Source organism: Sphingobium sp. EM0848, assembly GCF_013375555.1.
In the GTDB taxonomy this organism is placed as follows: Bacteria; Pseudomonadota; Alphaproteobacteria; order Sphingomonadales; family Sphingomonadaceae; genus Sphingobium.
Map to the genome: position 1 here is coordinate 1 of NZ_JABXWB010000001.1, position 57,671 is coordinate 57,671.

48 protein-coding genes and 1 tRNA gene (1 of these 49 running past the window's edge) are annotated in these 57,671 nt (G+C 64.1%); 23 read left to right on the forward strand and 26 right to left on the reverse strand.

The window, feature by feature from the left end:
* Together dnaA and HUK73_RS00010 are read left to right on the forward strand one after the other, a co-directional pair.
* A partial coding sequence (gene dnaA, locus HUK73_RS00005; protein ID WP_176590061.1) for a chromosomal replication initiator protein DnaA occupies positions 1–1,410 on the forward strand: 1,410 nt, incomplete at its 5' end.
* Between the two features lie 32 nt (positions 1,411–1,442).
* Complete coding sequence (locus HUK73_RS00010) at positions 1,443–2,048, forward strand: peptidylprolyl isomerase (RefSeq protein WP_176590062.1); 606 nt, start codon at positions 1,443–1,445, stop codon at positions 2,046–2,048.
* Positions 2,049–2,120: 72 nt separating this feature from the next.
* Here the strand turns inward: HUK73_RS00010 and HUK73_RS00015 are convergent, their stop codons facing one another.
* The gene (locus HUK73_RS00015; protein ID WP_176590063.1) at positions 2,121–4,832 is read right to left on the reverse strand and encodes a TonB-dependent receptor; all 2,712 of its coding nucleotides are present in this window, start codon (positions 4,830–4,832) and stop codon (positions 2,121–2,123) included.
* A gap of 244 nt (positions 4,833–5,076) precedes the next feature.
* Entirely contained in the window at positions 5,077–5,835 is a 759-nt protein-coding gene (locus HUK73_RS00020; RefSeq protein ID WP_176590064.1) for a class I SAM-dependent methyltransferase, read from the reverse strand.
* A 130-nt stretch (positions 5,836–5,965) separates the two neighbouring features.
* Between HUK73_RS00020 and pip the strand changes: the two genes are divergently transcribed.
* From pip to HUK73_RS00035, 3 genes are all read left to right on the forward strand, one after another.
* Complete coding sequence (gene pip, locus HUK73_RS00025) at positions 5,966–6,907, forward strand: prolyl aminopeptidase (protein WP_176592737.1); 942 nt, start codon at positions 5,966–5,968, stop codon at positions 6,905–6,907.
* Positions 6,908–6,926: 19 nt separating this feature from the next.
* Positions 6,927–7,250, forward strand: coding sequence for a hypothetical protein (locus HUK73_RS00030; protein WP_176590065.1), 324 nt, complete (start codon positions 6,927–6,929; stop codon positions 7,248–7,250).
* Positions 7,251–7,367: 117 nt separating this feature from the next.
* The gene (locus HUK73_RS00035; protein ID WP_176590066.1) at positions 7,368–7,706 is read left to right on the forward strand and encodes a hypothetical protein; all 339 of its coding nucleotides are present in this window, start codon (positions 7,368–7,370) and stop codon (positions 7,704–7,706) included.
* 132 nt (positions 7,707–7,838) lie between these two features.
* Here the strand turns inward: HUK73_RS00035 and HUK73_RS00040 are convergent, their stop codons facing one another.
* The 3 genes from HUK73_RS00040 to uvrB form a co-directional block, all read right to left on the reverse strand.
* Positions 7,839–8,180 carry a hypothetical protein gene (locus HUK73_RS00040; protein ID WP_176590067.1) on the reverse strand — a complete coding sequence of 114 codons (342 nt, stop codon included), beginning with the start codon at positions 8,178–8,180 and terminating at the stop codon, positions 7,839–7,841.
* A gap of 126 nt (positions 8,181–8,306) precedes the next feature.
* Positions 8,307–8,573, reverse strand: a complete 267-nt coding sequence (locus HUK73_RS00045; RefSeq protein WP_176590068.1) for a hypothetical protein — start codon at positions 8,571–8,573, stop codon at positions 8,307–8,309.
* A gap of 85 nt (positions 8,574–8,658) precedes the next feature.
* Complete coding sequence (gene uvrB, locus HUK73_RS00050; protein WP_176590069.1) at positions 8,659–10,842, reverse strand: excinuclease ABC subunit UvrB; 2,184 nt, start codon at positions 10,840–10,842, stop codon at positions 8,659–8,661.
* A 52-nt stretch (positions 10,843–10,894) separates the two neighbouring features.
* Here uvrB and HUK73_RS00055 point away from each other — a divergent pair, with 52 nt between their 5' ends.
* From HUK73_RS00055 to HUK73_RS00075, 5 genes are all read left to right on the forward strand, one after another.
* Positions 10,895–11,440: a DUF3617 domain-containing protein gene (locus tag HUK73_RS00055; protein WP_176590070.1), complete on the forward strand. Its 546-nt coding sequence runs from the start codon at positions 10,895–10,897 to the stop codon at positions 11,438–11,440.
* Between the two features lie 10 nt (positions 11,441–11,450).
* Positions 11,451–11,729: an HNH endonuclease gene (locus HUK73_RS00060; protein ID WP_176590071.1), complete on the forward strand. Its 279-nt coding sequence runs from the start codon at positions 11,451–11,453 to the stop codon at positions 11,727–11,729.
* Between the two features lie 73 nt (positions 11,730–11,802).
* Positions 11,803–12,303, forward strand: a complete 501-nt coding sequence (locus tag HUK73_RS00065; RefSeq protein WP_176590072.1) for a DUF3617 domain-containing protein — start codon at positions 11,803–11,805, stop codon at positions 12,301–12,303.
* Positions 12,304–12,399: 96 nt separating this feature from the next.
* A complete protein-coding gene (locus tag HUK73_RS00070; RefSeq protein ID WP_176590073.1) occupies positions 12,400–12,873 on the forward strand; it encodes a hypothetical protein in 474 nt (157 codons plus the stop codon).
* A 60-nt stretch (positions 12,874–12,933) separates the two neighbouring features.
* Positions 12,934–13,446 (forward strand): hypothetical protein, encoded by a 513-nt coding sequence (locus HUK73_RS00075; RefSeq protein WP_176590074.1) that lies wholly within the window; start codon positions 12,934–12,936, stop codon positions 13,444–13,446.
* 2 nt (positions 13,447–13,448) lie between these two features.
* Here HUK73_RS00075 and HUK73_RS00080 read toward each other — a convergent pair whose 3' ends face one another.
* The 5 genes from HUK73_RS00080 to secB form a co-directional block, all read right to left on the reverse strand.
* Positions 13,449–14,669 carry an MBL fold metallo-hydrolase gene (locus tag HUK73_RS00080; RefSeq protein WP_176590075.1) on the reverse strand — a complete coding sequence of 407 codons (1,221 nt, stop codon included), beginning with the start codon at positions 14,667–14,669 and terminating at the stop codon, positions 13,449–13,451.
* A gap of 179 nt (positions 14,670–14,848) precedes the next feature.
* The gene (locus HUK73_RS00085) at positions 14,849–15,499 is read right to left on the reverse strand and encodes a DUF4136 domain-containing protein (protein ID WP_176590076.1); all 651 of its coding nucleotides are present in this window, start codon (positions 15,497–15,499) and stop codon (positions 14,849–14,851) included.
* 200 nt (positions 15,500–15,699) lie between these two features.
* Positions 15,700–16,704 (reverse strand): tryptophan--tRNA ligase, encoded by a 1,005-nt coding sequence (gene trpS, locus HUK73_RS00090; RefSeq protein ID WP_176590077.1) that lies wholly within the window; start codon positions 16,702–16,704, stop codon positions 15,700–15,702.
* Positions 16,705–16,708: 4 nt separating this feature from the next.
* Entirely contained in the window at positions 16,709–18,316 is a 1,608-nt protein-coding gene (gene murJ, locus HUK73_RS00095; protein WP_176590078.1) for a murein biosynthesis integral membrane protein MurJ, read from the reverse strand.
* A 21-nt stretch (positions 18,317–18,337) separates the two neighbouring features.
* Positions 18,338–18,835, reverse strand: a complete 498-nt coding sequence (gene secB, locus HUK73_RS00100; RefSeq protein WP_176590079.1) for a protein-export chaperone SecB — start codon at positions 18,833–18,835, stop codon at positions 18,338–18,340.
* 175 nt (positions 18,836–19,010) lie between these two features.
* Between secB and HUK73_RS00105 the strand changes: the two genes are divergently transcribed.
* From HUK73_RS00105 to HUK73_RS00120, 4 genes are all read left to right on the forward strand, one after another.
* A complete protein-coding gene (locus tag HUK73_RS00105) occupies positions 19,011–19,667 on the forward strand; it encodes a Tim44/TimA family putative adaptor protein (protein ID WP_176590080.1) in 657 nt (218 codons plus the stop codon).
* Entirely contained in the window at positions 19,664–20,920 is a 1,257-nt protein-coding gene (locus HUK73_RS00110) for a murein transglycosylase A (protein WP_176590081.1), read from the forward strand. Before HUK73_RS00105 ends, HUK73_RS00110 begins: the two co-directional genes overlap by 4 nt.
* Before the next feature lie 13 nt (positions 20,921–20,933).
* On the forward strand, positions 20,934–21,467 hold the full coding sequence (locus HUK73_RS00115; protein ID WP_176590082.1) for a Smr/MutS family protein: 534 nt from the start codon (positions 20,934–20,936) through the stop codon (positions 21,465–21,467).
* A gap of 96 nt (positions 21,468–21,563) precedes the next feature.
* Complete coding sequence (locus tag HUK73_RS00120) at positions 21,564–23,234, forward strand: bifunctional diguanylate cyclase/phosphodiesterase (RefSeq protein WP_176590083.1); 1,671 nt, start codon at positions 21,564–21,566, stop codon at positions 23,232–23,234.
* Between the two features lie 5 nt (positions 23,235–23,239).
* Here the strand turns inward: HUK73_RS00120 and dapE are convergent, their stop codons facing one another.
* The 8 genes from dapE to HUK73_RS00160 form a co-directional block, all read right to left on the reverse strand.
* On the reverse strand, positions 23,240–24,382 hold the full coding sequence (dapE, locus tag HUK73_RS00125; protein WP_176590084.1) for a succinyl-diaminopimelate desuccinylase: 1,143 nt from the start codon (positions 24,380–24,382) through the stop codon (positions 23,240–23,242).
* A gap of 114 nt (positions 24,383–24,496) precedes the next feature.
* Complete coding sequence (locus HUK73_RS00130; RefSeq protein ID WP_369805409.1) at positions 24,497–25,243, reverse strand: methyltransferase domain-containing protein; 747 nt, start codon at positions 25,241–25,243, stop codon at positions 24,497–24,499.
* Positions 25,240–26,277 carry an MBL fold metallo-hydrolase gene (locus HUK73_RS00135; RefSeq protein WP_176590086.1) on the reverse strand — a complete coding sequence of 346 codons (1,038 nt, stop codon included), beginning with the start codon at positions 26,275–26,277 and terminating at the stop codon, positions 25,240–25,242. The genes HUK73_RS00130 and HUK73_RS00135 overlap by 4 nt, the downstream gene beginning before the upstream one ends.
* 5 nt (positions 26,278–26,282) lie before the next feature.
* Positions 26,283–26,945: a peroxiredoxin gene (locus HUK73_RS00140; protein ID WP_176590087.1), complete on the reverse strand. Its 663-nt coding sequence runs from the start codon at positions 26,943–26,945 to the stop codon at positions 26,283–26,285.
* Positions 26,946–27,018: 73 nt separating this feature from the next.
* A complete protein-coding gene (locus HUK73_RS00145) occupies positions 27,019–28,290 on the reverse strand; it encodes a dipeptidase (RefSeq protein ID WP_176590088.1) in 1,272 nt (423 codons plus the stop codon).
* 31 nt (positions 28,291–28,321) lie between these two features.
* Positions 28,322–28,663, reverse strand: a complete 342-nt coding sequence (locus HUK73_RS00150) for a hypothetical protein (protein ID WP_176590089.1) — start codon at positions 28,661–28,663, stop codon at positions 28,322–28,324.
* Between the two features lie 149 nt (positions 28,664–28,812).
* Positions 28,813–29,277, reverse strand: coding sequence for a vgr related protein (locus HUK73_RS00155; RefSeq protein ID WP_176590090.1), 465 nt, complete (start codon positions 29,275–29,277; stop codon positions 28,813–28,815).
* On the reverse strand, positions 29,274–29,744 hold the full coding sequence (locus HUK73_RS00160; RefSeq protein WP_176590091.1) for a copper chaperone PCu(A)C: 471 nt from the start codon (positions 29,742–29,744) through the stop codon (positions 29,274–29,276). The genes HUK73_RS00155 and HUK73_RS00160 overlap by 4 nt, the downstream gene beginning before the upstream one ends.
* A gap of 178 nt (positions 29,745–29,922) precedes the next feature.
* Between HUK73_RS00160 and dnaK the strand changes: the two genes are divergently transcribed.
* Together dnaK and dnaJ are read left to right on the forward strand one after the other, a co-directional pair.
* Positions 29,923–31,821: a molecular chaperone DnaK gene (gene dnaK / locus HUK73_RS00165; RefSeq protein ID WP_176590092.1), complete on the forward strand. Its 1,899-nt coding sequence runs from the start codon at positions 29,923–29,925 to the stop codon at positions 31,819–31,821.
* Positions 31,822–31,884: 63 nt separating this feature from the next.
* Positions 31,885–33,018, forward strand: coding sequence for a molecular chaperone DnaJ (dnaJ, locus tag HUK73_RS00170; protein ID WP_176590093.1), 1,134 nt, complete (start codon positions 31,885–31,887; stop codon positions 33,016–33,018).
* Positions 33,019–33,052: 34 nt separating this feature from the next.
* Here dnaJ and HUK73_RS00175 read toward each other — a convergent pair whose 3' ends face one another.
* From HUK73_RS00175 to HUK73_RS00185, 3 genes are all read right to left on the reverse strand, one after another.
* The gene (locus HUK73_RS00175) at positions 33,053–34,333 is read right to left on the reverse strand and encodes an amino acid permease (protein WP_176590094.1); all 1,281 of its coding nucleotides are present in this window, start codon (positions 34,331–34,333) and stop codon (positions 33,053–33,055) included.
* 124 nt (positions 34,334–34,457) lie between these two features.
* Entirely contained in the window at positions 34,458–36,260 is a 1,803-nt protein-coding gene (locus tag HUK73_RS00180; RefSeq protein ID WP_176590095.1) for an acyl-CoA dehydrogenase C-terminal domain-containing protein, read from the reverse strand.
* 36 nt (positions 36,261–36,296) lie between these two features.
* A complete protein-coding gene (locus HUK73_RS00185; RefSeq protein ID WP_176590096.1) occupies positions 36,297–36,704 on the reverse strand; it encodes a MerR family DNA-binding transcriptional regulator in 408 nt (135 codons plus the stop codon).
* A gap of 95 nt (positions 36,705–36,799) precedes the next feature.
* On the opposite strand from HUK73_RS00185, the gene HUK73_RS00190 reads away from it, so the two are divergent.
* The 5 genes from HUK73_RS00190 to HUK73_RS00210 all read left to right on the forward strand — a co-directional run bounded on the left by HUK73_RS00190 (position 36,800) and on the right by HUK73_RS00210 (position 42,993).
* The gene (locus HUK73_RS00190) at positions 36,800–37,207 is read left to right on the forward strand and encodes a DUF2946 family protein (protein WP_176590097.1); all 408 of its coding nucleotides are present in this window, start codon (positions 36,800–36,802) and stop codon (positions 37,205–37,207) included.
* Between the two features lie 42 nt (positions 37,208–37,249).
* Positions 37,250–39,274 carry a TonB-dependent receptor gene (locus HUK73_RS00195; protein ID WP_176590098.1) on the forward strand — a complete coding sequence of 675 codons (2,025 nt, stop codon included), beginning with the start codon at positions 37,250–37,252 and terminating at the stop codon, positions 39,272–39,274.
* A 2-nt stretch (positions 39,275–39,276) separates the two neighbouring features.
* On the forward strand, positions 39,277–40,533 hold the full coding sequence (locus tag HUK73_RS00200) for a PepSY domain-containing protein (protein WP_176590099.1): 1,257 nt from the start codon (positions 39,277–39,279) through the stop codon (positions 40,531–40,533).
* A gap of 42 nt (positions 40,534–40,575) precedes the next feature.
* Positions 40,576–42,198, forward strand: coding sequence for an NAD(P)/FAD-dependent oxidoreductase (locus HUK73_RS00205; protein WP_176590100.1), 1,623 nt, complete (start codon positions 40,576–40,578; stop codon positions 42,196–42,198).
* Positions 42,199–42,486: 288 nt separating this feature from the next.
* On the forward strand, positions 42,487–42,993 hold the full coding sequence (locus HUK73_RS00210) for an energy transducer TonB (RefSeq protein ID WP_176590101.1): 507 nt from the start codon (positions 42,487–42,489) through the stop codon (positions 42,991–42,993).
* Between the two features lie 290 nt (positions 42,994–43,283).
* On the opposite strand, the gene HUK73_RS00215 is transcribed toward HUK73_RS00210, so the two are convergent.
* From HUK73_RS00215 to rpoB, 3 genes are all read right to left on the reverse strand, one after another.
* A tRNA-Gln gene (locus tag HUK73_RS00215) sits at positions 43,284–43,357 on the reverse strand.
* A 237-nt stretch (positions 43,358–43,594) separates the two neighbouring features.
* Entirely contained in the window at positions 43,595–47,851 is a 4,257-nt protein-coding gene (gene rpoC, locus HUK73_RS00220; protein ID WP_176590102.1) for a DNA-directed RNA polymerase subunit beta', read from the reverse strand.
* Positions 47,852–47,930: 79 nt separating this feature from the next.
* Positions 47,931–52,094 carry a DNA-directed RNA polymerase subunit beta gene (gene rpoB / locus HUK73_RS00225; protein ID WP_176590103.1) on the reverse strand — a complete coding sequence of 1,388 codons (4,164 nt, stop codon included), beginning with the start codon at positions 52,092–52,094 and terminating at the stop codon, positions 47,931–47,933.
* Between the two features lie 399 nt (positions 52,095–52,493).
* On the opposite strand from rpoB, the gene HUK73_RS00230 reads away from it, so the two are divergent.
* Entirely contained in the window at positions 52,494–54,770 is a 2,277-nt protein-coding gene (locus HUK73_RS00230; protein WP_176590104.1) for a TonB-dependent receptor, read from the forward strand.
* Here HUK73_RS00230 and HUK73_RS00235 read toward each other — a convergent pair.
* Positions 54,750–55,940 (reverse strand): MFS transporter, encoded by a 1,191-nt coding sequence (locus tag HUK73_RS00235; RefSeq protein ID WP_369805411.1) that lies wholly within the window; start codon positions 55,938–55,940, stop codon positions 54,750–54,752. The genes HUK73_RS00230 and HUK73_RS00235 overlap by 21 nt on opposite strands.
* 131 nt (positions 55,941–56,071) lie before the next feature.
* Between HUK73_RS00235 and HUK73_RS00240 the strand changes: the two genes are divergently transcribed.
* Complete coding sequence (locus tag HUK73_RS00240; RefSeq protein ID WP_176590106.1) at positions 56,072–57,178, forward strand: helix-turn-helix transcriptional regulator; 1,107 nt, start codon at positions 56,072–56,074, stop codon at positions 57,176–57,178.
* A gap of 4 nt (positions 57,179–57,182) precedes the next feature.
* On the opposite strand, the gene HUK73_RS00245 is transcribed toward HUK73_RS00240, so the two are convergent.
* Positions 57,183–57,671 carry the 3' portion of a cell wall hydrolase gene (locus tag HUK73_RS00245; protein WP_176590107.1) on the reverse strand. The gene runs 861 nt beyond the window's last position, so 489 of the gene's 1,350 nt are visible here — the last part of the coding sequence; the start codon falls outside the window, past its right edge; the stop codon is at positions 57,183–57,185.

Here is a 57,671-nt window from a genome sequence, read left to right on the forward strand (position 1 = left end):
ATGAAGGATATTACGGCAGTGATTGGTGGTTTAAGCGGTCTGGATACGCAGCAGAATGCGCGCCTGGAGACTGCCTGGGCAACCATTCGCGCCGGCCTGCGCCGGGACATCGGCGCGCGGATGTTCGACCAGTGGCTGAAGGCCGCGCAGCTGGGCGATTATTGCCCCGAATCGCAGACCCTCGACCTGCTGTTCGCATCCGATTTCACCGCCAATTTCGTATCGGGGCAGTTCGGGGACCGGCTGCGTATGGCCTGGCGTTGCGCCGGGGCGGGCGTGCGGGAGGTTCGCCTCCGACGCGCGCCCAATGCTGTCGGCCCGCGCATCCTGGAACTGTCGGCTACCCCCGCCGTTCCGGTGGAAGAGGCTGGCGTCGCGCAGCAACCGGCGTCGAACTTCCAGCCGCGCCACAGTTTCGATGAGTTCGTGACGGGCGAAACCAATCATCTCGCCTTTTCGGCGGCGCAGGCCATGGCGGGCGAAGCCCAGCCCCGCTTCAGCCCGCTCTTCATCCATGGCGGCACCGGGCAGGGCAAGACGCATCTGCTGCATGCCATCGCCCGGACCTTTTCCGATCATTCACCATCGGCGCCGGTGCTCTACATGTCCGCCGAACGCTTCATGATGGAATTCGTGAACGCCATGCGCGCGAACGAGACCATGATGTTCAAGGCGCGGTTGCGCGCGGCGCGGCTGCTGTTGATCGACGACATTCAGTTCATCGCGGGCAAGGGGTCCACGCAGGAAGAGTTTTTGCACACCATCAACGACCTGATCGATTCGGGCGCCCGTATCGTCGTTACCGCCGATCGCGCGCCCCAGATGCTGGACGCCATCGATGCGCGCATTCTCTCGCGTCTGGCGGGCGGGCTGGTCGCGGACATCCGCCCGGCGGGCCTCGACCTGCGCCTCGCGATTCTGGAAGCCAAGCGCGCCATTGCCGGTGATCCGCCGGTGCCGGATGCAGTGGTGGATTTCCTCGCCCGCTCGATCCGCTCGAACGTGCGTGAACTGGAGGGCGCCTTCAACAAGCTGATCGCCTATGGCCAGTTGACCGGCCGGTCGATCGATCTGGAATTTGCCCAGACCATGCTTGCCGACGCCGTGCGCGCCAATGCCCGCCGGATCACCGTCGACGAGATTCAGAAGGCCTGCGCCGCGCATTATAAGATCGACGCGGCGGAGATGCGGTCGAAGCGTCGCGCCCGCGCGGTGGCGCGTCCGCGTCAGGTGGCGATGTATCTGGCCAAGAAGATGACGCCGCGTTCTTTGCCCGAAATCGGTCGCATCTTCGGCGGGCGGGATCACAGCACCGTCATTCATGCGGTCCGCACGATCGAGGATCTGCGGCAGAACAACCCGGATATCGACGCCGATATCCGTGCGCTTCAGCGTTTGCTCGAAGGCTGACAGAAGGGCGGCTTTGGATTAGGCTTTGCGCCATGATCCGACAGTTCGCCCTTCTTCTTGCCGCCTTTCTCTTCTTCTCTCCAGCCGTCGCGCAGGTCCCGGCCGCACCGCCGCCTGCCGATGTCCGGGTGGCGCTCGATACGGGCGCCGGGCGAATCGTCATTGCGGTGCATGTCGCCAAGGCGCCCGTCACCGCCGCCAATTTCCTGCGTTATGTCGATCAGAAGCGGCTGGACGGCACTCTGTTTTATCGCGGTGTCGGCACGGCGGACTATGGCTTCGTGCAAGGCGGGGCGCAGAATGATCCCAAGCGTATCCTGCCGCCCATCGCCCATGAACCGACCACCCAGACCGGCCTCACCCATGACGACGGCGCCCTGTCGATGGCTCGCTACGCACCGGGCAGCGCGACCGGCGATTTCTTCATTGTGCTGGGCAAGATGCCGGGGATGGACGCCCATCCCGAAGCGCAGGGCGACAATCAGGGCTTTGCCGTCTTCGCCCATGTGGTCGAGGGTATGGAGGTGGTGAAGGCGATCCTCGCCTTGCCCAAATCACCGACCATGGGGGAGGGCGTGATGAAGGGCCAGATGCTGGAACAGCCGGTGAAGATCCTGACCGCGCGCCGCATTCCCTGACGGAAGGTCCGCTCCTCGCCGTCACGGTCGACCCCGACCCCGCGCATCGCGCGGCTGGCCGGGGCGTCATCCTCAGAAAAACAGCTTGCGGAAGCTGATCGTCACCGCCCGCCCCAGCGGGTCGAGATAGCCCGGCTGATACCGAACCGGCGTGATCCCGCTCGCATCGGTCACGTCGCGGCGCTGGTTGAACAGATTGTCGATCCCGATCGACACCCGCGCTCCACGCAGGAAGGGATGCTGCTTCACCAGTGCCGGCATCTGCCCCAGATTGGCGAAGAGCCGCAGATCCACCGTCGCAAGGCTGCCGAAGTTCAGCCGCGACGATCCGCTCGACGTTCCGCTGAGGGCGCCGTCGACATGGGTGCCGCTCTCCCAGTCGACGCTCAGCCGCGCGCCCAGACCATTATTGGTGTAGCCCATGCGTGCATTGATCTCATGCCGTGGCTGTCCGCCTGACGATCCGGTGGCCCCGCCATTCAGCAGGTCCAGCTCCGGCACGCCGGGCGCGATCAGGATGCTCTCCGTAAAATGCCAGGTGTGATAGAGGCTGAAGCTCAGCCGCCCGCCACCGCCACCGCCGCGTCCACCGCCAAAGCCGCCGGGGCCGCCGAAGCCGCCTCCGCCCGGCCCGCGGCCGCCGCCACCGTTGAAACCGCCACCGGGGCCGCCGCCACCGCCCGGACCCTGTTCGCCTTCGCCACGCGGCCGGTCGCCGCTCTCCTGACCCTGTGGCGGCTGACCGCCGCCCTGGCCCGCGCCGGGCCCGCGATTGCCGAACATGCCGCGCAGGTCCTGCAATTCCTTGGGTCGCTCCTCAGGCCTGGCGCCTGCCGCCCGCCATGCTTCGATCACCTTCTGGATATGCGATTTCAGCGGAATCGAAAGATCGAAGCCCCAGCGCAACTGCTCGCTTTGCGACCGCAGATAATTGATCGGCCGCGTGTCGATCTGCACCAGATTGCCGTCCTCATCGCGCAGGAAACGTTGCGAGAAGGCCGCCTCGATGGCCGGTGTCGGTGTCGGAAAGGCGGCGATCGGATTGCTCGTCCGGCTGTTGGTATAGGTGGCCGTCAGCGTGAGATTGGGCTTTTCGAACGGCTTGACCGTCGCGCTCAGACGGAACTGGTCGCGCACGCTTTCCTTGAGGGCTGCATTGCCGCCGCTAAGTTGGTTCACGAACACCGTTTGCCCGGTCGCATAGTCGAACACGGAAACGTTCGGCGTCGAAATCAGCGGATCGGTGATCTGCTGCCCCGTGGGTGCGGCGCGATCCTGATTGGCCGACACCAGCAACTGCACCGCAGGCACCGGTCGCCAGCGCATGCCATAGCCCAGCGTCGAAAGCGTGCCGAAATCGGAATAATGCTGCGCGGCCGCGTTCACATTGACGCCGATGTCGCCCACCACGCCCAGAACGCCCTTCGATCGGCTGGTGATCGGCACGTCCAGGCTGACCTGCCCGCTTCCGATCTGCCGGTCATAGCTGGAATTGCTTTCGACGCCTGACCGGATCGACCAGCTGTCGAACCCATTGGCCGATCCGCCCACCCGCACCGATGTCGTCACCGCGCCCGCAGGCAGGTCGAACAGCGGCCCTGACAACAGCAGGTCGCCCTGTATCGCCTGCGACTGCGCCCGCGCCCGGTCGATCATATGGGTGGAAAACAGGCCCGGCGCGAAGCTGCCGAAGGGGTCGGCCCCGGCATTGACCGCGCCCTGGATCAGGTTCGGATCGACGCCGCGATCGGTGGCGGTGCGGGTGTTGGAACAATCGCCATTGCCGGTGAAGGACCATTGCCAGCCCCGGCCCAGCATCCCGTTCAGCGTCACGCCGAAATGGCCGGTCGTGCCCTTGATCTGCTGCCCCAGCTCGCCCGCCTGGCGCAGATAGCGATAGAAGCTCGTCTCATCGGTGAAGGGTGAGAAGGGGTTGCCGGCCAGCAGCGTCAGTTGCGCCGCCTGAAACCCTTGCAGACTGTCGCTGTCCGACAGTTCCACCCGCCCGTTGACGGTCAACGACACCTTGCCCAGCGCGCGGGCCAGCGTCGCGTTGACGGCGACATTCTCCGTCGCGGGGCTGAGCGTGCGATGATTGGCGAGCTCCGGCCCGGTCATGTTGTTCTCGCCAACCAGGAACGCGGCCAGTCCCGATGTCTGGTTGGCCCTCTCTCCCTGCACGGTCGGAATGACGCCGCGCTCGCTTTCCAGCAGTGAGGCGGCGGTCTTGTACTGCATGTCCAGGGTGAAGCGATTGTCGCCCCGGATGCGCAGCACGCCGCCCTCAGCCGAACCATTTTCCCGCCCGCCCTCAGTGGTCGTACCGGCGCGCAGGTCCACGCTTTCGGCGCGGAATCGCTGGCGCAGCACGATATTCACCACCTTCTGCGTCGGCGCATAGCCATAGCTGAGGGCTGTCTCTTCCGGCAGGATGTCGACCCGCGCCACCGCTTCGGAGGGGATGTCCTGAATCTCCGAGAAGCTGGAAATCCGCTTGCCGTTCAGCAGGACGACGGGCGTGCCGTTGGTCTGCGGCGACAATTCGGTGATCATCTCCGATATGGAGGTGACGCCCAGCGCGCGGACATCGGCGGGAGAAAGCTGTTGCTCCGGCTTGATATTGCCGACCACTGCGCCGCGCTCGGGCTGGCCGGTGACGACGATCTCGTCGCTATCGTCCAGCTGGCTGGCGGGGCCCTTGGGCGGCTGGGTCTGCGCCATCAGCGCGCCCGGCGCAGCACTGAACATCAGTGAAAACAGAAGACAGGCGAAGGAACGGCGCACTTTTTACCCCTTGAGACTGAAGACCCTGAAGCCTCCCCTCTAGGGGGGAGTTGTCGCAAAATTCTGGCAACGCCCTTAATGATTTGTCGCAAAATGTAATCGGGCAAATCGGACAATATCGTGAAAGATGATGCCCGCAGCGATGGGCGCGGTCCGGCGCGCAGCACCGCACAGCTCCAGATTCGTCAGAGGGGCGCTACAATATCCCCCCGTCATCCTGCCGCTTGGGCTCAACGACCCTTTGTCATTTCGGCTTGCGGAAACGGAACAGGAAGCGGTCGGTCTTGCCGCGAATGGCGGGGTCGAACACATTTTTGCTATGGTCGTCCTGCGGATTGGCGAGCAGCGGGCTTTCTCCGTCCAAAAGGAATCCGGCTTTGGTGAAGTCCGCCTTGACCACCGCCGGATCGATCCGGTGCAGCTTGTCGACAATGGCCCATGTATCTCCCGCAGGCCCGGCATGATCAATCACTCCCACGATCCCGCCCGGCCGGGTCGCCGCATAGAGCGCCTTCACGAAGGCGGCCGGATCGGACTTGGGAAGGCCCATCTTTTCCGACTGCCAGTAAAGGTCGTGATAGTTGAGGTTGATGAGAGCGAAATCGAAACTCTTCGCAGGCGCGGTGAAGCTTTCGAACTTATAGCTCACCCATTTCACTTCCGGGCGGCGCGCCTGGAGCGCCTGCCATTTCTGCTGGCTTTCGGGCCTGGCGGTGAACTGGCTTGGTTCGAAGCCCGTCACCTTGCCCGTCGGCCCGACGACATCGGCCATGATTTCCGCCCAATAGCCCGATCCGGTCACGATATCGGCGGCCTTCATGCCGGGCTTCAGCCCCAGAAAGGCGAGGGTTTCGGCAGGCTTGCGGCCTTCGTCCAGCGCCTTGGCCTCGGCGGGGCGTTTGGGGTCGGCAATCGCGGCGGCATAGTCGGGCGCCTTCGCCATGGCGGCGAGCGGCGTTGCAAGGGCAAGACTGGCGCAGAAAAAGGCAAGAGCGGAACGCATGGAAAACCCTCCTGTTCTTGGATTGCGGCGGAGGATGCACTTTCCGCAACCGGCGCTCAAGCGTCTCTTGTCGAAGCGGATCGCGCGTCTGTCGATTGCATTGCCCGCCAGACTTTCTACACCTGACGCCATGCGCACGCTCTACCCGCCTGTCGAACCCTTCGCCTCCGGTCATCTCGATGTCGGGGACGGCCATAGCCTCTATTGGGAACGCGCCGGAACGCCCGGCGCCAAGCCGGCCATCTTCCTCCATGGCGGCCCCGGCGGCGGTATTTCGCCCGACCATCGCCGCCTGTTCGATCCGGCGCGTTATGACGTCCTTCTCTTCGACCAGCGCGGCTGCGGCCGTTCGACGCCCCATGCGGAACTGGACGCCAACACTACCTGGCATCTTGTCGCGGACATAGAGCGCCTGCGGGAGATGATGGGCGTCGAGCAATGGCTGGTTTTCGGCGGAAGCTGGGGTTCGACGCTGGCGCTGTCCTATGCCCAGACGCATGCCGACCGCGTGACCGAACTGGTGCTGCGCGGCATCTTCACTATCCGCAAATGCGAGATCGGCTGGTATTATCAGCGCGGCGCCAGCCGCATCTATCCCGACAAATGGGAACGCTTTGTCGCGCCGATCCCGGAAAGCGAGCGGGGCGATCTGCTCCACGCCTATCGCCGCGTCCTGACCGGCGACGATCGTGCAGCCCGAATCGCCGCAGCCAAGGCCTGGAGTGTGTGGGAGGGCGAAACCATCCGGCTGCTCCCCGACGAAGCGCTCTCCGCCACGCATGAAGCCGATGATTTCGCGCTCGCCTTCGCGCGCATCGAAAATCATTATTTCGTCCATGGCGGCTGGCTGGAGGAAGGCCAGTTGATCCGCGACGCGCACAGGTTGGCGGACATTCCCGGCGTGATCGTCCAGGGCCGCTACGACATGGCCTGCCCCGCCGAGACTGCGTGGGCGCTGCACCGGGCCTGGCCGCAGGCGCGTTTCGAAATGATCGAGGGCGCGGGTCATGCCTTCAACGAGCCGGGCATTCTCGACGCCCTCATCCGAGCCACGGACGCTTTTGCGGCGTGACCAACAGGAAAGATAATGCATGCGGAAAATGATCGTTCTGGCTGCGGTTTTCAGCCTGATGTCCTGCGGCGAAAGCAGTGACCAGACTCCCGTCAGGCCGCAAGCCGCGCCCGAAACCGGAGCGGCTGCCGAGGTCGCCAAGCTTGATGAAAGGCTCCGCAACGGCGTTCTGGAAAAGGCGATCAAGGCGTCGGGCGCGCTATGCCCCAGCGTCACCAAATCCGAACGCGCCGAGGTGCGGACCGGGGTCAAGGGGTGGAAGGCTGAGTGCGACAACGGCACCGCCCATCTGATCGAGATACACGCCGATGGCACGGCGAACGTCACCAGCCGGACCTATTGATTGGGAGTTAATGCAGGCCGAGGCGGCAGGATGGCAGCTGACGACCAAAATTGACATCCGGCTCGGAGTAGAGGTTGCCTACTTGCGGACATGCCGCAGACAAAGCATTATGCAGCAATGGCAGAATTTGAAAGCTTGAACGGCGAAGATGATTGGGATCAGGTCTTCGCGGATGACCTGATCGGTTGCACGTTGTTAGTGGGCCTAACGTTTGTTGATCATGCTGATGATGTCATTCGCCGCCAGCAGATATTTGGGGTTGTGGAAACTGTAGATAAAGGCGCTGGGATCACGCTCCGTCAACAAACCGATGGAGAGCTCTTCACGATTGCTCCGGTGCTTGAGGCCATTCAGCCGGGCGAACCTGGCATCTATCAACTTTCGGATACAGATGAAAAAGTAGAAGACCCTGATTTCACGGCTTTGATTACGGTCCGTGCCCCGCATCGGTGCTAGCGTTTGTTTTCCATTCGTGGTCACGGACATCGATATGCCGTCGGTCTGGTCGCGACCAGAACAGGTCATTCAGCGGTAATTTTCCAACGCTGGAAAGCTGCCGCTTCCTTGCCGTTTCTAAAGGATCGCATCTCATTTGCCGTCGTGAGGAAACACTGCGGTAACCTTTTTATCCGTTAGCTTGAATGAAACCCGAAGCGGCGTTGTCACTTGATTGCAAGTCCAAGATGCGGTCAATTCCTGCACGTTCGAAGCAAGCGGCTCGGCATCGAGCGCTTGTCGCGTAGGCTTAACTTCAACGAGATGGCAATCTCTAGCAGTCGGGAACCACTGATACACACCGCCTTCATTTCGAATGTAAGCTTCGACCTGCTCGGCACCTTCGCCTTCTATGACTAGGGCAGGCGGTTTCGTTTTCGACCCGCAAGCTGCGGCACCAAAAGCAAGCATAATACATAAGCTAGAAGTTTTCATCACAGGCCATAATCCTTGGGTATGATGCTCATCTCGCTCGCGAAATCTTCCAATTGAATGGTAACCTACGGCAGCTTTCTACTATATCAAACTGGAAACGGCCGTTCGGCTTCCCACCCGTCAGCGTCATGGATGACGCGACTGCAAGTGCTCCAAGAGTTGTTCAAGCATCAGCGTCCCGGCCTCGTTCTGGGCGATCAAGCACGGCTCATCCCATTCCTGTTCGAACAGGAAAGTTTCGCCCCCAAATGTCAGGCGAGCATATGTGGGTTGAACGTCGCTTAGCACCGGACCGAAAAGGGCCGAGATTGCCTCGCGAACATTGGCAAGATCGGCAGGTGCGAACTCCAGGGACGCGTTGCCTTTGGGAAGAGGAAGCAGACTGATAGCCATGACTCAGTATGCATAATTCGGGTCTGCTTTACAGCTTCGACAGCCGAAGACCTGTCATTCCGCTCTCCACCCTTCGCAGCCATCTCTATCGCCCAAATTTCTTCTGTACCTTCCCATAGCGCAATTTCCGCGTTCCGGGTTTCCCCTCGGTGGCGCGTCCCTTTGGCGCCGCCACCTGCTGCTCGGCGGGTAAACCCAGTTCCTCCGCCTCCAGCTTGCGGATTTCATCGCGGATGCGACCGGCTTCCTCGAACTCAAGGTCCGCCGCCGCCGCGCGCATCTTCTTCTCCAGATCCTCGATATAGGCGCGCAGATTGTGCCCGACCAAGTGCGGCCGATCCTCCAGCCCCGTCTCGACCGTGACCTGATCCTTCGACGCGACATGGGCGATGATGTCGCTGATATTCTTCTTCACCGTCTGCGGCGTGATGCCATGCGCGGCATTATATTCCATCTGCTTCTCGCGCCGCCGCGAGGTTTCATTGAGCGCCCGCTCCATGCTCCCGGTCACCCGGTCGGCATAAAGGATCACCCGCCCCTCGACATTGCGCGCCGCGCGCCCGATGGTCTGGATCAGCGAGGTTTCGGACCGGAGAAACCCTTCCTTGTCCGCGTCCAAAATCGCCACCAGCCCGCACTCCGGAATATCCAGCCCCTCGCGCAGCAGGTTGATGCCGATCAGCACATCATAGACGCCCAGCCGCAAGTCGCGGATCAGCTCGATACGCTCCAGCGTCTCGACGTCGCTATGCATGTAGCGGACCTTGATTCCCGCCTCATGCATGAACTCGGTCAGGTCTTCGGCCATCCGCTTGGTCAGCGTGGTGACGAGCGTGCGGTATCCCTGCGCCGCCACCTTGCGGCATTCGTTGATCAGGTCGTCCACCTGATCCTCGACCGGTTTGATCTCGACCGGCGGATCGATGAGGCCCGTCGGGCGAATGACCTGCTCGGAGAAGGTGCCGCCGGTCTGTTCCATCTCCCACGGGCCCGGCGTCGCGGAGACGCTCACCGTCTGCGGCCGCATCGCGTCCCATTCGTTGAAGCGCAGCGGTCGGTTGTCGATGCAACTCGGCAGGCGGAAGCCATATTCGGCCAGCGTGATCTTGCGCCGATGGTCGCCCCGCGCCATCGCCCCGATCTGCGGCACGGTCTGATGGCTCTCGTCCACGAACAGCAGCGCGTTCTCAGGCAGATATTCGAACAAGGTCGGCGGCGGCTCGCCCGGCAGACGCCCGGTCAGGAAGCGCGAATAATTCTCGATCCCCGCGCAGCTTCCGGTGGCCGCGATCATCTCCAGATCAAAGTTCGTCCGCTGCTCCAGCCTTTGCGCCTCCAGCAGCTTGCCCTCGCCGGTCAGCTCCTTCAGTCGCTCGGCCAGTTCGAAGCGGATCGCCTCCATCGCCTGCTTGAGCGTCGGCCCCGGCGTGACGTGGTGCGAATTGGGAAAGACCTTCACATAATCGAGCGACGCGATCTTCTTCCCCGTCAGCGGGTCGAACTCGACAATCTCCTCAATCTCATTGCCGAAGAAGCTGACCCGCCACGCCGTATCCTCATAGTGGGAGGGGAAAATCTCCAGATTATCCCCCTTCACCCGGAAATTGCCGCGCGCAAAACCCGCATCGTTGCGCTTATACTGGAGCGCCACCAGCTTGCGGATGATCTCCCGCTGGTCCTCGATCTGTCCCTTCTTCATCGCGAAGGTCATGGCGGAGTAAGTCTCGACCGATCCGATGCCGTAAAGACAGGACACGGACGCCACGATCAGCACATCGTCCCGCTCCAGCAGCGCGCGGGTGGCCGAGTGCCGCATCCGGTCGATCGCTTCGTTTACGCTGGACTCCTTCTCGATATAGGTGTCCGACCGCGGCACATAGGCTTCGGGCTGATAATAATCATAGTAGCTGACGAAATATTCGACCGCGTTTTCAGGGAAGAAGCTCTTGAACTCCCCATAAAGCTGCGCGGCGAGAATCTTGTTCGGGGCAAGCACCAGCGCGGGCCGCTGCATCGCCTCGATCACCTTGGCCATGGTGAAGGTCTTGCCCGAGCCGGTGACGCCCAGCAGCACCTGATCCTTCTCGCCCGTCAGCGCGGTTTCCACCAGTTCGGCAATGGCGGTCGGCTGGTCGCCCGACGGCTCATAGTCCGACACCAGCTTGAACGGCCGCCCGCCCTCGCTCTTTTCGGGGCGCGCGGGGCGGTGAGGGACGAAGCCTTCGCCGGTCTCCGGCTCGTCCAGCGTGGTGCGGATTTGAATTGTCATCGCCCCTTGATATGGTCCCGCCCCAAGCGGGGTGCAACAGGGAGGATTTTCAATGCGCAAAACTATACTGGGCCTGGTGGGCGCAACGGCTCTGCTGGCCGCCTGCGGCGAGAAACCTGGCGGTTCCGGCCAGCCCCAGACCCGTGAAGAGGTCAAGCAGCAGGTCCAGAAGGTTCAGCTCAAGCCCGGCCAGTGGGAGGGCAGCTATGAGCTGGAAGACATCGACATGCCGAACATGCCCGGCGGCGCCGCCCAGATGAAAGAGCAGATGAAGAAGATGATGAGCCGCACGTCCATCAAATATTGCGTCTCTCCCGAAGAAGCGGCGAACCCCAGCGGCAAGATGTTCTCCGGCCAGGAAAATAAGGACTGCACCTATAAGGGCTTCGACGCCAGCGGCGGCTCGGTCAAGGGCGAGATCAGTTGCAAGTCGTCGCAGGGCGGTACGATGAACGCCGTCATGACGGGCGAATATGCGCCGGAAAGCTATGCCATGCACATGGACATGAAGATGACCGGCGCACCCAACGGCATGAACATGAGCATGAAGGCCAAGACGTCGGGCAAGTGGATCGGGTCGACCTGCACGCCAAAATGAGCCTTGTTGGATGAGCGATGACACGCCGGCATGCTGGCTCTGCCGCCGGCCGCTGGGCAAGCGCGTCGAATGGCATCATCCGCTGCCGAAGAGCCGGGGAGGGTGGGACACCGTGCCCGTCCACCCGATCTGCCATCGCGCCATCCACGCGCATCTGAGCAATGCCGACCTTGCCCGCGCCTATGGCGATGCAGACGCTTTGCGCGCTCATCCCGGCATCGCCCGCTTCCTCGGCTGGGTCGCGAACAAGCCCGCCGATTTCCACGCGCCCACCCACAGGAAGCGCTGACCAGATTTCTCTTGCGCTTTACGTGACTTGGCGCGAGCTTTGCCCGGTTCCGATCAGAGAACAGGGAGAGGATATGCGAAAGATGGTGCTGGCGGCGCTGCCGCTTGGGCTGATGACTCTGACCGCCTGCGGCAACAAGGCGGAACCTGAACCCGAAACGGTCGAAGCGCCGGTGCTGATGAAGGCGGGCGAATGGACGCTGACCCGCAAGACCACCGGCTACAATACCCCCACAGTGACCCCGGCTGAATATCAGGCGGCGCTCAAGCAGACGAGCGAGGACAAGAGCTGCATCGCCGTCGACGCGGGTGGCTTGCCCGATCCCAATGCGCTGGCCGGCGCGGAGGGCAAGGATTGCAGCTACAAGGACAAGCTGATCCACAAGGGACGGTTGATCGCCACGCTGGCCTGCAAGGCGGGCAAGGGCACGTCGGAGATCGCGCTGGAGGGCAATTTCACCGCCGACACGCTGACGCTGGGCAGCACCATGACCAGGACGGAGGGCGGCCAGCCTGTCCTGCGCACCACCCATGACCTCACCGGCAAGCGCACGGGGGAATGCGCCAAAGGCTAACCGACCGGCTCGCAAGGGGAAATCGAACCTGCGCCGGGCTGCGATTCATGCGATGCTCATGGGCGACATCATCTCCTTGAGACGGGGAGTCGTTCCATGCTCTTTCATCTGTCGATCGCGGCCCGGGACCCGCGCCATGTTGCGCAGGTCATTGCGCAATTCTGGCGCGGGGAGGCCCATCCCTTCCCGCCCGTCACCCCCGACAGCTGGATCGCGCTGGCGGGCGACGATCGCGGCACGGCGATAGAGGTCTATCCGCTCGGCACTGTCCTGCGCGAGGCGGAGGGCGACGCCGACAGCTTGGGAGAGCCGACCCCGCAGACCGGCTATACCGCCACCCATGCCGCCATCGCCACGGTACTGAGCCAGGAGGAGGCGCTTGCCATCGCCGCCCGCGAAGGTTGGCCCGCCAAATATCGCAAGCGCGGCGGAGCGTTCGGCGTCATCGAATTGTGGATAGAGGGCCATCAGATGGTGGAACTGCTGACGCAGGAGATGCAGGCGGAATATCTCGCGCTCATGGCGGGTGAGGGCTATCGTGCGATGCTGGCTGCCGGTGCGCCAGCCTGACCCGTGAAGCTGTTGAAAAACAAATTCGCCTATCCCGCTATGGCAAGGGGGAGGGCGGATATGCGACTGGCTGGAATCATCATCATGGGTGCGCTGGCGCTTGGCGGCTGCGCTCCGCGGCAGGACGATCCGTCCAATCCGCCGCGTCTTGGCCAATGGCACGATCGCACCGTGCTGACCGGCGTGCGGCTCAACGACCGCGCGCTGAAGGAAGAGGAAATCCCGCCCGACTTCCGCCGGAAGCTGGCCCGTTTCGACAAGGATGACAGTTATTGCGGCGAACCCCGTCCCCGCGAGCGGGCGGAGGTGCAGGCGCTGCTGGATGAGAAATTCGACAGTTGCGAGATCGAGACTTTCGATCTGAACGGGCCGGAGATCGCCGTGCTGTCCCGCTGCCGTCCGCGCAGGGTGAAGGAGGATGTGCTGATGACGGCCAAGGTGAATGGTTTCACGGGCGCGGAAAGCATCCGTCTCGACATCGACGCCATTGCCCGCCTGACCGAAAAGACCGGCGGCAACCAGCTCCTCATGATTTCCGGTCGCCGCGAGCTTACCCGTACCGGGGATTGCTGAGTTTATTCGAGCGCCGCGATCGCTCGCCGGTCGCAGTGTTTTTCGCCGCGTGGCACCGGCGAATAGGCCGGGACCAATATCGACTGGCCGATCCTGAGCGGGGCGAAGCGCTGCCGCTCGATCCCTCCGCAGCGTAGAGAAAATTCCAGCATCTTCGGTGGGGTGTCCCATTTTTCATAGGACAGGCGGAACGTTCCCCAATGAATGGGGATGGCGGTCGAGGCTTTCAGCTTCTCGAAAACCTGCACCGCCTGTTCCGGCCCGATATGCGAGTCCGATTGCATCTGCCCATGCCAGAAGCGGAAGGCGCCGATCGGGATCATCGCCAGCCGGATCGGCCCCAGCCGCGCCGCTTCCTCTGGCCAGGCCATGTCGCCCGCCCCGGTGTCGCCGGCGAAGAAGATATTACCTGCCCGCGTCTCGATCACGAAGCTCGACCACAGCGCCCGGCTGCGGTCCGTACCCCAGCGGCTGCTCCAATGATGGTTGCGCAGCACATGGATGCGATAATCCGGGCAATGTTCGTAATTCTCGCACTGGATGACGGTATCGCCGCCCAGCCCGTTCAGCGCGGCCCCGCTGGCCGACTGGCCCCAGTCCAGTGCTGTCGACGGGATGCCATGGTCGCGCAGAATCTTGTCATTGCCGAGGCTGGTGACGATCTGGGGCCGGTCCCGCTCCCACAGCCTCCTGAGCGTGGGAATGTCCATATGGTCATAATGATTGTGGCTGATGAGGATGAGGTCGATCTTCGGCAGATCGTCGAAGCGCACGCCCGGCTGCGCCACCCGCTTCGGTCCCAGCGGGGGCAGGGGGCTGGCATAATCCGACCAGATCGGGTCGGTCAGGATATTGATCCCCGCCGCCTGCACCAGCACTGTCGAATGGCCTACCCAGGTCGCCACCATACCCCGGGGCGCGGCGAAGGCGGGCGGGCGCGAAGGCTGTACCGTCACCGCATCGGGCCATTCGGGCCGGTCGTCCTGCCCGATCAGCCAGCGCGCGATGAAACCGCGCCGGTTGCTGCCCGGCGGTGCGGAAAAATGGATCTCGCCATCAGGATTGAAGAAACGCGCGCCGTCATAATGGCGACTGACCGGCCCCTCATAATAGATGCGGTCGAGAAAGGGCGGAACGATGGTGACCGCCAGACAGAGAGCGATGACCGCGAACAACAGTGCAACCCCCGCGCCCTTCAGGATTTTCTCGACGATGCGGCCCATGCCGTCTCCCACTATGATGACGGGCACGGACATAGCGCGGATCGGTGCGCGGACAAGGGGTGCAGGAGCCTGCTGCAAGCGCGGAGCGTGAAGGCCGCGTTATGCCCAAAAGAAAGCCCGGCGATCATCGACCGCCGGGCAATGGGGGCATGGTTGGGAGCCGCCCTCTTGAAAGCCGTTCAGCCCTTCTTTTCGGGCGGCAGCGTGATCTTCACATTCTCGCCATTCTGGCCCGGGAAGCCGGTGAACATCGCGTCGATCAGGTTCGGCACCAGATAGGTCAGCTTGTTCGACAGCGACTGCGCCTGCGCCTTGCCCTCGAACAGGCGGCGATGGTCGGCGGCGCGATCGATCTTCATGCTGAGATCGCCGGTATAGACGGTGTAGCTGCTGATGTCGTTATAGCCACCGGGACCGAACAGCCACGGATCGTAGAAGCCATAGCCCCAGGGACGGCCCCAGCGCCCGCGCCAGCCCCAACCGCCATAGAAGAAGGGATCGGGCGCACCAAAGCCGGTTGAGCGCACCTTCTCCCGGCCATTGTCGACGCTGTAGGCGATGCGGACCACCAAGTCCGCGCGCGCCGGATCGCCGGCCGCGACATAGCCCGTCTGGGTCAGGCGCTGGCCGACCAGATCGGCATAGTGGGAAAATTCAAGTCCACCGGCGAGACGCGGATCGTCCGCGACGACGGTGAAGCTTTGCCCGGCGGGAGCCGGAAGCTGCTGAAAGCGGGCGACGTCGGCCTTGAAGGAGGTTGCGCAGCCCGACAGCGCCACCAGCGCCAGGGCGGGCGCCGCGATCAGGCCGATCTTTTTGAAACGGATCATTTTTCTGCGTCCTGTATCAGGCACTACGCCTGCGAAACACCTTGCGCCCTGCCATAGCAAAACGCAACTGAACATCGTTTGAACGCGCGAAACGGGCAAATCGGCGCAAACCATGTCCTGTCACCCCCTAGGACGACGCGGGCAGGATCGTTCCGTCGCGAACAGGAGGGGGACCGCCACTTTGGCGATCACCTGTGACATTAACGCATCAGTCCCATCGCCTGATAGGCGGCGCGCAAGGTCGGCTCGGCGGCGGAGGAGGCCTTTGCCGCGCCCTTTTCCAGGATCGCGTCCAGTGCGGCGTCGTCGCTGCGCAGGTCCATGAACCGCGTGCGGATGGGGCGGAGCGTCTCCACCAGTAGTTCGCCCAGCGCCGGCTTGAACGCGCCGAAGCCCTTGCCCGCAAACTCGGCGCAGACGGCGTCGGCGGTCGTGCCCGACAGCGTCGCATAGATGCCGATCAGATTGCTCGCCTCCGGGCGGCCCGCCAGACCTTCGGCTGTTTCGGGCAAGGGTTCGGGATCGGTTTTGGCCTTCTTCACCTTCTGCATGATCGCATCATCATCGTCGGTCAGGTTGATGCGGCTCATATCGGACGGGTCGGACTTGGACATCTTCGCCGTGCCGTCGCGCAGCGACATGATGCGCGCCGATTCCTTCGGAATGATCGGGTCGGGCAGGGTGAACAGTTCCACGCCGAAGTCGGCATTGAACTTGGTGGCGATGTCGCGGGCCAGTTCCAGATGCTGTTTCTGGTCTTCGCCCACGGGCACATGCGTCGCCTGGTAAAGCAGCACGTCGGCCGCCATCAGCACCGGATAGACATAGAGGCCGACGGAGGCGCTTTCGCGATTCTTGCCCGCCTTGTCCTTGAACTGGGTCATGCGATTGAGCCAGCCGATCCGCGCCGTGCCGTTGAGCAGCCAGCACAGTTCCGCATGGGCGGGGACGCGCGCCTGGTTGAAGAGGACGCTGCGGTTGGGGTCGATGCCCGCCGCGACCAGCGCGGCGGCCATGTCGCGCACATGGCGCATGCGGGCGCCAGGCTCTTCATGCACGGTGATCGAGTGCATGTCGGCGAGGAAGAAGAAACACTGGCTGGCGGAATCCATCTCATCCTGCATCCGCACCCAGTTGCGGATCGCGCCCAGATAATTGCCCAGGTGCAGATTGCCGGTCGGCTGGATGCCGGAAAGGACGCGCATTCTTCTATCCATTCTCTTGGCTAGGGATTGAACTTTTGCGGCGCATCAGCGCCTTGAGGTCGGACAGCCGATAGGCGCCCGTGATGAAACAGGCCACCCCGTAAAGCGCAATGCCCGTCCCGACAAGCACCGCGAGCGCCACATAGCGCTGGATCATCACCCCGCCGAGCCATGGGTCCAGCAGGTCTTCGCCCGCATAAAGCGCCATGCCCATGGCGACCGCCGCCACCGCGAGCCGGGGCAAACGCCGCCGCAACTGCCCGTCGGCGGAGAAGTGGCCGCGCTTCACCAGCGTCGAATAGAGCATCGCGACATTGAGGGTCGAGGAGAGCGCGGTCGCCAGCGGCGGCCCGACATGGCCCATGCCGAAATGACCGAGCAGCGGGATCAGGACGATATTGCCGATGATGTTGACGACGATGGAAAGCATCGCATAGCGCACCGGCGTCCGGGTGTCGCCGCGCGCATAATAGCCCGGCGTCAGCACCTTCACGAGCACATAGGAGGGCAGGCCGATGGAGAAGGCCGACAGCGCCCAGCCGCAACGCTGCGCATCCTCGACCGTGAAGCGGCCATATTGGAAGAGGCCCCGCACGATTGGCTCGGCCACGGTGATGAAGGCCACCGTTGCGGGCAAGGTCAGGAACAGCGCCAGTTCGATGCCGCGATTCTGCGTATCCATCGCTTGCTTGTCCTGTCCCGTCGAGAGCAGGCGCGAGATGGTCGGCAGCAGGATGGTGCCAAGGCCGATGCCGATCAGCCCCAGCGGCAACTGGTTCAGCCGGTCGGCATAATAGATATAGGTGATCGACCCCGAAGCGAGCAGCCAGCCCGACAGGGCGGTGGAGATCAGCAGGTTGATCTGCGACGCGCCCGCGCCTGCGGCGGCCGGGACGATCAGCCGCAGCAATTGCTTCACATCCGCATCGAAGCGCGGCCGCTTGAGCTTCATCGACACGCCTGCCCGCTGACAGGCCCAGATCAGCCAGAGCAGTTGCAGCGCGCCGCCCACGGTGACGGAAATCGCCTGCACGCGCGCCGTTTCATATTCATTGGCGCCGTGGAACAGCCACAGCCCGGCGATCATCGCGATGTTGAGCAGGATCGGCGCCGCCGCATTCACCCAGAATTTGTCGAGTGAATTGAGAATGCCGCCCAGCAGCGAGGCCAGGCTGATCAGTGCCAGATAGGGCAGGGTGATGCGCGACAGCATCACCGCAAAGGCGAACTGCTCCGCCGTCGGATGCTGCCGGGAAAAGCCGCCGGACAGCGCCCAGGTGATCGGCCAGGCCGCCGCGATCAGCAGTGCGGTGAACAGCAGCAGCACAGGCAGCAGCACCGCCAGCGCGCGTTCGGCGAAATGATAGCCTTCCGCGATCCCGCCCGGTCCCGCCGCCTTGCGGTTGAACATTGGGATGAAGGCGGCGGAAAAGGCGCCCTCGGCGAAAAGGGCGCGGAACATGTTGGGCAGGCGGAAGGCGACGCCGTTAAAGGCGTCCGACGCGAACCCCGCGCCGACATAGCGTGCCGCGAGCGAATCGCGAACCAGCGCGAGCACCCGGCTGGCGAGCGTCAGCCCGCCGACCGAGCCAAGCGCCCGCACCAGCTTCATATCTTAATTCCCCTGACCGGCTCAGGCGTGACCGGCCGGTTCGCCCGCGGTCTGCGCCATGGCTTCCGCCTGCTGGACATAGAGGCCGCCGAAATCGATCGGATCGAGCAGCAGCGGCGGGAAGCCGCCGTCGCGGATCGCATCGGCCAGCACGCGGCGGGCGAAGGGGAAGAGCAGGCGCGGCGCTTCGGCCAGCATGAAGGGCTGCATCTGGTCTTCAGGCACGTTGCGCATGCCGAAGATCGCTGCATAGACCAACTCGACGGCAAAGGCGGTGCCCTGCGGCGCGGTCGCCTTGACCTCGATCTTCAGCGAGACTTCGACGACTTCCTCGCCCACCTTGTCGGCGCCGATGTTGAACTGCACGTCGATCTGCGGCTGGTCCTGCCACTGGTAGACGGCCGGTGCGTTCGGGTTCTCGAACGACAGGTCCTTCACATACTGGCTGATCAGCGCGATCTGCGGGCCGTTGTCGGCGCCATTGCCGGTGGTCTGAATGATATCGGCTTCCTCGGCCATTGTTTTTCCCTGGGTTTGACAGGCGGAATGCCCGCTTGATGTTCGACCCGCGCGCTTAGCAGGGGCGGCTGGGCAGGGCAATGGACCTCACGCAAAGCCGCCATTTGAATATGCGGGGAAACATGCCTATGTTGGTTGCGTTACAGTTTTTCAGATTCAAAGGGTAGCTGACCCCGTGTACGTGATCGTCATTCTCGCCATGATTGCCGGTTTCCTGGCGCTTCGGCTCTATTCCGTGCTCGGCAAGCGCACGGGGCATGAGCAGGAGCCTGCCCTTCGCCCGGCGGATGAGCGCGCCAAGGTGACGATTGTGCAGCCTCGCCCGGCGCCGGAAATGGTGGGCGATTCGGTGCGCCTGTCCGACGGGCTGATCGCGCCCGGCGGAGAGGCGGGCGTCCGCATGCTGATCGCGGCGGATCGCAGCTTCGACGTGCCCCAGTTCGTGGAAGGCGCCAAGGCGGCTTACAAGATGGTGCTCGAAGCTTTCTGGCGCGGTGATCGGCAGGAGCTGGAATGGCTCTGCGACGCCGATGTTCTGGCCTCCTTCGAGGAAGCCATCGCTGCGCGTGAGGCGGAAGGGCATGTGCTCGACAACCGGCTGGTCCGCATCGAAAAGACGCAGATCGTCGATGCCAGCGTCAATGGCCGGATCGCGGAGATTTCGCTGCGGTTCGAGGCGGATATCGCCGCCGTCACCCGCGATAAGGACGGCCATGTCGTGGCCGGGTCGCTGACCGATGCGATCGGCACCAACGACATCTGGACCTTCACGCGCGACCTGCGCAGCACCGATCCCAACTGGAAGCTCAGCGAGACCGACGAGGCGGCATGACCCTGCGCCAGTCGGGGGGGGCGCTGGCCGCGGCATTGCTGCTGTCCGCTTGCGCGGGCGGCGTCATTCCGCCGGGCGCGAGTGGTCCGGCCCCTTCGCGCCCACCGCATGGCGGAGAGGCGGCGACCCGCCCCGTTCCTGCCACGCCCCGGCCGACCCTGCCGGTGACGCCACCGACTTCCGTCACACCCGCCGATACCGCCAATGCGGTCAGCACGGGCATTACGCGCGGCCCCGATATCGCCAATCTGATTCCGTCGGGTGAACGATCACGCAAGGCGTTGCAGGCCTTCCGTCTGTCCTGTCCGTCGCTGATGCGGCGTACCGACCAGAGTGGGCTGACCCGTGGGTCCGACTGGAACAATGCCTGCGCCGCCGCGTCGAGCTGGCCCGAAAGCTCGGCCAATGAATTTTTTTCGCGCTATTTCGAAGCGGTGCAGGTGGGTCCCGGCACGGCTTTCGTCACGGGCTATTATGAGCCGGAAATCGCCGGTTCGCGCAGCCGTCAGCCCGGCTATCAGGTGCCGATCTATCGCCGCCCCTCCAATCTGGTCGACGTCAATCTCGGCCTGTTCAGCGACAGCCTGAAGGGCAAGACCATTCGCGGCAAGGTGGACGGCAGCAATTTCGTCCCATTCGACGATCGGTCGCAGATCGTGTCGGGGGCGCTGGCGGGCCAGGGGCTGGAACTGGCCTGGGCAGCGGATCCGGTCGAATTCTTCTTCCTGCAGGTACAGGGCAGCGGCCGGTTGTTGCTGCCCGATGGCGGTGTCATGCGCATCGGCTATGACGGCCAGAATGGGCGGGACTATACCGGCATCGGCAAGCTGATGAAGGATCGTGGCCTGATCCAGGCGGGGTCGATGCAGGACATCATGGCCTATTTGCGCGCGCATCCGGCCGAAGGCGCGGCGATCATGAATGAGAACAAGAGCTTCGTCTTCTTCCGTGAACTGACCGGCGCGGGTCCGCTGGGCGCCATGGGCGTGGCGGTAACGCCCGAGGCGACGGTGGCGGCCGATCCCCGCTATGTGCCGATGGGCGCGCCGGTGCTGCTCTCGCTCGACCGGGCCGAACCCAATGGCATCTGGATCGCGCAGGACACTGGCGGCGCGATCAAGGGCGCCAATCGCTTCGACAGTTTCTGGGGCGCGGGTAGCGATGCGCGCAGCATCGCGGGCGGCATGTCGGCGCGGGGCAGCGCATTGATCCTGCTGCCTGTCGGATCGGCGGCGCGGCTCGGCCAGAACTGATGCCCTGCGGTTCATGGTCCGGCGACATCTCTCCTCTGAAGAACAGGCGCTTTGGACAGCGCTGACGCGGTCTGTGCGGCCGCTGCGGCCCGGTGCGCGGACGCCGGCGCTGCCGGCGGTGCCGGTTAAGGCAACGAACGAAACAGGGTTAACGCCCATGCCGTCCAGCCCCACCCCGACGCCGCCCGCGCGCGCACCCTCCGCTGTGCTGGATTCCGGTTGGGAACGCCGAATCCGTAGCGGAAATCTGGCGCCGGACATGGCGATTGACCTGCACGGCCACACCCTTGCCGCCGCCCATGCGCGGCTTAACCAGGCGCTGGCGGCGGCATGGGCACGCGATGTCCGCGTGCTGCTGGTGGTGACCGGAAAGCCGCCGAAAAGCGCCTCTTCCGGCAATGGATCGCGGCGCGGCGCCATTCGTGGCGAGATCGGTCATTGGCTGGAAACCAGCAGTTTTGCCGACCGCATCGCCAGCGTGCGGATCGCGCATCAGCGCCATGGCGGGGACGGCGCGCTCTACGTCATTTTGCGGCGCAAAAAATAAGCCTTTCGATGAGGTTTCACTGACCTTTTTTTAACCACTGCCCTTCATATCCGACTGATCCAGCCCAAGGCCGGGCTGCGCAGGGCAGGGAGGCACATGCAGGGCGTGACATTGACAAGCCGCGCCACTGCCTTCGCCTGCGCCGCGGGGGCGCTGGTGTTCATTCTCTCGCTGGTCCTTGGCCAGGGGCAGGCGACGGACATGGCGGGCATCGGCCGCTCCCTCATCATCGCGATCCTGTGCGGAACGTTGAGCTGGGCCTCCGCGCGCCAGACCACCGCCAGCGCCATCGACCGCGCGACTGAACGGTTGCTGGACGCCGCCCATGGCGATCTGCAATCGGCCATCCCGCAGGATATCGGACAGGAATTGCCCGATCTGTCCGTGGCGATGGAAAGCCTGTTCAGTCAGGTACGGACCAATCTTGACCATGTGCAGGCACTGGCCCTGTTCGACCCGGTGACGGGTCTGGCCAATCGCACCAGCTTTTGCCGTCAGGTCGAACGCATGTTGGCGGATCGCAGCGAGGAAGGGCTGGCCGCGCTGTTCTTCATCGATCTGGACGGGTTCAAGGGCGTCAACGACACGCTGGGCCATGCGGCAGGCGACCAGTTGCTGGCGCGCGTCGCCGGGCGCCTGCGGGAGGTTGCCATGGCGCAGGCCAGCGCAGGCGTCGGCGATGCCCTGATCGGTCGCCTTGCGGGCGATGAGTTCACCTTGTTCGTGCCCGTCATGGCCGACCGGGAGGTCGCCTGGCGGATCGCCCGTGCCATCCGGTTCGCGCTGGGCGAGCGTTTTGATCTTGGCAGCCAGCATGTCGATCTGGGCGCGTCGATTGGTATTGCCTGCTATCCCGAACATGGCGACACGCTGCCCGCGCTGTTGCGCTCGGCGGATATCGCCATGTATCATGCCAAGCATCAGGGGCGGAACCGGGCCGAAATGTTCACTGCGGAACTGGCGCTGGAAGCCGCCGACCGCGCCGAGTTGGAACGCGATTTGCTGCTGGGACTTCAGCGCGACGAGTTCCTGCTGGAATTTCAGCCGCAGATCGAGATCGGCACGGGGCGCGCCGTCACGGCGGAGGCGTTGGTGCGCTGGGCGCATCCGGAGCGTGATCTGGTGATGCCCGGCTCCTTCGTTTCCGTGGCCGAGGAAAGCGGCGCCATCGTGGCGCTGGGCGACTGGGTGATGAGCCGGGTGTGCGAGACGGCGGCACGCTGGGCGCAGGCGGGTGTTGCCCAGCGCATCGCCATCAATATTTCCTCGCGCGAACTGGGGCAGGCCGATTTCTTCATGCGGCTGCGCCACGCCATCGACGCGCACCGGACGCCGCTGACCATGCTGGAGCTGGAGATCACGGAATCGCTGGCCATGGAGATGAAGCCGCCCATCCGCGACCAGTTCCGCGCGTTGCGAAGGGATGGGGTGCGCATTGCGATTGACGATTTCGGAACGGGCTACTCCAACCTGTCCCGCCTGCGCGATCTGCCGGTGGATCGGGTGAAGATTGACCGCAGTCTGGTGCGCGACATTGCCGTGTCCGCCGAGGCGCGGACGATTTGCGGCGCCGTGGTCGGGCTGATCCAGGGGCTGGGCATGGAGGTGGTGGTCGAGGGTGTGGAAACCGAGGCGCAGATGGAGATGCTCCGCGTCATCGGCTGTTCGCTGTTTCAGGGCTATCATCTGGCGCGGCCCACGGGGGAGGCGGATTATCTCGCCCGTTTCGCCGCGCCCATGGTGCTGCCGGAGCGCCGCTCGATCTAAGCCTTTCAGCCCTTGAGGGCGCCTGTCGTCACCAGCCGGTAGATTTCCGTGAGATTGACAAGGTCGGCCAGCGCCACGGCCTCGTCCAGCTTGTGCATCGTTGCATTGTTGAGCCCGAACTCCACCACGGGGCAGAGGCGCGAAAGGAAGCGCGCGTCGGACGTGCCGCCGGTGGTCGACAGTTCCGCCTCCACGCCCGTCACTTCGCGGATGGCATCTGAGACCAGAGCGGACAGGGGGCCGGGTTCGGTCAGGAAAGGCTCGCCACTGATCTTCGCTTCCACCGTGCCGCCTTCGGCCGCGGCGATGGCGGTGATGCGCTCGACCAGTCCGGCGCCGCTATGCTCATTGTTGAAGCGGATCGAGATGCGCGCCTGCGCGGCGGCGGGGATGACGTTGGTGGTGGGGTTGCCGACATCCAGATTGGTGATCTCGATATTGCTGGCCTGGAACCAGTCATTGCCCTCGTCCAGCACGATGGCGTCGATAGCGGAAAGGATGCGGACAAGGCGCGGGATCGGATTGTCGGCGAGGTGCGGATAGGCGACGTGGCCCTGCACGCCCTCGACGTTGATCCACATGTTGACCGAACCCCGGCGGCCGATCTTGATGACGTCGCCCAGTCGCTGGGAAGAGGTCGGCTCGCCCACCAGGCATAGGTCGGGGCGCAGGCCGTGAGCGGCCATGCGGTCCATGAGCGCCAGCGTGCCGTACACCGCCGCGCCTTCCTCATCGCCGGTGATGATCAGGCTGATCGTGCCGGGCAGATTGTCGGGCAGGCCATGGAGCGCCGCGACATAGGCGGCGATGGCGCCCTTCATGTCGACCGCGCCGCGCCCGTAGAGGAGTTCGCCGCGTTTTTCCGGCTGGAACGGGTCGCTGGCCCAGCCATTGCCCGGCGGCACTACATCCAGATGCCCGGCAAAGGCGAAATGGGGACCGGGGCCGGTTGTCCGCCATGCGAGGAGGTTTTCCACCGGGCCATCGGGCGCCTCGCCAGTCACGAAGCGGTCGACGGTGAAGCCGAGCGGTTTCAGCATCGCTTCCAGCACCGCGAAAACCTCTCCCGTGGCGGGCGTGATGGAGGGGGCGGCGATCAGCTTTTCGGTCAGGCTGATCGGGTCGGCTTCGATGCTGGTTATGGTCATCGGCTTGCGTTAGAGCATTTTGAAGTCGGCTGGAACAGTCGACGGCTCGCAAAATGCGGCAGCAGGCCATGCATTTTGAAGTCGGCTGGAACAGCGTCGGTCACGAAGGTCGATCTAGATGCGGCCTGCGCGGAGGGAGAGGGGCCAGATGATCTGGCGGGGAACATCGGGATCGCCCCATGCTTCCCCCAGATTCAGGGCGAAGCTTTCCACGGGGGTGCGGCCCAGCGCTTTCCGCGCGGCCCTGACCGCCGACCATGTGCGGACATAGCCGATCACATCCTCCAGCCGCCATGCGACTTCGATTGTCATGGGCGGCAGGGTGATCTCGCGGAAGGGAAAGGGCAGGTTGCGATAGCCTTCCTCCACATGGCGGCGTTCCGGCGGCCAATAGGGGGCGATAACCTTCTTGTAGAAATGCTGGACGATGGGGTCGACATCGCCCTCCACATGCCAGAGGCCGTAGGTGATGAGCGCCAGTACGGCGTTCGGGCGGGCGACGCGCCGGGCTTCGGCATAGAAGGCGTCGAGGTCGAGCCAATGGGCGGCCTGTGCGACGGTGATGAGGTCCACGCCGGCGTCGGGAAGGCCGCTTTGTTCCGCAAGGGCGGTGCGGTAGTGGACGTGGGGGTGGGGCTGCGCTTCCGCGATCTGGGCAGCGCTGGCGTCGGTGGCTTCCACCCTGTCGAAACGCTCGGCCAACAGCACCGAAAGCTGGCCGTTGCCGCAGCCGCAGTCGAGTGCGAACCCATGGCCGGGGCTGATCGCGGCAAGCTCATCGATCAGACGCATGGGATAGGTCGGTCGATGGGTGGCGTAACCGGCCGACCCTTCCGAGAAATGGTCCTTGAAATTCGTCACGCCGCGCTTTCGAGAGGATTTCCCTTCTCGCGCCATGCCGCCATGCCGCCGTCCAGCGCGGTGGCGCGGGCAAAGCCCAGTTCGTGCAGCGTCGCGGCGGCCAGCGTCGAGATCTTGCCGAGTTCGCAGACGGTCAGCACTTCGACGCTGGGGTCGGGCAGCACGTCGTTGACGCGCAGTTCGAGTTGGCCGCGCGGCAGGTGGATCGCGCCGGGCACATGGCCGGCGGTAAAGGCCTCCTTTTCCCGCACGTCGAGGATCACAAAGTCATTGGCCCGGATGTCGAGGCGGCGAAGCAGTTCGTCCATCGCCATGAAGGGGACCCTGGCGCCCGCTTCCCCCAGCAATTGGCGCACCGTTTTGCCACCCGACATGTTGGTGCGCAGCGCTTCGGTGAGATGGGTGGGGGCGGAAAGGTTGAGGCTGTTCATCATCGTGACGAACGCGGCTTGTTCGGTCTGGGCGAGGCGGGGGTTGTTGGCCCGTTCCTGGCCGATGGTGGAGCTTTCGCGGCCCTTATAGTCATGGGCGGGGAAGATCAGCGTGTCGTCGGGCAGGTTCAGCAGCTTGTGGAACAGGCTGTCATGCAGTTGCGCGGGGTCGCCGCTGGGCAGGTCGCTGCGGCCGGTGCCGCCGATCAGCAGCGTGTCGCCGGTGAACAGCCGGTCCTCGACATGGATCGCCATGGAATCGCGGGTGTGGCCAGGCGTGTGGAGGATGTGCATGCGCATATCGCCCAAGGGTAGCGAATGGCCATCCTCGACATGCAGGTCGACATAGGGGGCGGGCGAGAAGCGATGCATGACGATGGGAGCGTGGAGCACCTCTCGCAAGGCCCGCGCACCGGAGAAATGATCGGCATGGGTGTGCGTGTCGATAATGTAGCGGACGCGCAGGCCCTGTTTGTTGACCTCCCCCAGATAGCGATCGACCAGATCCAGCGCCGGGTCGATGATGGCCGCGGCGCAGCAGCTTTCATTGGCGATGATATAGGATTTGCATCCCTCGCCATCCTTGAAGACCGCGAAGAACATCGCCGTCAGTCCTGCGGCTGTGGAACGACGCGCATATAGGGGGTGACGCTGTTCCAGCCTTCGGGAAAACGCTCTTTCGCCTCCTCGTCGGAGACGGAGGGGACGATGATGACATCCTCGCCCCATTTCCAGTTCACCGGGGTCGCGACCTTGTGCTTGGCGGTGAGCTGGCAGCTGTCGAGCAGGCGCAGCACCTCGTCGAAATTGCGGCCGCTGCTCATGGGATAGCTCAACATTGCCTTGATGAGCTTGTCGGGGCCGATCAGGTAGACGGTGCGGACGGTCTGGTTGTCGGCGGCGGTGCGGCCTTCGGAGCTGTCGCCGGCGCTGGCGGGCAGCATCTCATAGGCCTGGGCGACTTTCAGGTCCTTGTCGCCGATGATGGGGTAGGCGACCTCGCCGCCGGTCGCGGCCTTGATGTCGGCCAGCCAGCGCTCATGATTGCCCACCGGGTCGACCGACAGGCCGATCACCTTGCAGTTGCGGCTGGCGAATTCCGGTTCCAGCCGGGCGAGATAGCCCAGTTCCGTCGTGCAGACGGGCGTGAAATCCTTGGGGTGAGAGAAAAGGATGCCCCAGCTGTCGCCCAGCCAGTCGTGAAAGCGGATGGGGCCTTGCGTGGTTTCAGCGATGAAGTCGGGGGCCTTGCTGCCGATCGAGAGCGTCATGAATCCCTCCCAGTGAGTCGCGCCGCATGGGAAGCGGGCGGCGAAATCTACCATGGCAGACAGAGGGTGGCGATTATTTCCTGCCGTCCAGCGTTTCCACCGATCCGGTGCCGGGCGGCTCGTTCTTCATCGCAAGGGCGACCTGTTCGACGGCGGCCATGACGCGCAATATGTTGCCGCCGGCGAGCCTGGCGATATTGGCGTCGCTCCAGCCGCGCTTCATCAGTTCAGCGAGCAACGCCGGATAGGTCTCGACGCCGCCAAGGCCGTCCGGCAGCGCGCCGATGCCGTCGAAATCGCTGCCGATGCCAACATGATCGACGCCGGCGACCTGCACGATATGGTCGATATGGTCGGCCACGTCAGCGATCGCGACCGGCGGGGCGGGGTTGGCCTTGTCCCAGGCGGCAAGGGCTGCTTTGGCGCCTTCCGGGTCCCCTATATGCAGGCCGCCAAAGGGCGGGGCGTTGTTGCGCGCGACTTCCGCGCTGCGATTGGCGCTCCAGATGCGGCGGGCTTCGGACACATATTGCGGGGCGAAGTTCACCATGATGACGCCGCCATTGGCCGCGACCTGACGAAGCACTGCATCGGATACGTTACGCGGCGTGTCGCAAAGCGCACGGGCGTTGGAGTGGGAGAAGATCACAGGAGCTCTGGAGACGCGCAGGGTATCGAGCATCGTGCCTTCGCTGACATGGGAGAGGTCCACCAGCATGCCGAGGCGGTTGAGTTCATGCACCACCGCCTCCCCAAAGGGTGTGAGGCCGTCATGCTGCGGATTGTCGGTGGCGCTGTCGGCCCAGGCGATGGTGCGGGCATGGGTCAGGGTGAGATAGCCGGCGCCCAGATCCTTGTAGGCGCGCAGCACGGCGAGGCTGCCGTCGATCTGGCCGCCGCCTTCGACGCCGATCATGGAGGCTATGCGCCCGGCCCTGTGCGCCGCGCGGACCTGGCTCGCGGTGGTGGCGAGGGTGAAGCTGTCGGGATAGCGTACCGCAAGACCATGGACGAAGGCGATCTGTTCCAGCGTGTCCTTCACCTGTTGCAGTTCGGGCAGGTCGGCCGAAACCCAGACGGACCAGAACTGGCCGCCCAGACGACCGTTGCGAAGACGGGTGATGTCGGTGTGGAACTGCGCCGGGTCGAGCCGGTCGAGGTCCATGGTCCAGCGTTTGTCCTTCGCCTTTTCGGCAAGGGCTTCGGGCCAGTCATTATGGCCGTCGATGAGCGGGGTGGCCTTGAGGATCTTCGCGATGCGGGCGGCATAGGGGTCGGTCGCGGCCCAGGCAGGGACAGCGGCGGCGAGCAGCAGCGGCAGGGCCGCATGGCGAAGGGCGATCATGCAGGCGAGCCTATAGGGTTGATTTCCCGAGTCAATCGGGGCGGGTATAGGCGCCGTGACCGTCCGGAGGGATCAGCTCCTTTTCCCTGATCGTCAGCACCAAAGTCTCGAAGGCGGGTGAGGGGACGTCGCGCGTTTTTTCCGAGGTCAGGATGACGGTGCCGTTCCTTTCTCTCCATCGGCCCTCGGCGAACAGGTCGAGCGCGCCATAGGCAAGATACCATTGAAAGCGGCCATTGGGGTCCAGAAGCAGTTCGGACCCCGTCTCCATCACGCCCTGAAGATAATAATGTCCGGCGCGTTCGGGCGATTGGGCAAGCGCGGGGGCGGCAAGGAAGATGGTGAGAGGGAGCAGGGAGACAAGGATGCGCATGGGGGGAAGTGTAGCATGGGAATCATCGCAAATCCTTCCCCTTGGCAGGATTGAGCAATCCTCCCTTCACCAAATATTCCAGGGCGGTTTTGGGGAGAGGCTGGAGGAGGGATCGCCGATATGTCCCTGATATGAGGCGATTTGGCGGGTTATGCCGAGGCGAAGGGAAGCAGCGCCTCATAGACCGGCAAGGGCGGCTTCCCCCGGACTGCTGCGCCGCAGCGCAGCAGAAAGGCATGGCGCACGATCTCGGCCTGCTGTTCGAGGCCATAACGATGGAAGGGGCGGTCCGGCACGATGGCATAGCTGTAACGGCAGAAAGGGTGGCGCATCAGCGGCAGATACCATTTCCCGCCCCTTTGAGCCTGCCACACATGGGTCATTTCATGGATGAAATGACCCTGCAGGTGCAGCGGCCCGTCGCAGAAATCGGCGCAGAACAGATCGCTTTTCGGATGGAACCAGATATCGCCATCGGGCGCCATGGTGACGCCGCTGGGCTGGAAGGGCCACCATTTCCGGTGATGCAGCCGCACCCGCCCATAGTCGATCGCCCCCCCGAAGACCGAGCGGGCAAGGGCGATCTCCGCATCGGTCAGCGGGCGGCTGGTCAATGCGCCTTGTGATCTTCGGGCTTGGGCGCGGGCGCTGCGGCGCCGGGTTTCTGGATGATCGCGTCGACCAGCAGGCGGTCGCCATTCGCCAGCAGGAAGGTCAGCGTCATCTTGCCCCGGCCGATCGCCGTGTCGTTCACGCCCCAGATCATCAGATGCTTGCCGCCCGGCGCGAAGGCGACGGTCGACTTGGCGGGGATGTCGACGCTGGCGAGCGGCTTCATGCTCATCTTGCCGGCCTGATCCACGCTCTCATGCATTTCGACCTTGAGCGCATAATCGGTGAGTACGCCGCGCAGCTGCGTCGCCGCATCGCCGCCATGGGCGACGAAATATCCAGCCGAGGGCGTATCTTTATTGGGGCTGAGGCGGACCCATGCCTGATCGACATAGGTGGGTGCAGGCTCGCCGCAGGAAGTGAGCGCGACGGCGCCGGAAAGAGCAATCAGGGGTAGAAATGCGCGCATGGCCAAGGGCTTCCTCAAATGTCCCGTTTCCGGTCGTTTCGTAACGCTAATCATCGCAGCTTCTTGTGCCAAGCAAAAGCGCGCCTATATCCCTTGCGCAAACGCCCTTGCCTTGGCGCTTTCGTGAGGTATGGGGCCGTCAACCGCTGAATATGATTTGGGGTTCAAAGAGGACAAGATGGCAAAAGTAATCGGTATCGACCTTGGCACCACCAACAGCTGTGTCGCTGTGATGGACGGCGGCAAGCCCAAGGTCATCGAAAATGCGGAAGGCGCGCGCACCACGCCCTCCATCGTCGCTTTCACCAAGGATGGTGAGCGCCTGATCGGCCAGCCGGCCAAGCGTCAGGCCGTGACCAATCCGGACAATACGATTTTCGCGGTGAAGCGCCTGATCGGCCGCCGTTTCGACGATCCGATGACCAAGAAGGACATGGAACTCGTCCCCTACAGCATTGCAAAGGGTCCCAATGGCGACGCCTGGGTCAATGCCGGCGGCAAGGATTACAGCCCTTCGCAGATTTCCGCCTTCACCCTCCAGAAGATGAAGGAAACCGCCGAGAGCTATCTGGGCGAAACGGTCACGCAGGCGGTCATCACCGTTCCCGCTTACTTCAACGACGCTCAGCGTCAGGCGACCAAGGACGCCGGCCAGATTGCGGGCCTTGAAGTGCTGCGCATCATCAACGAGCCGACCGCGGCGGCGCTGGCTTACGGGCTTGAGAAGCAGGACGGCAAGACCATCGCGGTCTATGACCTTGGCGGCGGCACCTTCGACATCTCGATCCTGGAGATCGGCGATGGCGTGTTCGAGGTGAAGTCGACCAATGGCGACACCTTCTTGGGCGGCGAGGATTTCGACGCCAAGCTGGTGGAATATCTGGCGGCTGACTTCAAGAAGGAAGAGGGCATTGACCTCACCAAGGACAAGCTGGCGCTCCAGCGTCTGAAGGAAGCGGCCGAAAAGGCGAAGATCGAGCTGTCCTCAGCCCAGTCGACCGAAGTCAACCTGCCCTTCATCACCGCTGATCAAAATGGTCCCAAGCATCTGGTGAAGAACATCACCCGCGCCGATCTGGAGCGTCTGGTGGCTGACCTGATCAAGCGGACCATGGAGCCGTGCAAGAAGGCGCTGGCCGATGCTGGCGTGTCCGCGAGCGAGATCAGCGAAGTCGTCCTCGTCGGCGGCATGACCCGCATGCCCAAGGTGCGCGAGGCCGTGAAGGAGTTCTTCGGCAAGGAACCGCATACCGGCGTGAACCCGGACGAAGTCGTCGCCATGGGCGCGGCCATTCAGGCGGGCGTGTTGCAGGGCGACGTCAAGGACGTGCTGCTGCTCGACGTGACCCCGCTGTCGCTGGGCATCGAGACGCTGGGCGGCGTGTTCACCCGCATGATCGACCGCAACACCACCATCCCCGCCAAGAAGTCGCAGGTCTATTCGACCGCCGACGACAATCAGCAGGCGGTGACGATCCGCGTGTTCCAGGGCGAGCGTGAAATGGCGGCGGACAACAAGCTGCTCGGCCAGTTCGATCTGGTCGGCATCCCGCCTGCGCCGCGCGGCGTTCCGCAGATCGAAGTCACCTTCGACATCGACGCCAACGGTCTGGTCAACGTCCATGCCAAGGACAAGGGCACGGGCAAGGAACAGCAGATCCGCATTCAGGCTTCGGGTGGTCTGTCGGACGCCGACATCGACCAGATGGTCAAGGATGCCGAGCGTTTCGCCGAAGAGGACAAGAAGAAGCGCGAATCGGCCGAGGCGAAGAACAATGCCGAAAGCCTGATCCACACCACTGAGCAGCAGCTTTCCGAGCATGGCGACAAGGTGGACGCTGGCCTGAAGTCGGAAATCGAGACCGCGATTGCCGCGACCAAGTCGGCTGTCGAAAGCGGCGACGCTGAAGCGATGAAGGCGAAGGCCCAGGAACTGGCGCAGGTCGCCATGAAGCTGGGTCAGGCGATCTACGAGAAGGAGCAGGCGGCTGCGGCTGCTCCGGGCGCTGACGCTCCGAAGGCGGACGATGATGTCGTCGATGCCGAATTTTCGGAAGTGGACGACAACAAGGCGTAAGCTGATGTACTTGCCCCGTCATGGCTGTCGTGGTCATGACGGGGCAGGGACGCCGGGGGCGAGATGAGCACCGAAATCGATTATTACGAACTGCTCGAGGTCGAGCGCACCGCCGATGCCGCGCAGATCAAGAGCGCCTATCGCAAGCTGGCGATGAAATATCACCCGGACAAGACCGGGGGCTGCACCGACAGCGAGGCCAAGTTCAAGGCCGTTTCCGAAGCCTATGAATGCCTGAAGGACCCGCAGAAGCGCGCGGCCTATGACCGTTTCGGTCATGCGGCGTTCCAGAATGGCGGGGCGGGCTTTGGCGGCGGGCGCGGCGGCGCGGGTGGCTTTTCCGACCTTGGCGATATTTTCGAGACGATCTTCGGTCAGGCGGCCGGCGGTTTCGGCGGTGGCGGGCGGCAGGCCCAGCGGCGCGGGGCGGACCTGCGCTACGACCTCGAGATCACGCTGGACGAGGCCTATCACGGCAAGAAGACCGAGATTCAGATCGAGGTTTCGGCATCCTGCGAGGCTTGCGATGGTTCAGGCGCGCAGCCGGGCACCGGGGTCAAGAGCTGCGGCACTTGCAATGGCCATGGCCAGGTGCGCGCGCAGCAGGGCTTCTTCGTGGTGGAGCGGACCTGTCCGTCCTGCCATGGCGCGGGTCAGGTGATCGAAAGTCCCTGCCGGTCGTGCCGGGGCGAAGGGCGGGTGGACAAGCCCAAGACGCTGTCCGTGAACGTTCCCGCCGGCGTCGACGAAGGCACGCGTATCCGCCTGTCCGGCGAGGGCGAGGCTGGCGCGCGGGGTGCACCTGCGGGCGACCTCTACATCTTCCTGCATGTGAAGCGGCATGCGATCTTTGAACGCGACGGGACGACCCTGTTCGCCCGCGCGCCTGTCAGCTTCACCACGGCGGCGCTGGGCGGGACGATCGAAGTGCCGGGCCTTGACGGCCAGCGGCATGAGATCAAGATTCCGAGCGGCATCCAGTCGGGCAAGCAGATCCGCCAGCGTGGCGCGGGCATGCCGGTGCTCAACGGGCGCGGGCAGGGCGATCTGGTGATTCAGGTCGATGTCGAGACGCCGACCAAGCTGACGGCCAAGCAGCGCGAACTGCTGGAGGCTTTCCGCGAGACGGAAACGGGCGAGGAATGCCCGCAGTCGACGGGCTTCTTCAGCAAGCTCAAGGAATTGTGGGGGGACTGATGTCTCCCCTCGCTTCCTCTACGAAGCGGTCAATTCAAACGGTCTTCTTCCCCTCCCGACGCGCCCAGGCGTAGAAGGGGAAGCCACCCGCCATCAGCAGGAAACTGGCGCCGCTGGGCACCAGTCCGGCGCCCCAGAGCGTCCAGATCGCATAAGCAAGGCCCACCAGCGCCGCAGGCACCACCAGCCGGAACCGCAGCGCCGCCAGAGCGCAGCCGACGTAGAGCCAGAGCGTCGCGGATGTCGACAGAAGCGCCATCGCCGTGAACAGCGCGACCAGCCCTTGCAGGCTGTTGGCGATCAGCATCAGCGTCCCCAGCACGCAGGATAGCAGCAGCGCGCGGACCGGCGTGCCATGGGCGTTGGTCCCGGCCAGCCAGCGCGGCAGTTCGCCGCTGCGTGCCATGGCGAGGGGTACTTCGCCTTGCAGCAGCGTCCAGCCGTTGAGCGCGCCGAGGCAACTGATCGTGGCGAAGGCGGCGATCAGATGCGCCGGCCCCGGCGACCAATAATGGGCGACGAAGGCGGCGAAGGGGGAGCCGGACTGGCTCTCCGCCGCAGGCAAGGTGAGCGCGATGCCGGAGCAGACAAGCAGGTAGATGAGGCCTGTGACCGCCGTGCCGATCAATGTGGCGCGGGGGATCGTCCGGCCGGGTTCGCGCACCTTGTCGGCGGCGACGCTGGCGGATTCGAAGCCGAGCAGCGCCCAGAGGGTCAGCGCCGCCGAGGCGGTGATGCCGGCGCTGGTGAAGCCCTGAGCCGGGAAAGGCGCGACCTCCGCCCTGCCGCTGCCGAGCATCAACGCGAGCAGGATGAAGACCACGGCGATGGGCACCAGCTTGAGTGTGGTGGTGGCAAGCTGGGTCATGCCCGCTGCGCGTGCGCCGAACAGGTTGATGCCGGTCGTCAGCCACAGAAAGGCGATGGAGGCGATGGCGCCCATGCCGGGGCGGTTCAGCGCCGGAATGATGCTGGAAAGATTGGCGGTGGCGGCGACGGCGATGGTGACATTGGTGAAGATCACCGAAATCCAGTAGATCCACCCGATGGCGAAGCCCGCCAGTGGCCCATAGGCCCTGGTGATGAATTGCGCCGTCCCGCCTGCATCGGGCATCAGCACCGTCAGACGGGCGATGACATAGGCAAGGACGAGCGATCCGGCGATGGTGAAGATCCACCCCGCCACCGCATCCCAGCCAAAGGGCGCGAGCGATGCGGGCAGCAGGAACACGCCCGATCCGATCATATTGCCCATGACCAGCGCGATGCAGGCGGCAAGGCCCAGCGTGCGGCTGGCGGGTGAAGGGGTGTTCATGCTTGGATGATGGGCTGGATCATGCGCCGTTCATGGCGCGATGAGGCGGGCGACGCAATGGGGGGAGGGGGGAGCGCCCCGGTCGGCGGATGGCCGAACGGGGCGTCCTGCATCGGATAGCGCCTCAGGCTGCCAGGAACATGTCCGGGTCGAGCGCCATCAGGCTGTCGGCGCCGCCTTCGATCTTGCGGCGGAGCGAGCCTGCGTCGGGCATGATGCGTTCCGCGAAGAAGCGCGCCGTCACCAGCTTGGCTTCCAGGAACCGGGCATCGCCTTCGCCCGCCGCGAGCAGGGCGGCGGCGGCCTTGGCCATGCGCAACCACATCAGGCCGGTCGCGACGATGCCCAGGATGTGCATATAATGATGCGCGCCGGCCCCCGCATGATTCGGGTTCTTCATCGCATTCTGCATCAGCCACATGGTCGCCGCGCCGAGTTGGCCGCTGGCCTTTTCCAATGCCTCGGCAAAGCTTGCCAGTTTCTCGTCACCCTTGGCCTCGGCCACTTCGGTGGCGATGATCTTCAGAAAGGCCTGAAGCGCGCGGCCGCCATTTTGAGGCAGCTTGCGGCCCACCAGATCCATCGCCTGCACGCCGTTCGTGCCTTCGTAAATCTGGGTGATGCGGGCGTCGCGGACATATTGTTCGACGCCATTTTCCCAGATGTAGCCATGGCCGCCGAACACCTGCTGCGCCGTCACCGTGACGTCGAAGCCCTTGTCCGTGCCATAGCCCTTGATCACCGGGGTCAGCAGTTGCACCAGATCGTCGGCCGCCTGCCGTTCCTCCTCAGTCGCAGCATGGTGAGCGAGGTCGACCTGAAGCGCGCCCCAGAGCATCAGCGCGCGCAGCCCTTCGGTCAGCGTCTTGGCCTCCATCAACATGCGGCGGACGTCGGGATGGACGAAGAGGGTGTCGGCCTTTTCCTGCGGCTCCGCCGGGCCGGTCAGCGCGCGTCCCTGACGGCGTTCATGGGCGTAGGCAGCGGCGTTCTGATAGGCGATTTCGGCCTGCCCCAGACCCTGAAGGCCGACGCCCAGCCGCGCCGCGTTCATCATGATGAACATGGCGGCGAGGCCCTTATTCTCCTCGCCCACCAGCCAGCCGGTCGCGCCGTCATAGTTCATGACGCAGGTGGCGTTGCCGTGGATGCCCATCTTATGTTCCAGCGAGCCGCAGGACACCGCATTGCGGGCGCCCAGCGAACCGTCTTCCTTCACCAGGAATTTGGGCACGACGAAGAGGGAGATGCCCTTGCTGCCTTCCGGCGCGTCGGGGGTCTTGGCCAGGACGAGGTGGATGATGTTCTCGGTCAGGTCGTGCTCGCCCGCCGAAATGAAGATCTTGGTTCCGCTGATCGTATAGCTGCCGTCCGGTCCGGGCACGGCCTTGGTCTTGATGAGGCCAAGATCGGTGCCGCAATGCGGCTCCGTCAGGTTCATCGTGCCGGTCCACTGGCCCGATACCATATTGGGAAGGTAGGTCTGCTTCTGCTCTTCGCTGCCCTTGGCAATCAAGGCTTCAACCGCGCCATGGGTCAGGCCATGGTACATTTCGAAACTGTGATTGGCCGAAAGCACATATTCGCTGACCGCCGTCGCAACGACGCTGGGCAGGCCCTGACCGCCATATTCGACCGGCGCGTGCAGTGTCGTCCAGCCGCCTTCGACATAGGCGTCATAGGCGGCCTTGAAGCCGGTGGGGGTGGTGACGCTGCCGTCGGGATGGCGGGTGCAGCCTTCCTTGTCGCCCACGGCGTTCAGCGGGAACAGGACTTCGCCGGCGATCTTGCCGCCTTCGGTCAGGATCGCCTCGACCAGATCGGCGGTCGCATTTTCGAAGCCGGGCAGGTTGGCGTAGCGGTCCAGCCCCACGACATGGTCAAGCACGAAGCGGGTGTCGCGAACGGGAGCGGTGTAGCTGGGCATGATCTTCTCCGGGGGGATTATGTTCTGCGGGGGGAATTATTTGTCGAGCACGGACACGAACTGCGCCAGTTCGGCGATGGCGGCGTCGATATCGTCCTTCTGGCGGGTCAGAAGGTCGATGCGTGCCCGGCATTTTTCGACGGTGACGCGGCGCTGTTCCTCATGCCCTTCATCGGCATCGTAGAGGTCGATCATCTCGCGAATGTCGGACAGGCTGAAGCCGACCCGCTTGCCGCGCAATATCCAGGCGAGGCGGGCGCGGTCGCGGCGGGAATAGATGCGGGCCAGACCCTGCCGTTCCGGCGCGATCAACCCCTCATCCTCGTAAAAGCGCAGGGCGCGGGCGGTGACGCCGAACTCTTCGGACAGGTCGGTGATGGTATAGGTCTGCCGGTCGCGATGATCGGGCAGTTCGATACCGGCGATGCTGGTGCGTTGGTCCATGACGGGTGGTGTAGCGATGCTTTACGTTTACGTCAAGGTTAGTATGTCCCTTTGTCCTAGTGACAGGGCAGCTTGTCGCCGCTAGGGCTTGGGGCATGATGGGGGCAGTCAGACAGTCGGAGAGCGCGAAGGGCCTGTTGGCCGCGCTGGCTCTGCTTGTGCTGGCGATTCAGCTTGTCGCACCTTCCGGCTTCATGCCGGTGCGTACCGATCGGGGCGTCGTGGTGACGCTTTGCACGGGGCAGGGCGCGGTCAATGTTGTGGTCGATCGTGGGCAGGCGCCCGGCAAGCACCACCGCTCCGATGACAGCGCGCCGGGGCAGCAGCATTGCCCCTTTGCCGCGTCGGTGCAACCGCTGGTGCCGCCGCTGGCATTGGCTGACCTGCCGCTACCGGCGTGGCAGCTTGGCTTCGGCCCGATTGCCTTTGCCCTCAAGACCGGGTGGATCGCCCGGTTGGCCGCGCCGCCGCCGCCTTCTTCTGGACCGCCCGCCACCTTCTGAAATTCACCGTTTTTCGTGCTTTTTCAGTAAGGTATTTGTTTCATGTCCGTCCTTTCCGTTTCACGCGGCGTTTCGCTGTGTGCGCTGGCCTGCTCGCTCTCTATCCCCGCTCTGGCTGATGAGGGGGGCGATCAGAGCCGAATCATCGTCACCGCCAGTCCCGTTGTCGAGGCGGCGGCGGCGAAAGTCGTCCGCGCGCCCGGCGGCGTCGATGTCGTGCCGGCCGAGGATTTCGAAGACAGGCTGGCTGTGTCGCTGCGCGATGCGCTGAGCTTTTCGCCCGGCGTCTATACCCAACCGCGCTTCGGGCAGGAGGTGCGGATTTCCATCCGGGGATCGGGTCTGTCGCGCGGCTATCATATGCGCGGGCTGACGCTGTTGCAGGATGGCATTCCGATCAACATGGCCGATGACAACGGCGATTTTCAGGAACTGGACCCGCAGGTCTTCCAGCATCTGGAGGTTTATCGCGGCGGCAATGCGCTGCGGCTGGGCGGGTCGACGCTCGGCGGAGCGATCAATGCGGTGACGCCGACTGGACGGACCGCGCCGGGGGTGGAAATGCGGGTCGATGGCGGATCTTTCGACACGCTGCGGGCCAAGGCGGCCTATGGTTATGCGGATGAACATGGCGATGCCTGGGCCGCGATCACCGCGGACCGCTCCGACGGGGACCGCGACCATGGGCGGCGTAGGGCGCTGCGTTTCAACGGCAATGTCGGCCTGAAACTGAGCGACCGGGTGGAGACGCGCTTCTACGCCAGCGCGGAGACGATCCGGCAGAAACTGTCGGGCGCACTCAATGAGGACGATGCGCTCAACCATCCGGCCAAGGGCAATTTCGCCGGCGATCAGGCGCGCAATATCGATTCGATCCGCTTGCAGAACCGGACCACGGTGGCACTGGACGGCGGGGAACTGGCCTTTGGCGTCTATTATAATGCCAAGGCGCTGAACCATCCCATCTATCAGGTTGTCGACCAGAAATCGGAAGATCGCGGGGTCTTCGCCAGCCTTGATCTGGCCGGGAATTGGGCCGGTATGCCGGTCGAATTGACGCTGGGTACGCAGGCGCGTTTCGGCAAGGGCGATTTCCGCCAGTTCGTCAATGTGAACGGCAAGGCAGGGGCGCCGACCTCCTACCAGAAGGCGCGGGCGCAGACGATCAACAGCTATGGCGAGGCGCGGATCGCGCCGGTTGCGGGGCTGTGGCTGATCGCGGGCGGCATCTACACTCATGGCGAGCGGCGGCTGGACAACCGCTTCGCTCCGGCGCGGAGCGGGGATGTGTCGTTCGATGCCTTCGCACCGAAATTCGGGCTGCTGTTCGAGCCAGCGAAGTCGGTGCAATTCTATGCGAACTATAGCCGGTCGGTGGAATTGCCGGGCTTTATCGAGCTGGGGCAGACCCAGTTCGACAGCCTGGCCGTCGGCTTTGTGCCTCTCAAGCCGCAAAAGGCGTGGACAGCGGAGATCGGCACGCGTGGCACGCTGGGCATCGCGCATTGGGATGTCAGCATCTATCGTGCCGATCTTCGCGGCGAGATGCTGCAATATGGCGCGGGTAACAGTGCTATTCCCGCAGCCACCTTCAATGCGGACCGCACGCGGCATCAGGGGGTGGAAGCGGGGCTGGACCTGACTTTGACCCCATGGGCGGCGCTGCGGCAGGTCTATCAATATAGCGACTTCCGTTTCCGCAACGATGCGCAGTTCGGGAACAACCGCCTGCCGGTGGTGCCACGCCATTTCTATCGGGCGGAGCTGAAGCTGGGGACAGAGAAGCTCAGTATCTCGCCCGCCATCGAATGGCTGCCGCAGGGGGCATGGGTCGATTATGCCAACAGCAAGCGGGTGGGCGATTATGCGACGCTGAACCTCGGCGCGCAGGCGGAAGTGAAATCGGGGATCACGCTGTTCGTTGATGCCCGCAACCTGACCGGCAAGCGGGCGATCGGCGACATCAGCGCGGTCGTGGATTATTCGAAGCTGACGCCCGCGTCGCAGGCGATCTTCTATCCCATAGAGCGCCGCGCCGTTTACGGCGGCGTCAGGGCGCGGTTCTGACCATGGAAAACGGCGCTTTCTATCGGGCGATGTGGCGCTGGCATTTCTATGCGGGGCTGATCGTCCTGCCGGTGCTGGCGCTGATGGCGGTGACGGGCGCGCTCTATCTCTACAAGCCGGAGATTGAGCGTGCGGTCTATCATGACCGGATTGTGCTGGGGACGAGCGGAAAGGCGCTGCCGCCTTCCCGGCTGGTCGCGGCGGTGGAGAAGGAGAGCGGCGGGACCGTGAGCCAGCTCCAGCGCCCGGCCAGCACCGACGAAAGCTGGCGGCTGACGGTCGGGCGGACGACATGGTTCGTCGATCCGCATGACGGGCGCATATTGGGCAGCATGGCCAATGGCGGCGTCATGAAGACCGTCAAGGACCTGCACAGCCTGATCCTGACCGGCCCCGTCGGCAACCGGCTGGTCGAGGTGGTGGCGGGCTGGGCGATCCTGCTGTGCGTGACGGGCCTTTATCTGCGCTGGCCGCGCCGGGGGAACCGGGCGCTGGCGCTGCGCGGGCGGCCCGGAGGGCGACTCTTCTGGCGCGATCTGCATGGCACGGTCGGCTTTCTGGCGGCGGGGGTGATCCTGTTTCTGGCCGTCACGGGCATGCCTTGGACGGAGGTGTGGGGCGGCGGGTTGCGCGCGGTGATCGCGGCGAAGGATATGGGGCGGCCGAAAATGGGGGCGATTCCCTGGAGCGCGCCGGTGAAGGAAACGCTGCCCTGGACATTGCGCGAGAGTGGCGCGGTGTCGGGCGGCGCGGGTGGCGTGGATGTCGATGCGGTGGCGCGGATCGCGGCGCAGCGCGGGCTGACGGGCGGCTATATGATCAGCTTCCCGGCGTCCGCAGGAGCGCCCTGGCTGCTGTCCACGCTGGTGGTGAAGGCGGAGGATGCCCGCGCTCTTACCATCGACGCCGGGTCCGGCGCGGTCGAGCAGGATATCGACTGGCGCATATTCGGTGCGGGCGCCAAGGCGGTCGAATGGGGCGTCGCCACCCATCAGGGGCAGGAATATGGCGAACCGAACCGGCTGTTGATGCTGGCAGGATGCTTTTGTCTGCTGTTGCTGTGCGTGACGGCGCCGGTTTTGTGGTGGAAGCGGCGGCCGGAAGGCCGATTGGCCGAACCGCCTGCTGCTACCCCGGCGGCCCGGCGTAATGTGGCCGCATTGATGCTGCTGCTGGGGCTGGTCTTCCCGCTCACCGGCCTCAGCATGATGGCGGCGCTGCTGGGCGAATGGGGGATGGTCCGCCTGCGGAAGGCGTGACGGGGCTGGAGCCGACTCGGCTTTAGGTCTAGGGGCAGGCGGATGTTGCGCCTTTCCGGATTGAAACTGCCCCTCGACCACCCCGCCGAGGCGATGCCCGTCGCCATTTGCGAGCGCCTTGGCCTCGCGCCGCAGGAGCTGCTCAGCCATGTCGTGGTACGTCGCGGCAATGATGCGCGGCGCAAGAATGCGATCCAGCTCGTCTATACCGTCGATGTCGAGGTGACGGACGAAGCCGGGGTGCTGGAGCGGTTCGCGAAGGACCATGATGTCCGGCCGCGCCCGGATACCGACTATAAATTCGTGGCAAGAGCGCCTGCGGGCTGGTCAGGCAAGCGACCCGTCGTCATCGGGGCAGGGCCATGCGGGCTGTTCGCGGGGTTGATCCTCGCGCAAATGGGGTTCCGTCCGATCATCCTCGACCGGGGCAAGGTGGTGCGGGAACGAACCAAGGATACCTGGGGCCTGTGGCGCCGCGCCGAACTCAATCCCGACAGCAATGTGCAGTTCGGGGAGGGCGGGGCGGGCACCTTCTCCGACGGCAAGCTTTATTGCCGGGTGAAGGACCCGCGTTTTCTGGGCCGCAAGGTGCTGGAGGAATTTGTCGCGGCGGGCGCGCCCGACGACATATTGACCGAGGCGCATCCGCATATCGGCACGTTCCGCCTCGTTTCGATGGTGGAATCGATGCGCCGCCAGATCGAGGCGCTGGGCGGCGAATATCGCTGGCAGCATCGCGTCGATGAACTGGAACTGGAGCGGCAGGGCGACGGCACGCGGCGGCTGCGCGGCCTGCATCTGGCGGACGGTAGCTTCATCGAGGCGGATCATGTCGTCCTGGCGGTGGGCCACAGCGCCCGCCCGACCTTTGAGATGCTCCACGCGAAGGGCGTGCATATCGGGGCGAAGCCCTTTTCCATCGGCGTGCGGATCGAACATCCGCAAAGCTGGATCGACCGGGCGCGCTACGGCAATTGCGCGGGGCATCCGCTGCTGGGCGCGGCGGCCTACAGCCTCGCCCATCATTGCGGCAACGGTCGCACGGTCTACAGCTTCTGCATGTGTCCGGGCGGGCGGGTCGTGGCGGCGACTTCCGAAGAGGGGCGCGTCGTCACCAATGGCATGAGCCAATATTCGCGGGCCGAATTCAACGCCAATTCGGGCCTTGTCGTCGGTATCGACCCGGAGCGCGACTATCCGGGTGGGCCGCTGGCGGGGATCGAATTGCAGCGCCATTGGGAGTCCATGGCCTTTGTCGCGGGCGGGGAATCCTATCATGCGCCGGGCCAGACAGTGGGGGATTTCCTCGCCGGGCGGCCTTCGACCGAATTGGGTCAGGTCATTCCGTCCTACAAGCCGGGGGTCGCCATGACCGACCTGTCACGCTGCCTCCCCGACTTTGTGCTGGAGGCGTTTCGCGAGGCGATCCCGGTTTTCGGGCGGCAGATCGCCAATTACGACCACCCCGATGCGGTAATGACGGGGGTGGAAACGCGCACCTCTTCCCCCATCCGCATCACACGCGGCAAGGATTATCAGAGCCTCAATGTCGCGGGCCTGTATCCGGCGGGCGAGGGGGCGGGCTATGCGGGGGGAATCCTCTCCGCCGCGATCGACGGCATCAAGGTGGCCGAAGCGGTGGGCCTTGGCATCATGGCAGGCTGACGGGCGGGAAATCGAGTCGCCCTGACGGCCATATTTGCGTCGATCCGGTAAAATCGATCCAGAAAAACGGCTTGCCCGCCGCTATTCCGATAGGGTCGGAAGAGAGCGATGGAATGCGGAGATGAACGGCCTTTTGAAATTATCGATATGCTGATGAGATCATTGGCCTATATTCATTACTCAATAAAGCGTCTTTGTAATATATAGCTTCGCGCCGCTTTTCGACCGGCCAGATGCCGCCGCAGCCGCACATCAATGAATACCCAGAACCATGCAGAGGAGGCCTCCATGCAAGCCAAGCCCTTGATCGTGGCGCTTTGCTCATCCCTGCTGTTTTCAACAGGGGTCAGTGCCAGACAAACGGGGGACCAGTTGACTGTGGTCGCGTCACCCGAACAGGAAGTCACTTACAAGAAATGGTCGAACCGGACCGAGACCCGGTTGACCAGCAGCATCCGCCGGGCGGCCAATTCCGACCCGGATCGCAGTGCCATCGGCTATAGCCGGGTCCTGTTCCGGCTGGATGGTGCGGGGCGGCCACAGGCCATCGCCCTTGCCCAGCCCTCTACATCGCGCTCCATCGACCGGATATCGGTGAAGGCGGTCAGGACCATGGGCAGGCTGACCCCGCTGCCGCAGGGGATCGCCAATGATTCCAAGTTCGAGGCCTGGATCGTCGTCGCCAACGATGCCTGGCAGAGGGACGATATGATGAACCAGCTGCGTGCGGATCATCATGCGCGGGTCCTGGCGCAGGCGACTGGGGAGCAGCCAGTCCTGATCGCGGCGCGCTGAACGCTGCCTCCCTCCCCCCTTGGGGGCGTTTCGCGTCGCGGAGTCTGGAAGGACGATCGATGAGCGGTGGATTGCGTCCATCCGCCCTTGCGTCCTTCCAGCTTCCGCGCGACGACAGGATCGCCTGATCGCGGCCTGTCTGAGCGGCTCCGGCATGTGCCGGGGCCGTCTCTTTTGCCATCCATGGGCCATGGAGTTCCTGGAACATGGCGGGAATTGCACGCAATTACAGGCAATCAGAGCGGTGCGTTGCCCGATCTGCTGCATGACTGATTTTCTTTGGAAAAGTCTGGATGCCCGACAAGGATTCGAACCTTGATTGACGGAGTCAGAGTCCGCTCTCTTACCATTAGAGGATCGGGCATCAGTGGCAGGCCAATGGCTCACCGGAGACGCGCAAATAGGCGGGGATTCGGGATTGGTCAAGAGACTTTGCGACAGGCTTTTGGCACAATTTCCCGGTCGCCGGTGCGTCGTCCAAAAAGAAAGCCCGCCGGAACAAGCTGTCGCTTCCGGCGGGCTCTTCACATGACCCCCATGGGCCATGAAGGTTGGGAACCGCTCCCCTAGATAGGAAGCGGTATCCCCTTTTTCAAAGCGCTTATTCCATGTCCTCGGTGGTGAAATCCTCACCCTGGACGGTGCCCAGCGGATCGTCGCCAATGGCGGCTTCCGGACCCTGGCGCAGTTCGGCGGCATGCTCCTGCGCGGCCGTCTTGGGTGCGATCAGGTCGACCTGGCTGGAGGCGCGCAGCGCGGCCCGCATCGCCGCGTCACGCGACGAGGCGGCAACGCGCATGCGGTTCATGCCCGCGCCGGTGCCCGCCGGGATGAGGCGGCCGACGATGACGTTTTCCTTCAGGCCCACCAGCGTGTCCTTCTTGCCCTGGACCGCCGCTTCCGTGAGGACGCGGGTGGTTTCCTGGAAGGACGCCGCCGAGATGAACGAACGCGTCTGGAGCGAGGCCTTGGTGATGCCGAGCAGCACCGGCTTGCCCGCAGCAGGCGCGAAGCCCGGCTGGAGCTTGGCGTTGATCTCGTCCATTTCCTCGCGGTCGACCTGCTCGCCCACCAGCAGCGTGGTGTCGCCGGACTCGATGATCTCGACCTTTTGCAGCATCTGACGAACGATCGTCTCGATGTGCTTGTCGTTGATCTTCACGCCCTGCAAGCGATAGACTTCCTGGATTTCCGCGACCAGATATTCGGCCAGCGGCTCGATGCCGAGCACTTCCAGAATGTCATGCGGGTCGGGCGAACCACCGATCAGGTTGTCGCCGCGCTTCACATAGTCGCCTTCCTGAACGTCGATCACCTTGCTCTTGGGGATCAGATATTCGACCGGCTCGCCGCCATCCTCGGGATTGATGGCGATCTTGCGCTTCGCCTTATAATCCTTGAGGAACTGGACGCGGCCCGACACCTTGGCAATGATCGCATTGTCCTTGGGCTTGCGGGCTTCGAACAGTTCGGCGACGCGCGGCAGACCGCCGGTGATGTCACGGGTCTTGGCCGCTTCACGGCTGACACGCGCCAGCACGTCACCGGCCTGCACCTGCGCACCATCATCGACCGACAGGGTAGCCCCCACCGCCAGCATATAGCGTGCGGCTTCGCCCGAATTGTCGTCGAGCAGGGTGAGGCGCGGACGGAGATCCTCCTTGGTGCGGGCGGCACCACGATGTTCGATCACCACGCGCTGCGCGATGCCGGTGGCTTCGTCGGTCTGTTCGGTCAGCGTCTTGTTGTCGATCAGGTCGACATATTTCACGATACCCGGCTTTTCCGTGATCACCGGCATGGTGAACGGGTCCCACTCAGCGAAGCGGTCGCCCTTCTTCACGGCATCGCCATCCGCGAACAGGATGGTGGCGCCGTAAGGCAGGCGGTGCGTCTCGCGCTCACGGCCTTCGCTGTCGATGATCGCGATCTCGCCGTTGCGGGCGAGCGACAGGCGACGACCATTCTTGTCGGTGATGGTCGGCATGTCGCGCAGTTCGATCGTGCCGTCCGCCATCGATTCCAGGTTCGACGTTTCGTTGAAGTTCGCCGCGCCGCCGATGTGGAAGGTCCGCATGGTCAGCTGCGTGCCCGGTTCGCCGATGGACTGCGCCGCGATGACGCCGACCGCTTCACCGATATTGACCGGCGTACCACGGGCGAGGTCACGGCCGTAGCACTTGCCGCACACGCCCATCCGGCTTTCGCAGATCAGCGGGCTGCGGATCTTCACGGCCTGCGTGCCGATGGCTTCGATCTGGGCGATCATCGCTTCGTCCAGCAGGGTGCCGATCGGGATGACGATGCTGCCATCCTTGCTGTCGACGATGTCCTGCGCCGTGGTGCGGCCCAGGATGCGCTCGCCGAGCGAGGCGATGACCGAACCACCCTGAACGATGGCCTTCATCTCCAGCGCCTTTTCGGTGCCGCAATCTTCCTCGACGATGGTGCAGTCCTGCGACACGTCGACCAGACGGCGGGTCAGATAACCCGAGTTCGCCGTCTTGAGCGCGGTGTCGGCCAGACCCTTACGGGCGCCGTGGGTCGAGTTGAAATATTCAAGGACGGTCAGGCCTTCCTTGAAGTTCGAGATGATCGGCGTTTCGATGATCTCGCCGCTCGGCTTGGCCATCAGGCCGCGCATCCCGGCGAGCTGCTTCATCTGGGCCTGCGAACCACGGGCACCGGAGTGCGCCATCATGTAGATCGAGTTGATCTGCTTCTGGCGGCCGGTTTCCGGATCGACCGGCATGGCCTTGATCTCGTCCATCATGGCGTTCGCGACCTGATCGCCGCAACGCGACCAGGCGTCGATGACCTTGTTGTACTTTTCCTGCTGGGTGATCAGACCGTCCTGATACTGCTGCTCATAGTCAGCCACCAGCGCCTTGGTTTCGTCGACCATCGCGGTCTTCGAATCCGGGATCACCATGTCGTCCTTGCCGAAGCTGATGCCGGCCTGGAACGCGTGGCGGAAGCCCAGCGCCATGATGGCGTCAGCGAACAGCACCGTGTCCTTCTGGCCGGTGTGACGATAGACCTGATCGATGACGTCCCCGATTTCCTTCTTGGTGAGAAGGCGGTTGACGACATCGAAGGGTACCTTGTGGCTCTTGGGCAGGCATTCGCCCAAAAGCATGCGGCCCGGCGTGGTCTCGAAGCGCTTCATATACTGCTGACCGTTTTCGTCGGTCTGCGGCACGCGGCTGATGATCTTCGAGTGCAGGGTGACGGCCTTGGCATAGAGGGCCTGATGGACCTCCTGCATGTCGGCCAGCAGCATGCCTTCGCCCGGCTCGCCCTGCCGTTCCATGGACAGGTAATAGATACCCAATACCATGTCCTGCGAGGGGACGATGATCGGCTTGCCGTTCGCGGGCGAGAGGATGTTGTTGGTCGACATCATCAGCACGCGCGCTTCCAGCTGGGCTTCCAGCGAGAGCGGCACGTGGACGGCCATCTGGTCACCGTCGAAGTCGGCGTTGAAGGCCGAGCAGACGAGCGGGTGAAGCTGGATCGCCTTGCCTTCGATCAGCACGGGTTCGAACGCCTGAATGCCGAGGCGGTGGAGCGTCGGCGCGCGGTTCAGCATGACCGGATGCTCGCGGATCACCTCGTCGAGGATGTCCCAGACTTCCTTGCGCTCCTTCTCGACCCACTTCTTGGCCTGCTTCAGGGTCATGGACAGACCCTTGGCGTCGAGGCGGGCGTAGATGAACGGCTTGAACAGTTCGAGCGCCATCTTCTTGGGCAGGCCGCACTGGTGCAGCTTGAGTTCCGGGCCGGTCACGATGACCGAACGGCCCGAATAGTCGACGCGCTTGCCGAGCAGGTTCTGACGGAAGCGGCCCTGCTTGCCCTTGAGCATGTCGGACAGCGACTTGAGCGGACGCTTGTTGGCGCCGGTGATGACGCGGCCGCGGCGGCCGTTGTCGAACAGGGCGTCGACGGCTTCCTGCAACATGCGCTTTTCGTTGCGGACGATGATGTCCGGCGCGCGCAGTTCCATCAGCCGCTTCAGGCGGTTGTTACGGTTGATGACGCGACGATAGAGGTCGTTCAGGTCCGAGGTCGCGAAACGGCCGCCGTCCAGCGGAACCAGCGGGCGCAGTTCCGGCGGAATCACAGGAACCACGTCGAGGATCATCCATTCGGGGCGGTTGCCCGATTCCAGGAAGCTCTCGACGACCTTGAGCCGCTTGATGATCTTCTTGGGCTTCAGTTCCGACTTGGTGACGGCCAGCTCGTCCAGCAGCGCCTGCTTCTCGCCCTCAAGGTCGAGGTCCATCAGCATCTGCTTGACGGCTTCGGCGCCGATGCCGGCCGAGAAGGCGTCCTCGCCATATTCGTCCTGCGCGTCGAGCAGCTCGTCTTCGTTGAGGAGCTGATACTTCTCCAGCGGGGTCAGGCCCGGCTCGGTGACGATGTAGGACTCGAAATAGAGGACGCGCTCAAGCTGCTTGAGCTGCATGTCGAGCAGCAGGCCGATGCGCGAAGGCAGCGACTTCAGGAACCAGATGTGCGCGACCGGCGCGGCCAGTTCGATATGGCCCATCCGCTCGCGGCGGACCTTCGATACCGTGACTTCGACACCGCATTTTTCGCAGACGATGCCCTTATACTTCATGCGCTTATACTTGCCGCACAGGCACTCATAGTCCTTGATCGGACCGAAGATGCGGGCGCAGAACAGACCGTCACGCTCGGGCTTGAACGTGCGGTAGTTAATGGTTTCCGGCTTTTTGATCTCGCCGAAGGACCACGACCGGATGCGCTCGGGCGAGGCAAGGCCGATCTGGATCTGGTCGAAGGTTTCCGGCTTCTGGATCGGATTGGCGAAATTGGTCAGTTCGTTCATATCTCAAGTCCCTCTAGAGGGTGTATTTTCTGGGGCGAAGGAAGGGGAGGGGCGCCGCTGTGAGCAGCGCCCGGCAACCTTATTCCGCCGCCTGCGCGAAGCCGTCGTCGTCCTCGACCTCGTCCATCGCGGCGAGTTCGACATTGAGGCCCAGCGAGCGCATTTCCTTGACCAGCACGTTGAAGCTTTCGGGGATGCCGGCCTCGAACGTGTCGTCGCCCTTGACGATCGCTTCGTAGACCTTGGTACGGCCGACCACGTCGTCCGACTTCACCGTCAGCATTTCCTGCAGCGTGTAGGCGGCGCCGTAAGCCTGAAGCGCCCACACCTCCATTTCACCGAAGCGCTGGCCACCGAACTGCGCCTTACCGCCCAGCGGCTGCTGGGTGACGAGCGAGTAGGGGCCGATGGAGCGTGCGTGGATCTTGTCGTCGACCAAGTGGTGCAGCTTCAGCATGTAGATGATGCCGACAGTCACCTTGCGGTCGAAACGGTCGCCGGTGCGGCCATCGTACAGGTCCGACTGACCCGACGAATGCAGACCCGCCAACTCCAGCATCGCCGACACGTCGGCTTCGCGGGCGCCGTCGAACACCGGGGTCGCCATCGGCACGCCGCGCTGGAGATGCTCGGCAAGATCGACGATCTGCTCGGCCGTGCGGCCTTCGATCTGGTCGGCATATTGCGGGCCATAGGTTTCGAGCAGACGGGCCTTGACCGCATCCGGCATCTCGCCAGCCGGCGCGTTCGGATTGGCTTCGCGCCAGTCCTCCAGCGCATGCTTGAGCTGCTGGCCAAGGCCACGGGCGGCCCAGCCGAGGTGCGTTTCGAAGATCTGCCCGACGTTCATGCGCGATGGCACGCCCAACGGGTTCAGCACGATGTCGACATGGGTGCCGTCTTCGAGGAACGGCATGTCCTCGATCGGCAGGATGCGCGAGATGACACCCTTGTTCCCGTGACGGCCGGCCATCTTGTCGCCCGGCTGCAGCTTGCGCTTCACCGCGACGAAGACCTTGACCATCTTGAGTACGCCCGGGGGCAACTCGTCGCCGCGCTGCAGCTTGTCGACGCGGTCCTCGAATTTCTCGACGATCAGCTTCACCGCTTCGTCATACTGCGCCTTGACGGCTTCGATACCGGCCTGACGGGTGTCGTCCGCGACGGCGAACTTCCACCATTCATGACGCTCGACTTCGGCCAGCAGGGCCTCGTCGATCTCGACGCCCTTCTTGACGCCCTTGGGAGCCGCAGCCGCCGTCTGGCCGAGCAGCATTTCCTGCAAGCGGTTGAAGGTCGCGCGGTTGAGGATGGCGCGTTCGTCCTCGCGGTCCTTGGCGAGACGGTCGATTTCCTCCCGCTCGATCGCCATGGCGCGCTCGTCCTTGTCGATGCCGTGGCGGTTGAAGACGCGCACTTCCACGACGGTCCCGGCAACGCCCGGCGGCAAACGCAGCGAGGTGTCGCGCACGTCGCTCGCCTTTTCACCGAAGATCGCGCGGAGCAGCTTTTCTTCCGGGGTCATCGGCGATTCACCCTTGGGGGTGATCTTGCCGACCAGGATATCGCCCGGCTCCACTTCGGCGCCGATATAGACGATGCCCGCCTCGTCGAGGTTGCGCAGCGCCTCCTCACCGACGTTCGGGATGTCGCGGGTGATGTCTTCCGGCCCCAGCTTGGTGTCGCGGGCCATGACCTCGAACTCCTCGATATGGATCGAGGTGAAGACGTCATCCTTCACGATCCGCTCGGAGATCAGGATGGAGTCTTCGTAGTTGTAGCCATTCCAGGGCATGAACGCGACCAGCGTGTTGCGGCCCAGCGCCAGCTCGCCAAACTCGGTCGACGGGCCGTCGGCGATGACGTCGCCGGCTTCGATCAGGTCGCCCACCTTCACCAGCGGACGCTGGTTGATGCAGGTGTCCTGGTTCGAACGCTGGAACTTCTGCAGCGTGTAGATGTCGACGCCCGACTGGCCGGGTTCGATATCGCCGGTGGCGCGGATCACGATACGGGTCGCGTCGACCTGATCGATGATGCCCGCACGACGCGCCGCGATGGCAGCACCGGAGTCACGCGCCACGGTGCCTTCCATGCCGGTGCCGACGAACGGCGCCTCGGCACGGACCAGCGGCACCGCCTGACGCTGCATGTTCGATCCCATGAGCGCGCGGTTGGCGTCGTCATTTTCCAGGAACGGGATGAGCGAGGCCGCAACCGACACCAGCTGCTTGGGGCTGACGTCCATCAGGGTGATGTGGTCCTTGGGCGCCATCAGGAATTCGCCCGCTTCACGCGCCGAGATCAGGTCTTCGGCCAGCGAGCCCTCATCGGTCACTTCGGCGTTGGCCTGCGCGATGGTGTGCTTGGCTTCTTCCATCGCCGACAGATAGACGACTTCGTTCGTCACCTTGCCGTCGATCACCTTGCGGTAGGGCGTCTCGATGAAGCCATATTTGTTCACGCGGCTGAAGGTCGCGAGGCTGTTGATCAGACCGATGTTCGGGCCTTCCGGCGTTTCGATCGGGCAGATACGGCCATAATGGGTCGGGTGAACGTCGCGGACTTCGAAGCCTGCGCGCTCACGGGTCAGACCGCCCGGCCCAAGGGCCGAGACGCGGCGCTTGTGGGTGACTTCCGACAGCGGGTTGGTCTGGTCCATGAACTGCGAGAGCTGCGAGGAGCCGAAGAACTCGCGAACGGCGGCCACGGCGGGCTTGGCGTTGATGAGGTCGTTCGGCATCACCGTCGACACGTCGACGCTCGACATGCGTTCCTTGACGGCGCGCTCCATGCGGAGAAGGCCGACGCGATACTGGTTCTCCAGCAGTTCGCCCACCGAGCGGACGCGGCGGTTGCCGAGATTGTCGATATCGTCAATCTCGCCCTTGCCGTCCTTCAGGTTCACCAGTTCCTTGACCACGGCAAGGATGTCCTCGACGCGCAGGGTGGTGACGGTGTCCTCGGCATCAAGGTCGAGGCGCATGTTGAGCTTCACGCGGCCCACGGCCGAGAGGTCATAGCGCTCCGGATCGAAGAAGAGGCCAGCGAACAGCGCTTCGGCGGTTTCCTTCGTCGGCGGTTCGCCGGGGCGCATCACGCGGTAGATGTCGGCCAGCGCCTGATCGCGTTCCTCGGCCTTGTCGGCCTTCAGCGTGTTGCGGATCCACGGACCGGTGGTGACATGGTCGATGTCGAGCAGCTCAAGGCGGTCGATGCCCGCCTTGTCCAGCTTTTCAAGGTTCTCGGGGCTGACTTCGTCACCGGCCTCGATGTAGATTTCGCCCGTGCTCTCGTTGATCAAGTCATAGGCGCTGTAGCGACCATAGACTTCCTCGGTCGGGATCAGCAGCGTTTCGAGCCCGTCCTTCTCCGCCTTGTTGGCGGCGCGGGGCGAAATCTTGTGACCGGCGGCGAAGACGACTTCGCCCGACTTGGCGTCGACAATGTCGAAGGCCGGCTTCTGGCCGCGCCAGGCTTCGGCGGTGAAGGGAATCTGCCAGCCGCCTTCGCCGCGAACGAAGGTGACCTTGTTGTAGAAATAGCCGAGCATGTCCTCGGGCGTCAGACCCAGCGCATAGAGCAGCGCCGTGACCGGCAGCTTGCGCTTGCGGTCGATACGGACGTTGACGATGTCCTTGGCGTCGAATTCGAAGTCCAGCCACGAACCGCGATAGGGGATGACGCGGGCGGCGAAGAGATATTTGCCCGACGAGTGCGTCTTGCCACGGTCATGGTCGAACAGGACGCCCGGCGAACGGTGCATCTGCGACACGATGACGCGTTCGGTGCCGTTGACGATGAAGGTGCCGTTCTGCGTCATGAGCGGCATGTCGCCCATGTACACGTCCTGCTCCTTGATATCGAGCACGGAGCGGGTTTCGGTGTCCTGATCGACCTCGAACACGATCAGGCGCAGCGTGACGCGCATCGGCGCTGCATAGGTGATGCCGCGCTGACGGCATTCCTCGACGTCGTACTTGGGGTCTTCCAGCTCGTAATGGACGAAGTCCATCTCGGCGGTGCCGGCGAAGTCGCGGATCGGGAAGACCGAACGCAGGGTCTTTTCCAGGCCCGACACATAGCCGATCTTCGGATCGGAACGCAGGAACTGCTCATAGCTCTCCCGCTGGACCTCGATCAGGTTCGGCATCTGCACCACTTCGTGGATGTCGCCGAATACCTTCCTTATGCGCTTCTTCGCGCCGGTATTGCTGATCGGGGGGAGAGCTTTGGTCGCCATTGCGTATCCTGCCTGTAGTTCGTCGAATTTTTTCGCATCGCAGCGAAAATTCAGCCTTTGCATGATCGCTTCCGGGGTGATTCGCCCCTTGGCTGCCACGCAAAAAAGTGCGGGCCGGGACTGTCCGATCCGCACTGTCAGCGTTTGTAACCCGCCGTTTTCGCCCCATTCCGCCGGTTTCGAGCGCTAAACGAAACCGATCCCCGAGCGATCCGGGGGACGGCCCCTGCCTCACCCGAAGGCGATGCGTGGACCGGATTTGAATGACCCATATAGGACCGTCGCCAGTGTTTGTGAAGGGGGCAGGGGGCCTGATCCACTTTGATTGCCGTAAGGCGCCGTTGCTGTAGAGAGATGGCATGATTCTTTCGCCTTTCAATCTCTTCCAGTGCTGATGGCATGAAGGAAGGCGCGTGGTTTTCCGGCGCGGCGCTCACCGGACTGGCGGTCGCGGCTGCCGTTCCAGCCCATGCCGGGGAACCAGCGCTGATCGTCACCGCCCGCCGCGTGGCGGAGGCGGAGGACAGGGTGCCGATCAGCATCGTCCGGCTCGACGCGGGGGACCTGGCGGACCGGGACGCGGATGATTTGCAGGACATTGCCCGCGCCGTCCCCAATCTCACCGTGCCCACTGTGGGCATCTTCGGCGCGCAGCAGCCCGCCATTCGGGGTGTCTATTCGAATATCGGCGCATCCACCATCGGCCTCTATGTCGACGATGTCCCGGTTCAGATCCGATCGCTAGAGGTGGCGGGCAATCCGGACCTGCGAACCTTCGACCTTGATCGGGTGGAGGTGCTGCGCGGTCCGCAGGGCACACTGTTCGGGGCCAACAGCATGGGCGGCACGATCCGCTATGTGACCCGTCAGCCGGAACTGGAGGGCATGAACGCGGCGATCAGCGGCGAGCTGGCGGCGGTCAGGGGTGGTGGCCTGACCCGCGAAATCCAGGGCGCCTTGGGCACCGCCATCGTGCCGGACCGACTGGGCGCCCGCATCAGCGGCTATTATCGCCGCGATGCAGGGCTGATCGATCATGTCGACCCGGCTACCGGCGCGCCGGGGGCGGACGATATCGACCATGTCACGACCGCTGCTTTGCGCGGTGCGGCTACGGCCGCGGTGGGTGAGAAGCTGGAACTCACGCCAGCGCTTTTCTACCAGAGGACCGAGCGTGCGGACCTGCCCTTTTACGAAAGCGACCTTGGCCCGTTCCGCCAGTCGGCCAGCCTGCGCCAGCCCGGAAGGGACCGCTTCCTGCTGCCCAGCCTGACCATGCGGTTCGATCTGGGCAGCGCGACGCTGACCAGCGCGACGGCCTGGCTCGAAAGGGACAATTGGCAGATCGTCGACTATTCGGGTTTTTTCGGTGAGATCGTGCTGGGTGGCGCGGTGCCGGGCATTCGCACGCCGGGCAGCAGCTTCAGCCGCACCACCGTCCATCAGCGTAGTTTCACGCAGGAAATCCGCATTGCGTCCCATGACGGCGATGCACCCTTTCGCTGGCTGATTGGTGGCTTCTACGGTCTTTCACGCATCGTCATGGAACAGCATGTGGTGGAGCCGGGCATAGAGACGCTCGCGAGGGAGCAGCTTGGCCTTGGCATCGCGGATATTTTCGGACTGCCCTTGCTGCCGGGCGGAATAAGCTATCATAGCCGCCAGACGATCCGCGAGCGCACGCTGGCGGCCTTCGGCCAGCTGGACTGGGCTTTCGCGCCGCGCTGGGAGGTGACGGCGGGGCTGCGTGTTTCCTATGCGCCGCTCTCCTTCCGGTTGATGTCCGAAGGGCCATTCGCAGGCGGCAGCAACGCCATCGGTCCCCGCCATCAGAAGGATGTGCCCGTCACCCCCTATGCCAGCCTGTCCTGGCGGCCCGGCGAAGGGCGCCTCGTCTATCTGAGCGCGGGCAAGGGGTTCCGCGGCGGCGGCACCAATGGCGCGGTGCCGGCGGATCAATGCAATGCCGATCTGTCGGCACTGGGCCGCAGCAGGGCGCCGGACAGCTATGGTTCGGACTCGCTCTGGAGCTATGAGGCGGGCGTGAAGGCGGGCGGGCGGCGCGTCACCATGTCGCTGGCCGCTTTTCGCATCGATTGGCAGCAGATTCAGCAATCGATCACGCTGCCCAATTGCGGTTTCTCCTATATCGACAATCTGGGCGCTGCGCGGAACCAGGGGGTGGAACTGGCGGTGCAGGCAAGGCCGGTGCCGCCGCTGACGATCGCCCTGTCGCTGGGTTTCGTCGACGCGCGTTTCCGGCGCGCCATTGGACCGGACGGATCGGGAGCTATCGTCGCGGCGGGGGATCGCGTGCCCTATGTGCCGCGCTGGTCGGGGACGCTGGCGGCACGCTATGCCTTCGCCCTGCCGGGGAGGCTGGAGGGTTTCGTGCGGTCCGAATGGCAGCATGCGGGCCGTTATCGGCGTGCGCCTTCGGTCCATTCGATCGTCTATGATCCGCGCGTCTATGCGGGCGCGGGGAATGATGCCGTGCAGATCCGCCTTGGCGTGGGGCGGGACGGCTGGCGGCTTTCGGCCTTTGCCGACAATCTGCTCGACAGCCGCGCGATCCTCTTTCGCAATGCGGAACTGGTGCCGGTCACGGGAGCGCCGCTGCGCGAAAGGGCGCAGCGCCCGCGGACGATCGGCCTGTCAGCCGGTCTCACGCTCTGACGGGCGGATCAGCGCGACAAGGGGCGCCGCCGCCAGCGCCAGCGCCGCATAGACCAGCACCGGCAGGGCATAGCCGCCGCTCGCGAACCGCATCTGATCGGTCCATAGCGGCGCCAGCGCCCCCATCAGGCTGATGATCGCGGTGTTGATGCCCAGCAGCCGGGAAAAGGCGTCCGGCTCCACGACATCGGCCAGCAGCATCGATCCCGACTGACCCGGCAACGCGCTGGCGATGCCCCAGATCAGGACGAAGGCCGTAACCCCGCTGATCCCCATGGCGCGCACTCCGAGCAGCGTGAGCGTGCCGACCGCCAGCAGCATTGCCGTTCCGATCAGCGCCGGTTGCGCCCCGATCCGGTCGGCCAACATGCCGCCGAACAGCAGAGCGGGGAGGCCCAGCAAATTGGCAAGGCTGTAGGCGGCGACGGCCCCGGCCTGCGGCAGCCCCTGCGCCATCAGTCCGTCCACTGCGGCGAACAGCACGCCGTTGATCGCCAGTTGCAGCATCGTCGTCGCCATGACGATCCGGCGGAAATTTGCGCTGCGCAGGCCAGCGACCACGCCGTTGCCGCTAACCGCCGGAGCCTTGGCAATTCGCCCTCCCGGCACCGCCAGCAGCAGGGGCGGGCAGGCGAGTGCCATGGTCAGCGCACAAAGCCGCATCGCCGCGCGCCAGCCCCCATCGGTCATGGCGGCCCCGACCAGCGGCGGCACGACCGCGCCCGCCGCGACAGCCGCGCCCAGGAATATGGCCAGCGCCAGCCCGCGCTGCTCCACATGACGCCGGGTGATGATCGCGATGCCGGGCACGATGGTCGATGCGCCGACGCCAGCGCCCGTCACCGCCATCGCCGCCGCCAGCGCGATACGATCCTGTGCCAGCGACGCGACGGCAAGGCCGGCGGCGCTGAGCGCGATCCCGCAAAACAGCACCGGTCGCGGGCCAAGGCGATCCAGCGCCCCGCCGACCGGCCAGGCGATGATGCTCATCGCCAGCAGGAAAGCCGTGGCCGCGTTTCCCACCGGGCCGCCGAAATCCGCTGCCATGGCGGGCAGGAACACGCCCAGCGACATCAGCGTGGCGCCCTGGATCAGCAAAGTGATGGCGGACAATGCCACCACCGGCAGCCAGATCGACAGAGCGGGAAAAAGGGCAGGCCGGGCGATCACGGAATCGGCTTTATCCGGTTTTGCGGCGAATTGAACGGGGTGATGTCTGATTTGTGCAATGCGGTATGAGGCAGCCCGTGTAATCAGACCCGATCGAAACCTGTTGGGGGACGGGAGATAGGGGCGGCGCCATGATCCGCACGGAAGATATTTATGACGCGGCAACCGATGACGATGCCTTCGATCGGCTGGCATCGACGCTGGCCGATGCGGTCGGCGCCCGGTCCGGGGTGCTGCATTGGGGCCTTGCACCCAATCATGCCGTCGAGATTTCCTATTCGGGCTATTTCTCTCCCACGCAAATGGCCGTCTATGACGAGGAGTTTCAGGACGACGACATTTGGAGCGCGGCGATGGAGCGGGCCGGCAATGTCAATCGCGTCTGGAATGTCGAGGCGTTCGTGCCCTATCGGACCTATGAGAACAGCCGGATCTATAATGAGTGGATCAGATCGATGGGCGACGATACTTTCCGCTGCCTCGCCGGCGTGATCCGCAAGGACGGCGTCACCGGGCATATCGGCCTGCATCGCGGTCGCACGCAAAAGCCATTCGGCGTGCCGGAGGAGCGGGTGCTGCAGGAGAGCATCGGCCATATCGGCCGTATGTTCGCGATCCGCAGCAAGCTTGATCGCGCCCAGCATCATGGCCGGTCGTTGCAGGCGACGCTCGACATGCTGGGCCATGCGGTTTTCACGCTGCGTCCCGACGGCAGGCTGATCGACTGCAATCGCGGGGCGGATGCCCTGTTGCGCCGGGGCGATGCGCTGCTGCTGCGACAGCGACAGGTGAAGGCGCGCGACCCTCGCGACGACGAAGCCTTGCAGACGGCGCTGCGAGCGGCTTCCGTGCGACAGGGCGGACAGGGAAGCGCGATCTTCATCCATCGCGAACGGGGCTTTCCCTATATCTTGTCGATCGCGTCGGTGCGGGTCGGTGTCGAGCGGCAGATTGTCGCCATCGCCACGGACCCGGATGAACGGGATGCGAGCCTCACTGATCGCATTCGCGCGCTTTACGGCCTGACTCGTGCGGAGGCGGAAGTGGCGCAGGCGCTTTGCGCGGGACAGGGGCTGGAGGAATTGTCGCAGGAGCGGGGCGTGACGCTCAACACGGTGCGGACGCAGATCAAGAATATCTATGTGAAGCTGGATTGCAGCCGCCAGTCCGAACTGGTCGCGCGGATCGGCACATTGCCACGGCTGAATGTTTGCGAGGATGGGGATGAGGTCCGGTAAATCCTCAAGGTTTGACGGGCGGCACCACCATCTGGGCGACGGGAGCTGACGGCGGTGCGATCTTCACCGTTTCGAACCGCTCCTTGCGCCGCACGCCGCTGAGTTCCGGCTCGGCGGGAGGCGTTGCGGAGGCGGTCGCCACGGGAACCCGCTGGCGCATGCACTCTTCCTTGTTGTCGCGCGGCGTCTGGACGCAATTCCACAGCGCTCGCTGCAACCCCGTCGCGCTATTGTGGATATAGGCGAAGGCCATGCTTTCCATCTGATCGCCCGACAGCGGCAGTCCCCCCGGCGCGGTGCCGACGCGCCAGGCCATGATCCGGCATTCCGGCCGCCCGGCGCAGAAGGTTTGCGCCAGCGTCGGCCAACTGTCCGGCGTCGCACCTCGTCCCAACTCGACCAGGAAGCTCTTCGCCCCCGGCGCAATCGCGATCAGCCTGACCCCGGCCATCATCTTGCCCAGCGAGTCCGCCCCGATCGCCTGCTGCGGCCG

Excerpts from the sequence above, each read along its gene's own strand:
- HUK73_RS00195 (WP_176590098.1), top strand. The coding sequence starts at position 37,250 with ATGTCCGTCCTTTCCGTTTCACGCGGCGTTTCGCTGTGTGCGCTGGCC.
- HUK73_RS00240 (WP_176590106.1), top strand. The coding sequence starts at position 56,072 with ATGATCCGCACGGAAGATATTTATGACGCGGCAACCGATGACGATGCC.
- dapE (WP_176590084.1), bottom strand. The coding sequence starts at position 24,382 with ATGACCATAACCAGCATCGAAGCCGACCCGATCAGCCTGACCGAAAAG.
- HUK73_RS00175 (WP_176590094.1), bottom strand. The coding sequence starts at position 34,333 with ATGAACACCCCTTCACCCGCCAGCCGCACGCTGGGCCTTGCCGCCTGC.
- uvrB (WP_176590069.1), bottom strand. The coding sequence starts at position 10,842 with ATGACAATTCAAATCCGCACCACGCTGGACGAGCCGGAGACCGGCGAA.
- HUK73_RS00185 (WP_176590096.1), bottom strand. The coding sequence starts at position 36,704 with ATGGACCAACGCACCAGCATCGCCGGTATCGAACTGCCCGATCATCGC.
- HUK73_RS00200 (WP_176590099.1), top strand. The coding sequence starts at position 39,277 with ATGGAAAACGGCGCTTTCTATCGGGCGATGTGGCGCTGGCATTTCTAT.
- HUK73_RS00205 (WP_176590100.1), top strand. The coding sequence starts at position 40,576 with ATGTTGCGCCTTTCCGGATTGAAACTGCCCCTCGACCACCCCGCCGAG.
- HUK73_RS00145 (WP_176590088.1), bottom strand. The coding sequence starts at position 28,290 with ATGATCGCCCTTCGCCATGCGGCCCTGCCGCTGCTGCTCGCCGCCGCT.
- HUK73_RS00080 (WP_176590075.1), bottom strand. The coding sequence starts at position 14,669 with ATGGGCCGCATCGTCGAGAAAATCCTGAAGGGCGCGGGGGTTGCACTG.
- rpoB (WP_176590103.1), bottom strand. The coding sequence starts at position 52,094 with ATGGCGACCAAAGCTCTCCCCCCGATCAGCAATACCGGCGCGAAGAAG.
- pip (WP_176592737.1), top strand. The coding sequence starts at position 5,966 with ATGCGCACGCTCTACCCGCCTGTCGAACCCTTCGCCTCCGGTCATCTC.
- HUK73_RS00085 (WP_176590076.1), bottom strand. The coding sequence starts at position 15,499 with ATGATCCGTTTCAAAAAGATCGGCCTGATCGCGGCGCCCGCCCTGGCG.
- HUK73_RS00010 (WP_176590062.1), top strand. The coding sequence starts at position 1,443 with ATGATCCGACAGTTCGCCCTTCTTCTTGCCGCCTTTCTCTTCTTCTCT.
- HUK73_RS00030 (WP_176590065.1), top strand. The coding sequence starts at position 6,927 with ATGCGGAAAATGATCGTTCTGGCTGCGGTTTTCAGCCTGATGTCCTGC.
- HUK73_RS00110 (WP_176590081.1), top strand. The coding sequence starts at position 19,664 with ATGACCCTGCGCCAGTCGGGGGGGGCGCTGGCCGCGGCATTGCTGCTG.
- HUK73_RS00070 (WP_176590073.1), top strand. The coding sequence starts at position 12,400 with ATGCTCTTTCATCTGTCGATCGCGGCCCGGGACCCGCGCCATGTTGCG.
- HUK73_RS00035 (WP_176590066.1), top strand. The coding sequence starts at position 7,368 with ATGGCAGAATTTGAAAGCTTGAACGGCGAAGATGATTGGGATCAGGTC.
- HUK73_RS00115 (WP_176590082.1), top strand. The coding sequence starts at position 20,934 with ATGGTCCGGCGACATCTCTCCTCTGAAGAACAGGCGCTTTGGACAGCG.
- dnaK (WP_176590092.1), top strand. The coding sequence starts at position 29,923 with ATGGCAAAAGTAATCGGTATCGACCTTGGCACCACCAACAGCTGTGTC.
- HUK73_RS00180 (WP_176590095.1), bottom strand. The coding sequence starts at position 36,260 with ATGCCCAGCTACACCGCTCCCGTTCGCGACACCCGCTTCGTGCTTGAC.
- dnaJ (WP_176590093.1), top strand. The coding sequence starts at position 31,885 with ATGAGCACCGAAATCGATTATTACGAACTGCTCGAGGTCGAGCGCACC.
- trpS (WP_176590077.1), bottom strand. The coding sequence starts at position 16,704 with ATGCGCGTCCTTTCCGGCATCCAGCCGACCGGCAATCTGCACCTGGGC.
- secB (WP_176590079.1), bottom strand. The coding sequence starts at position 18,835 with ATGGCCGAGGAAGCCGATATCATTCAGACCACCGGCAATGGCGCCGAC.
- HUK73_RS00135 (WP_176590086.1), bottom strand. The coding sequence starts at position 26,277 with ATGTTCTTCGCGGTCTTCAAGGATGGCGAGGGATGCAAATCCTATATC.
- HUK73_RS00040 (WP_176590067.1), bottom strand. The coding sequence starts at position 8,180 with ATGAAAACTTCTAGCTTATGTATTATGCTTGCTTTTGGTGCCGCAGCT.
- HUK73_RS00045 (WP_176590068.1), bottom strand. The coding sequence starts at position 8,573 with ATGGCTATCAGTCTGCTTCCTCTTCCCAAAGGCAACGCGTCCCTGGAG.
- HUK73_RS00060 (WP_176590071.1), top strand. The coding sequence starts at position 11,451 with ATGAGCGATGACACGCCGGCATGCTGGCTCTGCCGCCGGCCGCTGGGC.
- HUK73_RS00075 (WP_176590074.1), top strand. The coding sequence starts at position 12,934 with ATGCGACTGGCTGGAATCATCATCATGGGTGCGCTGGCGCTTGGCGGC.
- HUK73_RS00065 (WP_176590072.1), top strand. The coding sequence starts at position 11,803 with ATGCGAAAGATGGTGCTGGCGGCGCTGCCGCTTGGGCTGATGACTCTG.
- HUK73_RS00150 (WP_176590089.1), bottom strand. The coding sequence starts at position 28,663 with ATGCGCATCCTTGTCTCCCTGCTCCCTCTCACCATCTTCCTTGCCGCC.
- rpoC (WP_176590102.1), bottom strand. The coding sequence starts at position 47,851 with ATGAACGAACTGACCAATTTCGCCAATCCGATCCAGAAGCCGGAAACC.
- HUK73_RS00020 (WP_176590064.1), bottom strand. The coding sequence starts at position 5,835 with ATGCGTTCCGCTCTTGCCTTTTTCTGCGCCAGTCTTGCCCTTGCAACG.
- HUK73_RS00190 (WP_176590097.1), top strand. The coding sequence starts at position 36,800 with ATGATGGGGGCAGTCAGACAGTCGGAGAGCGCGAAGGGCCTGTTGGCC.
- HUK73_RS00140 (WP_176590087.1), bottom strand. The coding sequence starts at position 26,945 with ATGACGCTCTCGATCGGCAGCAAGGCCCCCGACTTCATCGCTGAAACC.
- HUK73_RS00160 (WP_176590091.1), bottom strand. The coding sequence starts at position 29,744 with ATGCGCGCATTTCTACCCCTGATTGCTCTTTCCGGCGCCGTCGCGCTC.
- HUK73_RS00120 (WP_176590083.1), top strand. The coding sequence starts at position 21,564 with ATGCAGGGCGTGACATTGACAAGCCGCGCCACTGCCTTCGCCTGCGCC.
- HUK73_RS00210 (WP_176590101.1), top strand. The coding sequence starts at position 42,487 with ATGCAAGCCAAGCCCTTGATCGTGGCGCTTTGCTCATCCCTGCTGTTT.
- HUK73_RS00230 (WP_176590104.1), top strand. The coding sequence starts at position 52,494 with ATGAAGGAAGGCGCGTGGTTTTCCGGCGCGGCGCTCACCGGACTGGCG.
- HUK73_RS00055 (WP_176590070.1), top strand. The coding sequence starts at position 10,895 with ATGCGCAAAACTATACTGGGCCTGGTGGGCGCAACGGCTCTGCTGGCC.
- murJ (WP_176590078.1), bottom strand. The coding sequence starts at position 18,316 with ATGAAGCTGGTGCGGGCGCTTGGCTCGGTCGGCGGGCTGACGCTCGCC.